The 56683-nt window shown below is 69.4% G+C and carries 53 protein-coding genes and 1 pseudogene (1 of these 54 cut by a window edge); 27 read left to right on the plus strand and 27 right to left on the minus strand.

The window, feature by feature from the left end; all coding sequences use genetic code 11:
- Positions 1–214 precede the first annotated feature (214 nt).
- From ACIQU6_RS20745 to ACIQU6_RS20765, 5 genes and pseudogenes are all read left to right on the plus strand, one after another.
- A pseudogene (locus tag ACIQU6_RS20745) lies at positions 215–376 on the plus strand (YdcF family protein); the annotation flags it as partial.
- A 287-nt stretch (positions 377–663) separates the two neighbouring features.
- The gene (locus tag ACIQU6_RS20750; RefSeq protein ID WP_403483115.1) at positions 664–1278 is read left to right on the plus strand and encodes a hypothetical protein; all 615 of its coding nucleotides are present in this window, start codon (positions 664–666) and stop codon (positions 1276–1278) included.
- A 143-nt stretch (positions 1279–1421) separates the two neighbouring features.
- A complete protein-coding gene (locus ACIQU6_RS20755) occupies positions 1422–2558 on the plus strand; it encodes a molybdopterin-dependent oxidoreductase (protein ID WP_403483116.1) in 1137 nt (378 codons plus the stop codon).
- Positions 2555–2962 carry a hypothetical protein gene (locus tag ACIQU6_RS20760; RefSeq protein WP_403483117.1) on the plus strand — a complete coding sequence of 136 codons (408 nt, stop codon included), beginning with the start codon at positions 2555–2557 and terminating at the stop codon, positions 2960–2962. The genes ACIQU6_RS20755 and ACIQU6_RS20760 overlap by 4 nt, the downstream gene beginning before the upstream one ends.
- Positions 2963–3077: 115 nt before the next feature.
- Positions 3078–4166 carry an NAD-dependent epimerase/dehydratase family protein gene (locus tag ACIQU6_RS20765; RefSeq protein ID WP_403483118.1) on the plus strand — a complete coding sequence of 363 codons (1089 nt, stop codon included), beginning with the start codon at positions 3078–3080 and terminating at the stop codon, positions 4164–4166.
- A gap of 160 nt (positions 4167–4326) precedes the next feature.
- Here ACIQU6_RS20765 and ACIQU6_RS20770 read toward each other — a convergent pair whose 3' ends face one another.
- The 3 genes from ACIQU6_RS20770 to ACIQU6_RS20780 all read right to left on the minus strand — a co-directional run bounded on the left by ACIQU6_RS20770 (position 4327) and on the right by ACIQU6_RS20780 (position 7041).
- Positions 4327–4869 carry a carbonic anhydrase gene (locus ACIQU6_RS20770; protein WP_403483119.1) on the minus strand — a complete coding sequence of 181 codons (543 nt, stop codon included), beginning with the start codon at positions 4867–4869 and terminating at the stop codon, positions 4327–4329.
- Positions 4870–5168: 299 nt separating this feature from the next.
- On the minus strand, positions 5169–6281 hold the full coding sequence (locus ACIQU6_RS20775; protein WP_403483120.1) for a sensor histidine kinase: 1113 nt from the start codon (positions 6279–6281) through the stop codon (positions 5169–5171).
- Complete coding sequence (locus ACIQU6_RS20780) at positions 6271–7041, minus strand: response regulator transcription factor (protein ID WP_403483121.1); 771 nt, start codon at positions 7039–7041, stop codon at positions 6271–6273. The genes ACIQU6_RS20775 and ACIQU6_RS20780 overlap by 11 nt, the downstream gene beginning before the upstream one ends.
- A gap of 219 nt (positions 7042–7260) precedes the next feature.
- Here ACIQU6_RS20780 and ACIQU6_RS20785 point away from each other — a divergent pair, with 219 nt between their 5' ends.
- Positions 7261–8019: a class I SAM-dependent methyltransferase gene (locus tag ACIQU6_RS20785; protein WP_403483169.1), complete on the plus strand. Its 759-nt coding sequence runs from the start codon at positions 7261–7263 to the stop codon at positions 8017–8019.
- On the plus strand, positions 8016–9545 hold the full coding sequence (locus ACIQU6_RS20790; RefSeq protein ID WP_403483122.1) for a glycosyltransferase family 87 protein: 1530 nt from the start codon (positions 8016–8018) through the stop codon (positions 9543–9545). The genes ACIQU6_RS20785 and ACIQU6_RS20790 overlap by 4 nt, the downstream gene beginning before the upstream one ends.
- A 113-nt stretch (positions 9546–9658) precedes the next feature.
- Here the strand turns inward: ACIQU6_RS20790 and ACIQU6_RS20795 are convergent, their stop codons facing one another.
- From ACIQU6_RS20795 to ACIQU6_RS20810, 4 genes are all read right to left on the minus strand, one after another.
- Positions 9659–9892, minus strand: a complete 234-nt coding sequence (locus tag ACIQU6_RS20795; RefSeq protein ID WP_403483123.1) for a hypothetical protein — start codon at positions 9890–9892, stop codon at positions 9659–9661.
- A 369-nt stretch (positions 9893–10261) separates the two neighbouring features.
- Positions 10262–11005 carry an IclR family transcriptional regulator C-terminal domain-containing protein gene (locus ACIQU6_RS20800; RefSeq protein WP_403483124.1) on the minus strand — a complete coding sequence of 248 codons (744 nt, stop codon included), beginning with the start codon at positions 11003–11005 and terminating at the stop codon, positions 10262–10264.
- Positions 11002–11523, minus strand: coding sequence for an RNA polymerase sigma factor (locus tag ACIQU6_RS20805; RefSeq protein ID WP_403483125.1), 522 nt, complete (start codon positions 11521–11523; stop codon positions 11002–11004). The genes ACIQU6_RS20800 and ACIQU6_RS20805 overlap by 4 nt, the downstream gene beginning before the upstream one ends.
- Before the next feature lie 20 nt (positions 11524–11543).
- The gene (locus ACIQU6_RS20810) at positions 11544–11879 is read right to left on the minus strand and encodes a hypothetical protein (protein WP_403483126.1); all 336 of its coding nucleotides are present in this window, start codon (positions 11877–11879) and stop codon (positions 11544–11546) included.
- Positions 11880–12257: 378 nt separating this feature from the next.
- Between ACIQU6_RS20810 and ACIQU6_RS20815 the strand changes: the two genes are divergently transcribed.
- The gene (locus ACIQU6_RS20815; RefSeq protein WP_403483127.1) at positions 12258–13127 is read left to right on the plus strand and encodes an LLM class F420-dependent oxidoreductase; all 870 of its coding nucleotides are present in this window, start codon (positions 12258–12260) and stop codon (positions 13125–13127) included.
- A gap of 137 nt (positions 13128–13264) precedes the next feature.
- Here ACIQU6_RS20815 and ACIQU6_RS20820 read toward each other — a convergent pair whose 3' ends face one another.
- The 4 genes from ACIQU6_RS20820 to ACIQU6_RS20835 form a co-directional block, all read right to left on the minus strand.
- Entirely contained in the window at positions 13265–14620 is a 1356-nt protein-coding gene (locus tag ACIQU6_RS20820) for a hypothetical protein (RefSeq protein WP_403483128.1), read from the minus strand.
- A 733-nt stretch (positions 14621–15353) separates the two neighbouring features.
- Positions 15354–15890, minus strand: coding sequence for an AAA family ATPase (locus ACIQU6_RS20825; protein WP_403483129.1), 537 nt, complete (start codon positions 15888–15890; stop codon positions 15354–15356).
- 75 nt (positions 15891–15965) lie between these two features.
- On the minus strand, positions 15966–16754 hold the full coding sequence (locus ACIQU6_RS20830) for a class I SAM-dependent methyltransferase (protein ID WP_403483130.1): 789 nt from the start codon (positions 16752–16754) through the stop codon (positions 15966–15968).
- Between the two features lie 240 nt (positions 16755–16994).
- A complete protein-coding gene (locus ACIQU6_RS20835; protein WP_403483131.1) occupies positions 16995–17978 on the minus strand; it encodes an esterase/lipase family protein in 984 nt (327 codons plus the stop codon).
- 455 nt (positions 17979–18433) lie between these two features.
- On the opposite strand from ACIQU6_RS20835, the gene ACIQU6_RS20840 reads away from it, so the two are divergent.
- Positions 18434–18868, plus strand: a complete 435-nt coding sequence (locus tag ACIQU6_RS20840; RefSeq protein ID WP_403483132.1) for a VOC family protein — start codon at positions 18434–18436, stop codon at positions 18866–18868.
- 468 nt (positions 18869–19336) lie between these two features.
- Here the strand turns inward: ACIQU6_RS20840 and ACIQU6_RS20845 are convergent, their stop codons facing one another.
- Positions 19337–20266 (minus strand): NmrA family NAD(P)-binding protein, encoded by a 930-nt coding sequence (locus ACIQU6_RS20845; RefSeq protein ID WP_403483133.1) that lies wholly within the window; start codon positions 20264–20266, stop codon positions 19337–19339.
- A complete protein-coding gene (locus tag ACIQU6_RS20850) occupies positions 20263–21087 on the minus strand; it encodes a polysaccharide deacetylase family protein (protein WP_403483134.1) in 825 nt (274 codons plus the stop codon). Before ACIQU6_RS20850 ends, ACIQU6_RS20845 begins: the two co-directional genes overlap by 4 nt.
- Before the next feature lie 89 nt (positions 21088–21176).
- Here ACIQU6_RS20850 and ACIQU6_RS20855 point away from each other — a divergent pair, with 89 nt between their 5' ends.
- Positions 21177–21536 carry a winged helix-turn-helix transcriptional regulator gene (locus tag ACIQU6_RS20855; protein WP_403483135.1) on the plus strand — a complete coding sequence of 120 codons (360 nt, stop codon included), beginning with the start codon at positions 21177–21179 and terminating at the stop codon, positions 21534–21536.
- Positions 21537–21772: 236 nt separating this feature from the next.
- Here the strand turns inward: ACIQU6_RS20855 and ACIQU6_RS20860 are convergent, their stop codons facing one another.
- Positions 21773–22054 carry a peptidylprolyl isomerase gene (locus ACIQU6_RS20860; protein WP_403483136.1) on the minus strand — a complete coding sequence of 94 codons (282 nt, stop codon included), beginning with the start codon at positions 22052–22054 and terminating at the stop codon, positions 21773–21775.
- A 656-nt stretch (positions 22055–22710) separates the two neighbouring features.
- On the opposite strand from ACIQU6_RS20860, the gene ACIQU6_RS20865 reads away from it, so the two are divergent.
- Positions 22711–23280: a carbonic anhydrase gene (locus ACIQU6_RS20865; protein WP_403483137.1), complete on the plus strand. Its 570-nt coding sequence runs from the start codon at positions 22711–22713 to the stop codon at positions 23278–23280.
- A gap of 281 nt (positions 23281–23561) precedes the next feature.
- On the opposite strand, the gene ACIQU6_RS20870 is transcribed toward ACIQU6_RS20865, so the two are convergent.
- The 3 genes from ACIQU6_RS20870 to ACIQU6_RS20880 form a co-directional block, all read right to left on the minus strand.
- A complete protein-coding gene (locus tag ACIQU6_RS20870) occupies positions 23562–24722 on the minus strand; it encodes a helix-turn-helix domain-containing protein (RefSeq protein ID WP_403483138.1) in 1161 nt (386 codons plus the stop codon).
- A 202-nt stretch (positions 24723–24924) separates the two neighbouring features.
- Positions 24925–25605: a 4'-phosphopantetheinyl transferase family protein gene (locus ACIQU6_RS20875; RefSeq protein WP_403483139.1), complete on the minus strand. Its 681-nt coding sequence runs from the start codon at positions 25603–25605 to the stop codon at positions 24925–24927.
- On the minus strand, positions 25602–27959 hold the full coding sequence (locus ACIQU6_RS20880) for a beta-ketoacyl synthase N-terminal-like domain-containing protein (protein ID WP_403483140.1): 2358 nt from the start codon (positions 27957–27959) through the stop codon (positions 25602–25604). Before ACIQU6_RS20880 ends, ACIQU6_RS20875 begins: the two co-directional genes overlap by 4 nt.
- A 224-nt stretch (positions 27960–28183) precedes the next feature.
- Between ACIQU6_RS20880 and ACIQU6_RS20885 the strand changes: the two genes are divergently transcribed.
- The 11 genes from ACIQU6_RS20885 to ACIQU6_RS20935 all read left to right on the plus strand — a co-directional run bounded on the left by ACIQU6_RS20885 (position 28184) and on the right by ACIQU6_RS20935 (position 39821).
- On the plus strand, positions 28184–28861 hold the full coding sequence (locus ACIQU6_RS20885; RefSeq protein ID WP_403483141.1) for a maleylpyruvate isomerase N-terminal domain-containing protein: 678 nt from the start codon (positions 28184–28186) through the stop codon (positions 28859–28861).
- A gap of 29 nt (positions 28862–28890) precedes the next feature.
- Positions 28891–30264 carry an acyltransferase domain-containing protein gene (locus tag ACIQU6_RS20890; RefSeq protein ID WP_403483142.1) on the plus strand — a complete coding sequence of 458 codons (1374 nt, stop codon included), beginning with the start codon at positions 28891–28893 and terminating at the stop codon, positions 30262–30264.
- Positions 30265–30297: 33 nt separating this feature from the next.
- Positions 30298–31308, plus strand: a complete 1011-nt coding sequence (locus tag ACIQU6_RS20895) for a beta-ketoacyl synthase N-terminal-like domain-containing protein (RefSeq protein ID WP_403483143.1) — start codon at positions 30298–30300, stop codon at positions 31306–31308.
- Positions 31257–35153, plus strand: a complete 3897-nt coding sequence (locus ACIQU6_RS20900; protein WP_403483170.1) for an SDR family NAD(P)-dependent oxidoreductase — start codon at positions 31257–31259, stop codon at positions 35151–35153. The genes ACIQU6_RS20895 and ACIQU6_RS20900 overlap by 52 nt, the downstream gene beginning before the upstream one ends.
- A complete protein-coding gene (locus ACIQU6_RS20905; RefSeq protein WP_403483144.1) occupies positions 35150–35599 on the plus strand; it encodes an acyl-CoA thioesterase in 450 nt (149 codons plus the stop codon). The genes ACIQU6_RS20900 and ACIQU6_RS20905 overlap by 4 nt, the downstream gene beginning before the upstream one ends.
- Positions 35600–36365: 766 nt before the next feature.
- Positions 36366–36698 (plus strand): 3-oxoacyl-[acyl-carrier-protein] synthase III C-terminal domain-containing protein, encoded by a 333-nt coding sequence (locus ACIQU6_RS20910; protein ID WP_403483145.1) that lies wholly within the window; start codon positions 36366–36368, stop codon positions 36696–36698.
- Positions 36699–36724: 26 nt separating this feature from the next.
- A complete protein-coding gene (locus tag ACIQU6_RS20915) occupies positions 36725–36958 on the plus strand; it encodes an acyl carrier protein (protein WP_403483146.1) in 234 nt (77 codons plus the stop codon).
- Between the two features lie 117 nt (positions 36959–37075).
- A complete protein-coding gene (locus ACIQU6_RS20920; RefSeq protein WP_403483171.1) occupies positions 37076–37363 on the plus strand; it encodes a DUF6087 family protein in 288 nt (95 codons plus the stop codon).
- Positions 37364–37630: 267 nt separating this feature from the next.
- Positions 37631–38431 (plus strand): indole-3-glycerol phosphate synthase TrpC, encoded by an 801-nt coding sequence (gene trpC, locus ACIQU6_RS20925; RefSeq protein WP_403483147.1) that lies wholly within the window; start codon positions 37631–37633, stop codon positions 38429–38431.
- An 8-nt stretch (positions 38432–38439) separates the two neighbouring features.
- Entirely contained in the window at positions 38440–39051 is a 612-nt protein-coding gene (locus tag ACIQU6_RS20930) for a phosphoribosylanthranilate isomerase (protein WP_403483172.1), read from the plus strand.
- Positions 39052–39347: 296 nt separating this feature from the next.
- Positions 39348–39821 carry a hypothetical protein gene (locus ACIQU6_RS20935; RefSeq protein ID WP_403483148.1) on the plus strand — a complete coding sequence of 158 codons (474 nt, stop codon included), beginning with the start codon at positions 39348–39350 and terminating at the stop codon, positions 39819–39821.
- Between the two features lie 148 nt (positions 39822–39969).
- Here the strand turns inward: ACIQU6_RS20935 and ACIQU6_RS20940 are convergent, their stop codons facing one another.
- The gene (locus tag ACIQU6_RS20940; protein ID WP_403483149.1) at positions 39970–40194 is read right to left on the minus strand and encodes a helix-turn-helix domain-containing protein; all 225 of its coding nucleotides are present in this window, start codon (positions 40192–40194) and stop codon (positions 39970–39972) included.
- A 98-nt stretch (positions 40195–40292) separates the two neighbouring features.
- On the opposite strand from ACIQU6_RS20940, the gene ACIQU6_RS20945 reads away from it, so the two are divergent.
- Positions 40293–41567, plus strand: coding sequence for an FAD-dependent oxidoreductase (locus ACIQU6_RS20945; protein ID WP_403483150.1), 1275 nt, complete (start codon positions 40293–40295; stop codon positions 41565–41567).
- 60 nt (positions 41568–41627) lie between these two features.
- Here ACIQU6_RS20945 and ACIQU6_RS20950 read toward each other — a convergent pair whose 3' ends face one another.
- Together ACIQU6_RS20950 and ACIQU6_RS20955 are read right to left on the minus strand one after the other, a co-directional pair.
- The gene (locus ACIQU6_RS20950) at positions 41628–42278 is read right to left on the minus strand and encodes a response regulator (protein ID WP_403483151.1); all 651 of its coding nucleotides are present in this window, start codon (positions 42276–42278) and stop codon (positions 41628–41630) included.
- Positions 42279–42362: 84 nt separating this feature from the next.
- Complete coding sequence (locus ACIQU6_RS20955; protein ID WP_403483152.1) at positions 42363–43550, minus strand: sensor histidine kinase; 1188 nt, start codon at positions 43548–43550, stop codon at positions 42363–42365.
- Positions 43551–43771: 221 nt separating this feature from the next.
- Between ACIQU6_RS20955 and ACIQU6_RS20960 the strand changes: the two genes are divergently transcribed.
- Positions 43772–44206: an ATP-binding protein gene (locus ACIQU6_RS20960; protein ID WP_403483153.1), complete on the plus strand. Its 435-nt coding sequence runs from the start codon at positions 43772–43774 to the stop codon at positions 44204–44206.
- A gap of 289 nt (positions 44207–44495) precedes the next feature.
- On the opposite strand, the gene ACIQU6_RS20965 is transcribed toward ACIQU6_RS20960, so the two are convergent.
- Together ACIQU6_RS20965 and ACIQU6_RS20970 are read right to left on the minus strand one after the other, a co-directional pair.
- Positions 44496–44870 (minus strand): hypothetical protein, encoded by a 375-nt coding sequence (locus ACIQU6_RS20965; RefSeq protein WP_403483154.1) that lies wholly within the window; start codon positions 44868–44870, stop codon positions 44496–44498.
- Positions 44861–45151, minus strand: a complete 291-nt coding sequence (locus tag ACIQU6_RS20970) for a hypothetical protein (protein WP_403483155.1) — start codon at positions 45149–45151, stop codon at positions 44861–44863. The genes ACIQU6_RS20965 and ACIQU6_RS20970 overlap by 10 nt, the downstream gene beginning before the upstream one ends.
- Positions 45152–45574: 423 nt before the next feature.
- On the opposite strand from ACIQU6_RS20970, the gene ACIQU6_RS20975 reads away from it, so the two are divergent.
- Both ACIQU6_RS20975 and ACIQU6_RS20980 read left to right on the plus strand, forming a co-directional pair.
- Positions 45575–46990 (plus strand): M1 family metallopeptidase, encoded by a 1416-nt coding sequence (locus ACIQU6_RS20975; RefSeq protein ID WP_403483156.1) that lies wholly within the window; start codon positions 45575–45577, stop codon positions 46988–46990.
- A gap of 49 nt (positions 46991–47039) precedes the next feature.
- Positions 47040–48653, plus strand: a complete 1614-nt coding sequence (locus tag ACIQU6_RS20980; RefSeq protein WP_403483157.1) for an alpha/beta fold hydrolase — start codon at positions 47040–47042, stop codon at positions 48651–48653.
- Between the two features lie 71 nt (positions 48654–48724).
- On the opposite strand, the gene ACIQU6_RS20985 is transcribed toward ACIQU6_RS20980, so the two are convergent.
- Both ACIQU6_RS20985 and mgtA read right to left on the minus strand, forming a co-directional pair.
- The gene (locus tag ACIQU6_RS20985) at positions 48725–49534 is read right to left on the minus strand and encodes an MgtC/SapB family protein (protein WP_403483158.1); all 810 of its coding nucleotides are present in this window, start codon (positions 49532–49534) and stop codon (positions 48725–48727) included.
- Between the two features lie 99 nt (positions 49535–49633).
- On the minus strand, positions 49634–52372 hold the full coding sequence (gene mgtA / locus ACIQU6_RS20990) for a magnesium-translocating P-type ATPase (protein ID WP_403483159.1): 2739 nt from the start codon (positions 52370–52372) through the stop codon (positions 49634–49636).
- A 916-nt stretch (positions 52373–53288) separates the two neighbouring features.
- On the opposite strand from mgtA, the gene ACIQU6_RS20995 reads away from it, so the two are divergent.
- A complete protein-coding gene (locus ACIQU6_RS20995) occupies positions 53289–54053 on the plus strand; it encodes a response regulator transcription factor (RefSeq protein WP_403483160.1) in 765 nt (254 codons plus the stop codon).
- Positions 54054–54085: 32 nt separating this feature from the next.
- Here the strand turns inward: ACIQU6_RS20995 and ACIQU6_RS21000 are convergent, their stop codons facing one another.
- The 3 genes from ACIQU6_RS21000 to ACIQU6_RS21010 all read right to left on the minus strand — a co-directional run.
- Positions 54086–54799, minus strand: a complete 714-nt coding sequence (locus ACIQU6_RS21000) for a response regulator (RefSeq protein WP_403483161.1) — start codon at positions 54797–54799, stop codon at positions 54086–54088.
- 84 nt (positions 54800–54883) lie between these two features.
- On the minus strand, positions 54884–56140 hold the full coding sequence (locus ACIQU6_RS21005; RefSeq protein ID WP_403483162.1) for an SPFH domain-containing protein: 1257 nt from the start codon (positions 56138–56140) through the stop codon (positions 54884–54886).
- A 136-nt stretch (positions 56141–56276) separates the two neighbouring features.
- Positions 56277–56683, minus strand: partial view of a peptidoglycan-binding protein gene (locus ACIQU6_RS21010; RefSeq protein ID WP_403483163.1) — the 3' end only. Its footprint extends 856 nt past the window's final position; the window shows 407 of its 1263 coding nt (coding positions 857–1263); its start codon lies beyond the right edge, outside the window; the stop codon is at positions 56277–56279.

Consider the following 56683-nt stretch of genomic DNA (forward strand, 5'->3'; position numbering starts at 1 on the left):
GTCGGAGGTGGCAGGAGGCAGCGACAGCCGCCGTGTGAGGGAATGGCCAGGTCATCGGAGTGAACGGCCGGCCTGGGCGTCGGGGGGTGTGGGTACGGGGACGGTGTCGGCGAGCACCCAGGTGGCGCCGGGTTCGAGCGCTCGCCGCGCCCGGCCGGGTCGGCCGGGGGTGGTGTTCACCGGCCGGCATCGGCGGCGGCCGGCAGGTGGCAGCGGCGACGAGACCTTCGTGACCAACATGCTCGTCGGTGACATGCAAGGGGTGATCGCGTACCCCCACCTCGGATTCGCCATCGAGCAAGAGGTCCCGGAGTACGTGCACGCCGCGTACGAATCCCTCGTCTACGACGGTTTCACCAGCCGCCTTCTCACCTGACCTGCGGGCATCTGGCGAGGAGACGGGCTCGACGGCGACGCTGTGGCGGAACGTTGCTGGTCAGGCGCATGCCCACTCCGGGGTGACCGATGCCGTGTGGTCAGACTGGGGCACTGGGGTGACGATGGAAGGGACTGCCCGTCGTGCTTGCCTCATGCCTGGGCGGGGGCCCGCACGGTTGCCTGATGAGTGGGGGCGCCATGACGTTCGTCGATGCCGCCGTACGGCTCCCTGATGAGGGTGGGAGCTGGCGCACGCTCCTCTTCCGTAGGAGCAGGTGCCTGGAGTTGAACTGGGACGCGGGGATTCGCTACCTCGGCGAGATCATCGAGTATCGGAAGCAATGGCGTTCGCTGAGGCGGAGCTCTTTCGCCCGGGATGTCGGCGCGGCCGTGCAGTTGGCGGACGAGGGCGGTAGTTGGCGCACGTTGTTGTTCCAGGGGGACCAGTGCCTGGTGCTGAACTGGGACGGGGGCGTTCGGTTCCACGGAAAGATCATCGAACTGGGGGCGCAGTGGCGGGGGCTGCAGGGCACTCCGTTTGCTCAAGACATCGATGCGGCGGTGCAGTTGCCGGATGAGGGTGGTAGTTGGCGCACGATGTTGTTCCAAGGCAACCGCTGTTTGGTCCTGAACTGGGACGCGGGCATCCGGTATCAGGGGAGGATCACCGACTTCGGCGGGCAGTGGAGGAACCTGCCACCCAGTTTCTTCGGAAACTACGACGAGGCTGTCCAGGTCCCCGACGAGGACGGTAGTTGGCGCACCCTGCTGTTGAAAGGTGACGAGTGCCTGATGCTGAACTGGGATGCGGGGATTCGCTATCAGGGGCCGGTCGCCGAGTTCGGGGAGGGGTGGCGGGAGGCTCATCGGGCGCTGTCCAGGACTCCGATCTTCGGGTAGAGCGGACGTTCGGACAGGCCCGGTAGCTCCGGCGGTTTTGACGGTCTACGGTCAGGCCTACCGTGCGAGTCCGGGCGTAGATGTCCCCGGTCCGTAAGGATTCTTCTGTTCCGGTGTGGCCCGGCGGCGGGTGGGATGGAGGCATGAAGCTGAGAGTCTCTCCGCCGGAGTTCAGGGGCAGGCTGCATGATCCCCGTACGGCGACCTTGATCGGGCGGTGGTTGGGGTTGGCCATGCTGGTGTGCTTCGGCACCGGCTTGGTCAGCCATGTGATGCAGCATCCGCCGGGGTGGTTGGCCAACAGCCTGCCGAGCCGTCCGTCGTGGGGTTACCGGTTCAGCCAGGGGCTGCACGTCGCTTCCGGGATCGCGGCGATTCCGTTGCTGCTGGCCAAGTTGTGGGCGGTGTATCCGAGGTTGTTTGTCTGGCCGCCATTGCGGTCGGTCCGGCACGGGCTGGAGCGGCTGTCGGTGGCACTGCTCGTGGCCGGGGCGGTCTTCGAGCTGGCCACCGGGCTGCTGAACATCGTCCAGTGGTACCCGTGGCCGTTCTCGTTCGTACCGGTGCACTTCGCGGTCGCGTGGCTGGTGGTCGGGGCGCTCGTGCTGCATCTCGCCGTCAAGGCGCCCGAGATCAGGGCGCATTGGGGTCGGCGGTCACCGGGCACGCTCGCACTGCCCGCGGAGGACGGGCCCGATCGGCGTTCGCTGCTCACCGGCGTGGCTGCGGCCGTGGGGGCGGTCACGCTCACCACGATCGGTCAGTCCGTCACCCCGTTGAAGGGCCTCATCCTGTTCGCACCGCGCGATCCGGACCACGGTCCCCAGGGGCTGCCCGTCAATCGGACTGCCGAGGCGGCCGGCGTGGGGCGGGTCGTTGACGAGGCGTACCGCCTGGTGGTGGCCGGTCCCCGGTCGTACGCCCTGACGCTGGAAGAGCTGCGCGCCCTGCCCCAGCACGAGGTGGAGCTGCCGATCGCCTGTGTGGAGGGCTGGAGCAAGTCGGCGCGCTGGACGGGGGTGCGCGTCAGGGACCTGTTGGAACGGGCGGGGGCGCCGCCGGACGCGCGGGTGCGGGTGGTCTCGCTACAACTGCGCGGCGGGTACCGGGTGTCGGAGATGGGACACCAGCACGCCCGCGACCCGCTGACGTTGCTCGCGCTCCGCCTGAACGGCACGGAACTCGACCCCGACCATGGCTACCCGGCGCGGCTCATCGCCCCCAATCGGCCCGGAGTGTTGCAGACCAAGTGGGTGGGGCGACTGGAGGTGTTGTCGTGAAGGTGGCGCGGCTTGTCATGGGGGTGGTGGGTGCGGCGTTGTCGGGAGTCGGGGTGTGGCTGCTCCTGGGCGACGTGCGCGAACTGGCCGGTGTGGTGGCCTGGTTGGGCGGTGCGGTCGTGCTGCATGACGCAGTCGTTGCGCCGTTGGTGTTGGTGGTGGGGTTCGTTGTGGCGCGTGGGGGCGCGCGTGGTCCGGTACGTGGGGCGTTGATCGTCGCGGGGGCGTTGACCGTGGTGGCGTTGCCGGTGCTACTGCGTCCGGGAGCGTCGGCCAACCCCTCGGTGCTGCCGTTGGACTATCCGCGTAACTGGGTGATTGCGGTCGGGGGCGTGGTTGTGGTGACGACGCTCTTGGTGGTCGCGCGGTGGATCGTCCGCAGGAGGCGGCGGTCGTGGTCGTGAGGGTTCCGGGGTGACTGGCGCGAAGGGACGCGGAGGCGTCGGAAAGGCTTACGAACTCCTGACGTCTGCGCGTCCAGCGGTCCATGGGCGGGCCCTTGGCCCTACGGTCGGTGGCATGTTGATCCTGGTCACCGGAGGTGCGGGCTTCATCGGCTCGCAGATCGTCACCGCTCTCACCGGCGCCGGGCACGCGGTGCGTGTCCTGGACGCCCTGTTGCCTGCCGCGCATCAGACGGCCCCGCCGATCCCGGAGGGGGTTGACTGGCGGCACGTGGACGTGCGGGACGCGGATGCCGTGGGCGCCGCGCTGCGCGGCGTGGACGCGGTCTGTCACCAGGCCGCGATGGTGGGGCTCGGCAAGGACTTCGCCGATGCCCCGGAGTACGTGGGGTGCAACGACCTCGGCACGGCGGTGCTGTTGGCGGAGATGGCCGCTGCGGGCGTGCGGCGCCTGGTGCTGGCTGGCTCGATGGTGGTGTACGGCGAGGGGCGCTACGAGTGTTCCCGACACGGCGTCGTACGGCCGGGGCCGCGCGAGGCGGCGTGCCTGGAGGCGGGGCGGTTCGAGCCGCCCTGTCCGCAGTGTGGTGAGCCGCTGGCGCCGGGGTTGGTGGGTGAGGACGCGCCGGCCGATCCGCGCAACGTGTACGCGGCCACGAAGTTGGCCCAGGAGCACCTGGCCGCGGCCTGGGCGCGGGCGACGGGTGGGAGGGCCGTGGCGCTGCGGTACCACAACGTCTACGGGCCGGGCATGCCGCGCGACACCCCGTACGCGGGCGTGGCTTCCCTGTTCCGGTCCGCGCTCGCGCGGGGCGAGGCGCCGCGGGTGTTCGAGGACGGCGGCCAACGGCGGGACTTCGTGCACGTACGGGATGTGGCGGACGCCAACTGCACCGCGCTCTACGGCCTGGCGGACGGCCTGGCGGAGGGCGGTGTGCGGGCCTACAACGTCGGCAGTGGGGAGCCGCACACGGTGGGGGAGATGGCCGCGGCCCTGGCTGCGTCGTACGGTGGGCCGGCGCCGGTGGTCACCGGGGAGTTCCGGCTCGGCGATGTCCGCCACATCACCGCCTCGTCCCGCAGGTTGCGCGATGAGTTGGGGTGGCGGGCCCGGGTCGGGTTCGAGGAGGGGATGGCCGAGTTCGCGGCGGCGCCGTTGCGGGCCGGGGGAGTGCGGTCGGATCCGGTGGCGTACGCGCGGTAGGCACGGTAGCGAAGTCCCGGTCTTGCTCGATGAGTTGGGCCGGGGTTCGTTCCGGCGGCGGTCACTTTACGGACGGGGCGGTCGGGCCCTGGGCTGTCGGGTGCGCTCGGTTCCGTTGCGTCGGAGGGCAGGGTTTGCGGGGGCCGGCCGTGTGCCCTGTTCAGCTGGGCTGCACGACGGTGGTGACCTTCCCGCTGCCGAGGTCGTAGGCGTAGCCGCCGATCTTGATCTCGTCGATGCCCGGCGTGAGTTCGGGTGCCGAGCGCAGTGTGGCGACGTCCTTCCGGACGGTTTCGGCGGGCTCCAGGACGGCCATCTCCAGGGAGGTCTGTTCGTCCCAGCCGCCGCGGGCGGCGTAGCCGGCGCGCAGCTCATCGTCGGCGAAGAGTCCGGAGCCGCAGTCGGTGTGGTGGATGACGGCGATCTCGAACCAGTCCGCGTCGGGGGTCTTGTTCTGGTGCAGGTGCACGATCCAGGCGAGGTCCTTGATGATCGCCGGTGTCACGCGGCCGCCGACGTTGCGTGCCACGATCGCCTCTCCGAGACGGGCGCCGAGTACGGCCGCGGGCTCCACGCGCGGATCGATGCAGGTGATCAGGTAGAGCTGCTTGAAGGGGATGAACGGGATCTGAGGGACGTTGGTCTGTGCACCGGAGGCCGCGAAAGCCTGGTTGCGCTCCAGGTACGGGGTGAAGTTCGACATGGTTGGTCCCTTCAGGAGGCGGTGGCAGCCTGGGCCGTGAGCCGGCACCGCGTACGTGGCGTCGAGGTCCGTGCCGGGCGAGCCGGCCCGTTCGGCGATGAACCGCGGGCGGGCCGGAGCGAGCCCTCCTCTTAGCCACCGTCGCCCACGAGGGCAGCACGCGCCAGGCGGCTCGCTCGGCGGGGGCGGGCCGAGCGTCGCGGCTGGAAACCCCACCGCACCACGAGGGCTTCACTCCGGAGCTCTCGTGGTGCGGGACGACGCGTACTGAAGCAGTGACGGACCCCTGACCGGGCGTGTCAGGGCGCCGCCGGCAGGTGGACCTCGAAACGGCAGCCGCCCGGCACGTTGCAGACCGCCGCGCGGCCCTGATGGGCCTCTACGATGCCGCGGACGATGGCCAGGCCGAGTCCCGCCCCGGCGGGCGGTGTGCGGGCGTCGGTGCCGCGCCAGCCGGTGTCGAAGACCCGCGGAAGGTCCTCCGGCGGGATGCCGCCGCAGCCGTCGGTCACCGCCAGCACGACCCGGTCGGCCTCCCGGCGCGCGGACACCGCGACGGTGCCGTCGGCGGGGGTCCGGCGGATGGCGTTGACGAGGAGGTTGGCCAGGACGCGGGACATCTCGCGGCCGTCGACCTCGACCGGCACCTTCTCCACCGCGTCGCCGACCAGTCGCACTCCGTGTTCGCGGGCGAGGGCGTCGGCGCCCGCGAGCGCGTCGCCGACGAGGTCGTAGGCCGACAGCCGGGTCGGGGTGAGGGCGAGGACGCCGGCCTGGATGCGGGAGAGCTCGAAGAGGTCGCTGACCATGTCGCTCATCCGCTCGACCTCGGTGCGGATGCGGGTGTGGTAGACGCGGGGCTCGTCGACCATGCCGTCCTCCAGGGCCTCGGTCATCGCCCGGAGGCCGGCGAGCGGGGTGCGCAGGTCGTGGGAGATCCAGGCAACCAGTTCGCGGCGGGACGACTCCAGGGCCTTCTCGCGTTCTCGGGAGGCGGCCAGCTTGGCGCTGGTGGCGGCCAACTGGCGGCTCAGTTCGGCGAGTTCGGCTGTGGGCGCGGTGGCGGGTGGGGTGAAGCGTCCGTCGTCGCCGAGGGCACGGGTGGCCTCGGCCAGTGCGCGGCTGCCCCTGACGACACTCCGGCCCAGCAGTAGCGACACGGCCAGGGACGCGACCGCGGCCATGGCGCACACCATCGTGACGACCCACAGGTCGTGTTCCGAGAGGAGCATCGCCCAGGAGACCAGGATCGTGCCGGCGAGCATCGCGGCGACCGTGACGGCGGCGACGACGGCCAGTGACAGTGCGACGGAGCGGTTGCGCAGCAGGCGCAGGGCCGCGGTGCCGGCCAGTCCGGCGACCGCGGCGCCGATCGCTGCGTACAGGGCGATGAGCAGGGTGTCACCGATCATGGTTGGCTCCCTCGTGGCTGGTCGCCTTGTCGCGCGTCCCGTCGGCGTCCGTCCCGTCGGGCTCGGGAGGGTCGAAGCGGTAGCCGACGCCCCATACGGTGCTGATCAGGCGGGGGCGGGCCGGGTCGGCCTCGATCTTCTCGCGCAGTCGCCGCACATGGACGGTGACGGTCGACAGATCGCCGAACTCCCATCCCCACACCTCGCGCATCAGGTCCTCCCGGCTCGTCGCCCGTCCGGGGTTGCGCAGGAAGAACGTCAAGAGGTCGAACTCCCGTATGGTGAGGGCGAGTTCGGAGCCGTTGCGGGTGGCGCGGCGGGCGGCGGGGTCGACGGCGAGGGGGCCGCTGTGCAGCCAGCCGGCCGTGCTCCCGTTCCCGGCCCGGGTGGGCGACGATGCGCCGGCCCGGCGGAGTACGGACTCCACGCGCAGTACCAGCTCGCGGGGGCTGAACGGCTTGGTGACGTAGTCGTCCGCGCCCACTTCCAGGCCGAGGATGCGGTCCTCCTCGTCGCCGCGTGCGGTCAGCATGATTACGGGGACCGGGCCGTCTTGGCGTATGCGGCGGCACACCTCCAGGCCGTCCATGCCGGGCAGCATCAGGTCCAACACCACCAGGTCGGGTGGCCGGGCCGAGGCTTGGGCGACGGCGGTGGGGCCGTCGGCGGCCACGTCGACGGCGAAGCCCGCCCGGTCCAGATATCCGGCGACGACCTCGGAGACGGTGGGGTCGTCGTCGACGACGAGTACGCGTTTCACCCTTGGGAGTCTCGCACCATGCGCGGCGCAGGTGGGCGGTAGAGGTCGTGACGAGGGTCGATGTCATCGATCCGTAAGGAGTGGTGACGTCAGCGTTCCGTAAGGACGCCAAGTCCCTTTTGCCTGTTTTGCGTTCGTAGGGTGAGTGGGGTGATCGAGACCTCCCCTTCCCCTGTGGATGTCGTGCCGCCCTGTCTGGACGAGGCCGAAGCCCTCTCCGTGCCGGCCCGGACCGGGCGTGCGACCCCCGGCTCGCCCTGGACGAACGACCCCTACGCGCACGCCCTGCGCACCGGTCGCGGCCCGCTGTACCTGCGCCGCCTGTCACCCCGCGCCTCCGGGGCGGGGGAGCTGCTCCCGTTGGACGTGGAGCGGTGGTGCGCCGCCCCCGACGCCGCCGACACCGGCGTGCTGCTCCGCTGCGCCGGCGCCGTCCTGGACGTCGGCTGCGGGCCGGGTCGCCTCGTGGCCGCGCTGGCTGTCCGCGGCGTACCGGTGTTGGGCGTGGACGTCAGCCCGGACGCCGTCGCCCGCACCCGCCGCCTCGGCGGCGCCGCCCTACGCCGCTCGGTCTTCAACCGCCTGCCGAGCGAGGGCCGTTGGGGCACCGCACTCCTGATGGACGGCAACGTGGGCATCGGCGGCGACCCGGTCGCCCTCTTCTCCCGACTGCGGGAGCTGGTCCGGCCCGGCGGTCGCCTACTGGTCGAGGCCGCCGCCGGCAACGTGGACGAGCGCCTCACCGTCCGCGTCGAGGACGCCCACGGGCGCCACGGCCGCTCCTTCCCCTGGGCCCGAGTCGGACCAACTGCCCTACTGCGCACGGCCGATGAGGCCGGCTGGACCCTCACCGACCGCTGGACGACCGACAGTCGCCACTTCCTTCAACTGCACCGCCCGAGCACGGGACCCGACGAACTCCGCCTCGCCTCCCCACCGCGCCCCACGACGATCCCCCGAAGGGCCGCCCGCCCATGACCGACCACCCAACGACGACCTCGACCCGCCCGACACCCCCCGGAGCGGGCCCGGGCCACCCTGCCCCCTCGGCCGGCCGCCGAAGGAACGCGGTCGCCGTCACCGCCACGGCACTCCTCCTGGCCGCCCTCACCGCGACGATCGTCAACACCCTCCACGCGGGCGACAACGTGCGCAACCCAGGCCGCCTACTGGCCGGTTACGCGGTCGCCTGGACGCTGTTCGCCGCCGCCGCGTGGACCGTCCGCAAGGTCACGGCCCGCGCCGCGACCGTTCTCGTCCTGCTGGGTGCGGCGGCCATCGCCCTGGCCGGCCTCGCGGCGCCCCCGCGCACCAGTAACGACATGTACCGCTACGCCTGGGACGGCCGCGTCCAGGCCGCCGGCATCTCCCCCTACGCGTACCCGCCCGCCGCCCCCGAGCTGGCACCACTACGCGACAACTGGCTCTTCCCGACACCAACCACGACAACCACATCACCCACGTCAACCACCCCGCCCTCCTGCTCCGGCTGGGGGCTTACCCACACCGACACCGGGCTCTGCGCCCGCATCAACCGCCCCACCGTCCCCACCATCTACCCACCCGTCGCCGAGGGCTGGTACCTGGCGGTCCACGAACTCTCCCCAACGGGCAGCCGCCACAAGCCACTTCAAATCGGTGGCGCGGTCCTGGCCTTCGCCACCACCCTCGCCCTGCTCGCCGTCCTTCGACGCCGTGGCGACCCGCGCACGGCCGCTTCCCGGGCCGCACTGTGGGCCTGGTGCCCGGCCGTGGCCTTCGAAGCCGTCAACAACGCCCATATCGACACGCTCGGCGTCCTGTTGACCGTGCTCGCGCTCGGTACCGCCACCGCCGGTGTCCGCCGCGGTGCCTTGCTCGGCGCGGCGATCGCCGTCAAGATCCTGCCGGTTCTCGCCCTGCCCGGCGCCTTGTCGGGGCAGCGCGGCCCGGCCCGCGTCCTGCGCGTCACGGCGTCCGCCGTCGCGGCCGTCGCCCTCGCCTACCTGCCGTACGTCCTCGCCTCCGGCGCCGGCGTCCTGGGCTACCTGCCCGGCTACCTCCACGAAGAGGGCTACGACCCCAGCGATGTCCGCCGCTTCGCCCTCCTACGACTCCTGCTCCCCGACACCGCCGCCGGCGCAACCGCAGCCGTACTGCTGGGAATCGTCGCCCTGTACGTGTGGTGGCGCGGCGACCCCGAACGCCCCTGGCGCGGCGCCCTGTTGCTCACCGGCACCACACTCCTGCTCTTCTCGCCCAACTACCCCTGGTACTCCCTCCTCGTCATCGCCCTCGTGGCCCTGGACGGCCGCTGGGAATGGCTCACCCTCACCCTCGCCGGCACCGCCCTCTACCTGGCCGGCCGGCTCCTGCCCGGCTTCCCCCTCCAGGCATGCGCTTACGGCGTGGCGGCGTTGGCGGTCATCGTCGGCGCCTACCTCCGCTTCTCCCCGACACGTCGAGCTGCTCGACGCCCAGGCGCGGGGAAGACGATCGCGCCAATGGTGAACCTTCCTGAGTAAAACGGCACTTGGTGACGGAAGGGGGTAGAGGAGAGGCGGCGGACCCGCCGCCGACGCCGTGATGGCGAAGGCGACGACGGCAGGCCACGGTCATGCGCTACTGCAGGAGAGTGCTAGAGGCGGGCGGCTGTGCTCAGGGCGCAACCGGCGAGCTTGCCAACCCCCTCGACGGTGCCACGGACTTCGAAGGCGACGTGGTCGATGACGTCATGATGGAAGTCGTCGGCCGCGTGGGTGGCCTTGTGGCCCGAGCCGGCCGGGGACGGGGCAGCCTGGGCCGAGGCGGCGGGGAGGGCGCACACGGCCAGGATCGCCGCGGCTGTCACGACGCGGGCAAGAGAACGCATATCCGTGATCATCTCCTTGAACTGGGTTACCGAGCAGTCGAGTTCGACTGCGCCCGGCCTAGCTACCCTCCCCGGGCGCGCAGGCCCCTACGAGGCGGGAACGACCTCGGAAGCCGAGTGTGCAGTGACGTAACCAAGCCACGGACCAACTTCCCCAGCACACCCACGACCTGGGGAAATCCCCGCCCCGCTCAGTGAAACCCCCGTATGCATCTGTCCATTCCCGCATCGCTCTCCGAGGTGATCCCCCGGGCCTAAACAATGCCGACTCACCCGATTGGTGCCTTCCTCCCAGGTCGACACCGGTTTCTGTCTTTTGGGGTGTGTGTCGTGCGACGCTCCACCGCCGTCGTCTCTCCTCAGCTCTCCTCACCGAGAATGCATCGCGCCGTCACGGTTGCTCCCGATTGCGTATCGCGCAGCGATGACGGCTTCATCCGATGTCCAATCCAGGTCAGCAAGCTCCTCGGGGGAGTGCTCTCCAGTGAGGAGAGCCACGAAGGCGGACTGCTGTTTCGCTGCAGCCTCGGCGAGAACGTACGGGGCGATGCGGAGCAGGTGCGCCTTCTCCAACGGCAGGTACACGGCCAGCGCAGCCGGACGGCCCGCGCCGCTGACTGGGACCGCGGCGGACACCCACCCAACGAAGTATTCACCCAGGTCGAGGAACGACGACGGCGCGCCTGGCGGGCTCGCTTCGCGCAACTTCCGACGCAGGGCCTCTTCGCCGGTAATGGTTCGCGAAGTGAACCGAGCCAGGCGATGGCGCGAGATGTGGTCGCGAAGCCCATCCTCGTCGAGTTGGGCCAGCAGGGCCTTGCCGAACGAGTGAGCGTGGGCGCTGTGACGGAAGTCCACCCATTCGTTCAGGGTTGGAGTAGCCGGTCCGGACGACTGCGCTCGTACTCGGACCTCGCCCTCTTCGTACACCGCGAGGTACAGCGCCCCGTCCACCCTGTCGCGCAGCGAGTGGAGGGCTTCGGCAGGCCGCTCCAGCCGTCGATGACGCAGCGACGCAGTGAACTGCCGGTACCGCTCGGCGTTCCTGTCGTCATCCGACCACAGTTCGCCGACCGCTTCGACAGCCGACCGAAGGGCTCGATCGATGCTCATGCGCGGTCTCCTTCCGCGTCGTGGTCTCCGAGCATGGTCTTGAGCGTGGTTCTGCCCGCATGAACATGGGAGCGCACTGTTCCTGGCGTCGTGCCCATGACGTCGGCGATCTCGTGGTAGCTCATGCCGAACTGCAGTTGCGTCGCCAGCGCCTCCTGCTGCCGCGCCGGGAGCTTACGGATGGCGTGGAGGATGTCGAGACGGAGATCGCACGCCGCAACCTCGTCCTGCGCCGCGGTCCGGCCTCGCAGCGTCGTGACATCGACGAGCAGACCCTGACGACGCCGTTCCTGACGAACGTCAGTCAGCCGCTGACCGGCCCCTTTGAACAGCCAGCCCCTGGGGTCTTCCATCGGTCCCACGCGCGCCCAGTGTTTGTGGGCAGTCATCATCGTGAGCTGTGCGGCATCCTCCAGGACACTGCACTCGGCCTCACGCCAGAGCAGGTATCTGCAGACCATGGGGTGGTAGCACGTGAAAAACTCCTCGAATCCGGATAGTTGAGGTTCCTCGAACATGCGTCCTCACTGCGCCGAGGTCACGGAGACACGTCGTTCCGGGTGAGCACACGGTACGTGCGGCGGTGGCCGCGATCGTCCACCATGTCCAGCCCGCCGCCCTCAGGCAAGCGGTCGAGAACCTCAACGGTCGTAGCCCGCCATTCACGCTCCGCCGCGGCGGCTGAACGGCCACGAGCCACCTCCCGCAGCACTTCCCATGGCCCGATCCGACCGTGTCCTGTACTCAACCGGCTGACCAGCGCAAGCACCGTCAACGTGACAGGCCCCGCCAGCGCCACGATCCCAGTCAACGCGTCCTCCTCGTTCTCAGCCACCACCGGCTCGCTGCCAGCGGTCGGCTTGGCGATCCTCATGACATAAGGGAGTCCGACGCGGTTTTGTTGAGTGCGAGGTACGAGATTTTTCCGTGCTTCGTCACAACGCGAGCAAGACGGAGAGCTGTCTCTCCCCGCCCCGACGACTCCACGTCCCCCATCGCGGCACCGGCTATCAGGCATCGATTGCCTGCACAGCCCGGACGGTTGCGTGGTTGCGTCCGCCGCCGGGCGAACTCTGCTACGCGACGCGCAACGTGAACGGCGACGTCGCGGAGTCCGCTGGTGCTGGTCTGCCCGGGCGGGGCGGGGGGCTCGCTCGTCCGGACGACATGTCTGGCAGCGCCCGCGCGCGGAGCGCCGCGGCACTCAAGCGCGTCCGTGGTTCGTGCTTAAGGTGGCGCCCGGAGGTGGAGTATGCGAGTGGGGTTGCACGCGCTGGGTATCGGTGACGGTGCCCGTCCCGAGGTGATCCGTGCGGTGGCGACAGCCGCGGAGGCGCACGGCTTCGCGAGGCTGTGGTGCGGCGAGCACGTGGTGCTCGTGGACTCGCCCGCCTCTCGCTATCCCTACGCAGCGGATGGTCGGATCGCCGTTCCCGCGGACGCGGACTGGCTGGACCCGTTGCTCGCCCTGACCTTCGCGGCGGCGGTCACCCGTCGGATCGAGCTTGCCACCGGTGTACTCCTGCTGCCCGAGCACAACCCGGTTCTGCTCGCCAAACAGGCCGCGACACTCGACGTGCTCTCCGGTGGACGGTTCAGCCTCGGGATCGGGGTCGGTTGGTCGGCCGAGGAGTTCGCCGCACTCGGCGTCCCGTTCGTCGGGCGCGGGCGGCGCACCGACGAGTACCTCGCCGCGATGCGTGCCCTCTGGGCCGACGACCCGGCCTCCTTCACAGGGGAGTTCACCCACTTCGACGCGATCCGGGTGAACCCGAAGCCGCTGCGCGGCAGCCGGCTCCCGGTGGTGGTCGGTGGCAACAGCGACGTCGCCCTGCGCCGGGCGGCCACGCTCGCCGACGGTTGGTACGGCTTCAACGTCCGGGCGGACGACGTCCCGGCGCGCATCGCCGTTCTCGCCGACGAGTGCGCCCGCCACGATCGCGCAGTTGACGAGCTCACGATCGCCGTCGCGCTGAGCGACGGCACCCCGGACGACCTCGCCGCGCTGAGTGCGGCGGGTGTCACCGAACTCGTCGTCGTCGACACACCCCCGCCCGCTCCCGACGCGGCTGACACTTGGGTCGCGCAACTCGCCCGTACCTGGATTCGCGCGGAGGAATAACCAGGCGCCCGGCTGGGGCGCGAGCCGCATGCCTTCATGCCCGTAGGGCGTCCTCCCCCGGAAGCGCTCATGTGCATTCCGCAACGGGATACCCCCATGTCGACCATTGCGCACTGGAGTTGTCCTGCACGCGGGACTTACGTGGCGGCAAGCAGGGTGTGGGCGTGGGCGAGGTGGGCCTGCACGTCGCGACGTCTGTGGTGGGGGCGCAATAGTTGGTGCATGGTCTGAAGGTGATGTGCGGCGCGGCTGGAGTGGAGAGTGGGGTAGTCGTCGACGAAGAGCCGCCAGTGGGAGAGCGCTGCTTCGAGGTGTCCTTGACGTAGTTGGACCTCGGCGAGGCAGGCGTGGGTCAGGGCGCCGGCGCGGGAGTGGCTGTGACCGCGGCTGGCTATGGACAGGTGCAGGGACCTGATGGCGCTCGTGCGGTCGCCCAGGGCCATGAGGGTACCGGCGCGCTGGTAGTGGAGGCCGGCCAACGGATAGTTGGAGAAGGGGCCGGGTGGGCTGTCGTCCTTTTCGGTGTGTAGGCGCTCGGCCAGATTGAGGTAGGTCAGGGATTGACGTCTGTGGCGATGCAATTGGGCTTCGGTGACGGCGAGTTGGGCGAACGCATAGGAGCGGACGCTGCCCGGGCTGCGTCGGGCCGCGCCGGCGGCTTGCTCGGCCAGGCGGAAGGCGTTCGACTGGTGGCCGAGGACCTGTGCATGAGAGGACATGACGCGCAGTGCGATGCTGTAGGTCGCCGCGTCCTGACCGTCGGCGGCCAGCCTTGCGCCGGTGCGGTGGTACTGCTGAGCGAGGGAGTCGGCGGCGGCGTCGGAACACATATTGCCGAGCAGGACGGTGAGTTGGGCGGCCTCGGACAGTAGCTGTCGGTGTATTCGTTCACTCGATGGGGCTTGCAGCCAGGTGGTGACCTCGGTGGCCAGATAGCAGGCAAGGGTGGCACGGGCATGTGCGCCGCCGAATAACTGGACGGTCCTGCCGAAGAATTCAGCAACGGAATGGGCGGCGAGCACCTCGGCGTGTCCCACCTGGCGCCCCGATGCTCGGGAATCCGTCGCGGTATGGCGTGAGGCCTGGGATGCCTGAGGCCAGTCAGGTAGGTGGAGGTCGGCCAGGCTGTAGGCGCCTTCGGTGACCGTTTTCCGGCGGCGCGGGTCGAGTTCACTGCGGGTGAGAGCTGAGAGGGTACGCACCGGGTCGGCCTCCCACGATGCGTGCGGAGGGGCTGGGGGCGCCATGGTCAGCCCGGCCTCGGCGGCGGTGAGGGGCCTTCCGAGCCTGCGCGAGAGAGCTTCCAGGAGGTAGACGGGGGCGGGTGGCCGCGGCTGTGTGCCGGTGAGCCAGCGCCCCACCGTCGACGGTGAGCAGACAAGGTGGTCGCCGTGCTCGCGGGCCACGGATCGGATGGCGACGGCGAGTTGGGACGGCTTCCAGTCGGCCTCGTTGAGTAACTGGGTCAAGTGGGCGTTGGGTACCTGAGGCATGAGGGTCCTTCGCCGGAAAGGATCAAGGCTCCACTCCTATGGCCTGCGCGACGAAGACGATCTGGCGGCCGTCTTGGCCGGGCGACTCGGGTCTGCCTTATGGGGACGGTGAGCCGGTAATTTTCTATCCGTCTGGCCATCCATGTTATCTCAACTCCCCATGTCGCCTTCCTTGTTGCTGGGTGTATTCCTGGATGTGCTCGCACGTGAAGGTGCTGCTGCCGCAGCGTGAAGTGGAGATGATGCCGTCGTGAGGGGTGGGTTCGACTTCGAGATTCACAAGTGCGCAAGGTTGCGCGGTGTGCAAGTCGTTCGCGGGGTGGTCGAGATTTGCCGTGCGTTCTACGGCGGCATATGCGAACCATGGACGATCCCTACTTATCCTCCGGTCGCATCAACGTCATCAAACGGAACGGAACTGCACTCTGATCTACTGCTGATGTGGGCTTGATCCTGCGCATGTTGTGCTTTTGACAAGGCGCCGCAGACTGGGCGGAGTTCACCGAACCTTTTCATCCTGCCGCGGAAGGGTGAAAAGGTTCGGTCAGTGGGAGTGGCGTGACGAAGCCCCTCGCCGGCGGTGTGCTGATTCCACTCAACACGCAGTACCCAAGGAGCTTCCTTGAATCCCTTTCAAGCCGCGCTTGATGTCCCTTGTGGGTGGTTCGAGCATGCTCTTCTGTCTCGTCTCCGCGACGTCCAAGGCCAAGCCCTCCGCGGTAGCCGTCGACGCTCAGCCGTCAATGACGATCACCGGTAGTCCTTCATCAGCAGTCGGCGGCTCGAAGATCGATGCAAGATGCCGCACGGCAGCCCCGTCGAGAACGTGTGCTGCGGGCCCACCCTCGACGGACCTTGCCTCAGCTCGTGCCACAGCCGTCTCCACAGGTACGCGGATGTAGTGCAGACGTGCCCTGAAGCCGGCCTCGGCGGCCCGCACATGCCAGTCCGACCGCCGCGCGCGGCTCCACTGGTTCCAGTCGAGCACCACGTCGGATCCCGTGTGCAGCACCTGCACAGCCGTCTGCCAGATCAGTTCTTTGCACACTTCGACTTGCTCGGCGTACTCGACGGTGTCGTATCGGTACGGGTAGAGGCGCAGCATCCATTCGTCCAGTCCGAACCGCACGGCGGGCAGTTGCGCCGCGAGGTGCCGCGCGTACGTCGTCTTTCCCGCGCCGTTGAGCCCGCACAGCAGGTGAACGACAGCCTCCGACATGCCAGCCCCTCCGGTAGTGCGCAACATCGGCGGCACGAACTTACCGATCACCGACTTTCCGTGGCAATGATCAAGATCCGCTGCCGCAGGAGACGGCCGCCCATTGATCACCCCTGGATACGTGCCCTAATCCGCTTGCAGCACGAAGAAAAGGAAGCACAGGAAGCGTGGCTTGGCCGCGATGGCTTCGGGGAACAGCTCGCGGGCTGCCGCGTCAGGTTCCGGCTCGCTGATGGCCGTTATCCGGAAACCCGCCTCGGTGAAGGCGTCGGTCATTGCGTGCAGCGGCCTGTGCCAGCGGCTCATCAGAGCCGTCTGACCGTCCATGGTCCACTCGTCGGTCCAGTTGGTGGTGTCGAAATAGTCGTACTCGGCCTCGCGGCCGGCCTGACGGTGCATGAGGTTGATCGCAAAAGGATGCTCGACGGACGCGATCAGTCGACCGCCGGGCTTGAGCACGCGGCGCAGCTCGGTCAGCGCCGGCCCCCAGTCCTCCAGGTAGTGCAGCACCAGGGACGCGACGACGTCTTCGAACGTGTCGTCGGCGTAGGGAAGGGGGCTGCCCAGGTCGACCACGCGAAGATCCGCATCGTCGCCGAGCCGTCGTCGGGCCAGTTCCACCATCTCGGCACTTGAGTCGAAGCCGCTCACGAAGGCGCCTCGGTCGCGCAGTGCCGCAGCCAGAGGGCCGGAACCGCAGCCGGCGTCGAGGATCCGCCGCCCGGCCACATCTCCGGCGAGGGCCAGCATCGCAGGACGCTCATAGTGGGCATTGAGGAGGTTGTTGTCGTTCTCGGCCGTGTACGCCTCGGCGAAGCTGTCGTAGTCGTTGACCTTCGGCGGATGCACAGCCACAGCGGATGGCGAGGTGGGCCCGGTGGAGGTCGCATGCCCTTGCCGCTCGTCGGAAGTCATGGTGCGAGAGACGTGTGCCGCATCGGTTCGGTTCCTACCCACCGCAAGGCTGCCGCTGCCGACGACGGCTCACCACGCCCTCGGCTCCACAGCTCACGAAAGCTCCACAGCTTACGAAATTGCCTTGGAGTACTGGCCGTTCGGTCTCCGAGGCTCGCCTCCAGCGCACCTTTGTAGCCGCCGGTGGTGAGGCTTGAGCCCGATCGTCGACCCCAAGTGGGCCATTGCAGGACCTTCCTCTCACCTCAGGGCGGACGCACAAGTGGTCGGAATCGCATGTGCGGGGTCGAGGGCGTTGGCCGTCTCGTGCCAGGCGACCGGGTCGAAGAGGCCGACGGGGGCGTGCAGGGAGAAGTCGAGCGGGCACAGGTCCTGGACCTCGATGTTGTGGACGTGGCGTCCGTGCAGGAACTGCGACCAGTGAGGCGTGATGACCTCGTCGTACCGGGAGGCGATGACGGTGTAGTGGATGCCGGGGAGTGTGTCGCCGCCGGCGTTGAGATGCCGCAGCAGGGGGGAGCCGGCCCCCTGGTCGACCAGTCCGGGGGTCAGTCCGTGCAGGGTCCTTGTGACGGCGGGAGCGGCTTCCAGCAGCTTGGTCAGGCCGTGTAGGTCGGTACCGCGGTTGTCGGGGGCGATCCCGACCAGCGTGTGCACCTTGTGGCGGCCGCCGTAGTACTTCAGGTACACCCGCGGCATCATGCCGCCCTGCGAGTGTCCGACGATGTCGACCTTCCGCGCCCCGGTCGCGGCCAGCACCCGGTGGACGTACGCGGCGAGTTGGCGCGCCGAGGCATCGATCGGGCCGAGGCCGCCGACGAAGGGGAGAACGGGCAACTCGCCGTAGGTGAGGGAGAAGACGCAGTAGCCGCGCCGCACCAGGTAGGGGGCGAGGCCGAGCCAGTTGTTGACGCGGTTGGCGAAGGTGCCGTGGACGAGGACGACCGGGCGGGGGTGCGCGGAGGAGGGCGCACAGGAGAAGTCGTTCCAGCCGCGGTTGGTGGCCGCCCAAGGGGGGCGAGCTCGCTCGGTGGACGGCCGGAGAAGGGGCGCCCCCAAGGGTTCGTGGAGCAGGGGAGTGGTGGGCGGTGGGAGGCGTGGGAGATCGAAGGGCTTGCGGGGAGGGAGTGGCGATGTGTGGGCGGCAGCGGGTGGGGTGGTGAGGCCCACGGCCAGCGTGACCACGGGGAGGACGGCGAGAAGACGTGCCCAACGGTGCTTCATGCAGTGTTCCTTGCGGTGAGGGGACTCCTGGCATGTCCGAGACCCGTTCGTCTGCTTTCCGGATCGCAAGGGCCAACATGGTGATCGATCGGGAGGTTACGGTCGGTAGGCGGACTGCAGTAGCGGCATGAGGCGTATGGGGGCGTGAGGGGCGGGCCGGTGGTGTTGCCCCGGGTGTCGCTGGATGGCGGCGAGGCGTCGTTGCCTGGCGCTGAGGAGCATCGGCGGGAGTCAGAGGGCCGTCCCGCAACTGACCTTTGAAGTACGGGAGTTGACCAGAGTTGTGCCCCGGCGTGAGTGACCAGCGGGCTCCCTCCGGCGGGGGTGCGTCGCTCTCGTGGGGTGTCCGGTTGGACCACATCGCGTCCATGGTGTCCCAGGGCCCGACGGGGTTGCGAACGGCGCCCTCGGAAAATCAGGGGCAGGGCCTCAAACCCCCTTGGTACGGTGCTCCGATGGCAGCGATCAAGAAGGTCCAAGTCACCTTTGACTGCGCAGAACCCGAACGTCTCGCTCGTTTCTGGTGCGAGGTGTTGGGATACGTCGTACCGCCGCCACCGGAGGGGTTCGACACTTGGGATGATTTCACGAGTTCACAGCCACCTGAGCAGCGGGATTCATGGTTCGCCTGCATGGATCCCTCAGGTGTGGGCCCGCGGCTGTACTTCCAGCGTGTTCCCGAAGGGAAGGTCGCGAAGAACCGGGTGCATCTCGATGTGCGGGTCGGCACCGGACTCGTGGGTGCAGAACGCCTCGCCGCGCTTGAGGCCGAGTGCGCACGGCTGATCCCGCTCGGCGCGGTACACGTGCAGACGCTGCTGGCGGATGAGAACAACGAGTCGTGCATCCCGATGCTGGACATCGAGGGCAACGAGTTCTGTATCGACTGAGCGCACGAGGTGGGAGCCGTCCCGTGCGGGCGAGGTTGTGCAGCGGGGCGATACCGGGGATGACGTGGTGGACGCCGTCGCCTTTCAGGCCCGGCAACTCGGCCTGGCCGCCCGCACGGTGGTGGGGGAGGCCGGGCCGGTTCCTCGGTAGCCGCCCAGGTGCGTTCGTCAGCGGGCGGTGACGACGAGCAGGACCCGGCCTTCCAAGGACGGGCTCCAGGGCCGGCCTCCTCCGCGCACCGGGGCCATGGCCGTGCGCGGAGAAGGGCGTCGATTCACCGCCCGCAGGAGTAGCCCGACTCTGAACCCCCATACCCTCCCGGCAGGGTGGGACGATGGCCTCCACGGTCAGTCAGATCTGGGTGTCACTCATACCCTTGGGCGGCGTCGCCCTCGGTGGCATGCTGTCCCACCTCGTCCAGCACAGGACTCAATTCGTGCCTGATGGGCGCGGTCAGGGTTCGGCGGTCAAGTCCCTGTCCACCCGGTGTGGCGCAGCCAGTCCTCGAACGTCATCAAGTCGGGGTGCAGACGACGTAGGTGGGTGATGTCCCGGTCGCGGGCGTAGAGGTCGCGGTCGACGAAGAACCGAAACATGGCGGCGTAGTCGTGGCCGAAGTCGGGTATGGCGGTGCGCAGTTCGGCGTGTGGCATCGGGATGTAGCTGCTGGGAACGCCGGTGACGTGTGTGAAGGTGGTGGCGAGTTGTTCGCCGGTGAGGCTGTCGCCGATCACTGACAGATCGCGGGCGCCCCAGGACTGCCAGTTGTCGAACATGTGGCCGGCGAACCAGGCGATGTCGTCGAGAGCGATGAGCGGGTAGCGAGCGGGGCCGAGGGGGAGCCGGAACCGCATGCCTCCGCGGTCGTCCGGCTGGGGAGCGAGGCGAGATCGCAGGTTCTCGAAGTACGGGGCGGTGGTCAGCACCGACACGTGGTTCGTGTACCAGCCGTCGGTCTCCTGGCGGAGCATCTCCTCGGACCGCATCAGGTTGATGTGGGCGGCGACGGCGGCCTTGCTGTCGAAGTGCGGGACGGGGCGGCCGGTCAGGGACATCGCGCTGTCCAACGAGGACCAGATGACTTGCCCCACGCCTGCTGCCCGAGCGGCGGCCAGGAGGTCCACGCCTTGTTGGTATTCCCCCACGGCGCTGCCGGTCGCGAAGAAGTCGGTGTTGAGGAAGGCGCGGTCGACGTTCTCGAACAGGGTGTGGACGAGTGCCGGGTCGGAGCGGACGAGTTCCACGCGGTCGGGCGCGGTGGCAGCGAGGGCGGTGGCGTGGGCGGACTTCGGATCGCGGGTGGGGACGGTGAGGGCGGCGTCGGTCGTGGTGAGCAGGTGTCGCACCACATGGCTGCCCATCGCCCCGGTGCCGCCGACGACGAGGCTGCGGGTCATGGCTTCCTTCCTTCGTGCGTGAGGACGTGCTCGGCCATCTGTGCGTGGGTGGCGACCCAGATGTCGCCGGAGACGCGGAGACGGTCGAGGATCTGGGCGATCATGCCCGCCATGAGCGGTCGGCCGCCGACGTGGGCGTGCAGGGTGAGGTGGAAGACGCCGGGGCCCGGCGCGGCGAGCAGTTGGTCCAGCAGCTCCTGGTGCAGCTCGCGGTAGGCGTGCGGTCCCGCCACGGCGCTGCGGACGTCGGAGTGGTCGCTGTGCACGAGGGAGACCAGCGGCCCGTGGGCGGTGTGCAGGATCCGCGGGACATCGTGGTCGCTGTGGTCGCCGGTCCAGCGGTAGCCGGCCTCGGCGAGCAGCTCGGAGGTGTGCTTCGAGCCGGTGGCGCGTGGGCTCATCCACCCCCTCGGGCGGACGCCGGTGACCTGGCGGAGGGCGTCGGTGCAGCGGCGGATGTTGTCCCGCTCGGCGTCGACGTCGAGCAGCGCGGGCACGACGTCCTGGGCCCAGGAGTGTGCGGCGATCTCGTGCCCCGCCTCGTGGACGGCCTTCACGGTTTCGGGGTGCCGTTCGGCGACGAGGCCGTTGACGCCGACGGTGGCAGGCAGGTCACCGAGGACGTCGAGCAGCCGCCAAATACCGGTGGTGACACCGTAGTTCACCCATGAGGTGCTGTGGGAGTCGTCTCCGCCAGGCAGCGGCCACGCCGCGGCCATCGGCGCATAGGCGGGCCAGTGCCCGGGAGACCACAACTCCAACGCGACCGTGACCAGCGCGGCGACCTTCCGTCCGCCCGGCCAGTCGATCTCTGCGGCCATCAGGTTTCCCCTCCTCGGTTGCTTCCACTGGGGACGCTAGTGAGGAGCCAGGTACCTCCGGGTTCCTGGCGACGGGTTACCGTCGGGGCGTGGATACGTACCCTGGGAGCGTCTTCCTCGCCGACTGCCCTGCCCGGCTGGCGGTCGAGATCATCGCCGACAAGTGGGCTGTGGCCGTGCTCTACGCGTTGAGCCAGGAACCCCGCAGACACGGCGAGTTGGTCGACCGGATCGGCGGGGTCTCGCGGAAGGTGCTGACCCAGACGCTGCGGCGGTTGCAGGGATACGGCCTGGTCGAACGGCACGCCGTGAGTGGTGGAAAGGTCGAGTACGTGCTGACCGACCTGGGCCGGACGCTGTTGCGGCCGATCGCCGTGTTGACCGAGTGGTCTCACGTGCACGGCGGGACCGTGACGGAGTTCCAGGAATCCCAGCAGGACAACCGGTAGTCCGTGTTACCGGCGGAGGGTGGCGCTGCGCGGGCTGTACGCCATCAGCCTTGACGGCCGTTTCGGTCGCGCCCCCAGGCTCCCGGTTCGATTCCGGTCGGGGTCGCTTGCGGGGGCCGTCAGGTTCAGGCCCTCACGTTGGGGAGACCGAATTGGAGGGAAACATTCAGGTGTCGCGTCGTAGTTGCCGTAGAGAGACCGGGCTGCGCCGCGAGGGCGCAGCCCGGAATGCCAGGTCAGTCCTGGCGGCTGGTCACCTCGATGAGGTGGTAGCCGAACTGCGTCCGCACAGGCCCCTGAATGGTTCCGGTCGGCGCGGAGAAGACGACGGTGTCAAACTCCTTCACCATCTGGCCGGGGCCAAAAGATCCGAGGTCGCCACCCTGGCGACCCGAGGGGCAGGTGGAGTTGGCCTTGGCCACCTCTGCGAAATCCGCTCCTGCCTCGATCTGCGCCTTCAGCTCGTTCGCCTTGTCTTCGCTGGGGACCAAGATGTGACGTGCGGTTGCCTTAGCCATGTGTTACGCCCTTTCGAGTACGCATCCATGCTGCGACGGGACAGGCGCTTACGGGCCTTCGCGGGCAGCTTTCGTAAGCAAGGCTTGCAGTACATCTCACAGGCGGTCAAACCAGGGCGCGTCACGACGCGATGCGGGCCGCCACCCGGCTTCCGGGATGGTGAAGAAGGAGCGCGTCGTGTCCTGGTACGGCAGCAATCGCCGCTCCCGTCTCCCCGCGGACCGGTCGGTTCGATGCCTGTCCAAGTCCCCTGCCTGAACAGGGGATAGCAGGTGCGGGTAGCGGACGGCGCCGCGCTAACCCCCTCAGCGAACCGGCCCGGCTGGGCGATTCGGCAGGTTGAGGTCCCGGCTCAGGCACTCGCACTGCCGTGTGGGCCGTCCGTAGCAACGTGACCTGCCACGCACTTGTGCCTGCCGCCTGGCCACCCACACCACGGGCAACAATCGCCCTGGTCAAGAGACAGGACGCAACGGAACGGCAGCGAAGGGAACGAACGATGGAAAGTGCGGGACGTCTGGGGCGTAGAGCGCTGCTTGCCGGTGGCGCCCTCGCCCTCGCGGGGTGTTCATCCTCGTTGAGGGAGACCCCGACGGCGCTCAACGCTTCACCGGCAGCGACCCCGACCACACCGGACACGGCATTTGCGAGACTGATGGCAGGCAACAAGCGCTGGGTGAGTGGAGCCCTGCAACACCCTGACCGGGATCCGAACCGGCGTCAGTTCGTTGCCCAGAAGCAGAAGCCTTTTGGAGCGATCCTCGCGTGCATCGACTCCCGGGTGCCGCCGGAGCTCCTCTTCGATACCGGCCTCGGTGATCTCTACGTGATGCGCACGGGCGGGACGGCGGTCGGCCCCGTGGTCACCGGTTCCGTCGAGTACGGCCCCCTGACCAGCGACACTCCGCTCCTCATGGTCCTCGGGCATCAGCGCTGCGGCGCCGTGAAGGCGGCGTACGACTCCCTCCGTGACGGCAAGCCGCTGCCGGGCAACCTGCAGTCGATCGTCACGGCCCTGCAGCCGGCATACGAGCAGGCAACGAAGGAAGGCGGCACCGACCCGGCCGACGCCATGGCCCGTGCCCAGGTCAAGCTGACCGCCACCGACCTGCGCTCCAACAAGGACCTCGCTCCCTTGGTGCGGAAGGGCGCCCTTGCCGTCGTGGGCGCCTACTACTCGCTCGACACCGGCAAGGTGGAAGTCCTGACGGGCGCCCCTTCCTGAACCGGCCCGCGGAGTCTGACGGCGTCGTCCTGGTAGGTGTTCTTGCCGGTGGTGTCGCAGGTGACGCAGGCGCCCTCGGTGGCAGACCGGGGCGTGTCTGCGACGGTCCGATGCCCTGCTCGACGTCACATATCAGGCGTCAGCCAGGAGTCCGGTATCCGTGGTGCGCAGGTCGGCGGGGTGGAACGCTTCGTGGTGTCGGCCGGTGGCGGCCGTCGCGGCGATGTCGGAAGCCGTCGAGACGCGTACCCATGCGCCGAGGTGGGCGAGAGGCCGACGGATCAGCGTGCTGGGGCCGGGATCATGGCCGAACGGTCGAGTAGGGGCCAGAGTTTGGCCCGTGCGTTGGCATCGGCGCGGGCGGCCAGCTCTGCGGCGAGTTGGCAGGCGGTGGGGTTGTACTTCACTTCCTCTTCGCATGCCTCGTCCATCTGAACGAGGCTGATGACCGCGGAGGGGATGTCGGCGACTGCCAAGTAGACCTGGCCGAGCTGTAGAAACGCGCGTGTCCGCCAGTCGACGTTGTGGTCGGCGGAGGCCAGGTCGAGGTCTTCCGCGGCCCGTAGCGCCTCACGTTCCCGCCCGGACGCGTGGTCCACGGCCATCGTGACCAGGATGGCTTGTGGTACGGCGGCCCGGGCGTTCTCGGCGGTGGGGGCATCAGCGCACAGGGCTCGTGCCTGCCGGAGCAGGGTGTTGGCCTGGTCCCAGTCTGCTTCTCTGGCCGCGACCTGTGCACTGGCGAGCAACGTCGATATCTCCCACTCGCCTCCGGGGGCGTCGGCGTGCAGGTCCGCGGCGAGCGCGGCCAGTTCGGCCCGAGCGGCGTCGGACATTCCGCTGTCGGCCAAGGCGCAGCCGTACCGCAGGCGCAGCGCGGCGATGGTGTGGGGTTTGCCGGATGCCAGGGCCGCGGACAGTCCTCGGTCGGCAGCGAGCAGGGCGGAGGTGGTGTCGTCCATGTGGTGCAGGACGAGTGACGCGAGTCGGTATGCCTGTGCCCCGGTTGCGGCCTGTTCGCCGGCGTGGGCGGTCCAGACGGTGCTGGTCAGAAGGCCGGGTAGGACGGACATCGTGTAGGTGTAGCGCTGGGACCGGTGGTGCCAGGCGTACCAGGCACGGTCGACTGCTTCGGCCGCCGAGCCGGGCGTCCCGTGATCGGGGTGGTGGCGCGCGATGACGGCGTCGCGTAGTGCGGAGCTGGGGGGTGTGTGCACGGTCGGTGGCTCGGTGACCGGCGTCCCCAGGAACTCCGAGAGGTCGCGGATGCCCAGCACCCGGGCGAGTTCCAGCAGCACCGGGAGGTTCTGCAGCGGCCGTTGTTGTCGCTCCACCTGTCGCAGCCACTCGCCGCTCCGCCCTATGAGCTGTGCGAGGACCTCTCTGCTCATGCCCCGGCGTAGGCGCAGCAGTTCGATCCGGCGTCCGATCGGCACCTCCATTACGACCGCCCCAACCCTGTCGTCATCACAACCAGGCCGACAGCCGCTTCCGGCTCTCGCGCGGCTGCGTTCCCGGGCCAGGGGGAAGCGCGCTGTCCGCCCACGGTTTCCATTTGAGCGGCAGCGTCGATCGTCGGGCAACTACCCTTTGGTAGCTATGTGTTGAACATGTTGCACGGTCGGGTCGGCGAGAGCGCGGTGGTCAGCCGTCGGGGTGGGCGGCACGTGCGCGTGGTGCGTGCCACAGGGTGCCTTCGTGATCCGGTGCGGGCACGCGCAACGGGAGCATGTCGGTGTCCCCGCGTGCCTGCCGCAGTGCTGTCAGGCCGCCCGCACGGTGCAGGGCCAGCGCACCAGGCAGGTGAATGCCCGTCAGTTTGGACCACGCCTCGATGCTCGTCCAGGTCCTGCACACCTCGCGTGGCGTCAACGAGCGTGCGGGGAAGGGGAGATGGGCTTCCGTCATGCGAAGGAGATGGCGCGCGGCGGTGGCGTCGGGGACGGCTTCGATGTCGAGTCCGATGTCCCACGCCTCGCTCACGGCCACGCTCAGTAGTGCGGAAGTCGCAGAAGTCGACACGGCGAGTTGGGGGTATTCGGGCAGCTGTGGTGGGTGGCCGGGCCGGTGGATGATCCTGACCTGCTGCGATGGGCGGTCGAGAAGCATTCCCAAGGCGCGGTGCAACGCGATGCGACGGGCGGTGAACTGACCGCGGGCACGGGGGGTCAGTCTGGCCAGGGCCGCCCGGTCCGCGTCGTCCAGTAGTGGGTCCGGTCGTTCCGGGTCGGTTGCCGCGGCGGGGTGGAGGGGGATGTGCGCCAACCTCAGTTGGCGGCCGGGTGGTGCGTCATGGTCGTTTGCGGTGGCTCGGTCCGCGGTCACGGCACGGTCACCGGCGCCGGTTGGTAGTGGATGCGCGAGGTCCACGGATCGTTGCCGGTGAGCGTGCCCTGTTCCTGGCGCTCTACGGCGGCCAGCAGGGTCACCAGCGGGTCGGCGCCGAGGTAGGTGCGGTCGCTGAGCGGATGGGCCGGGTCTGAGGTGTCGTGGGCTGCCGCGGGGGCCTGTCCCTCGCCGATGTCGGTTCGCAGGTGCGCGAGAACGGGGAGACCGTGGTCGGAGGCCACCGAGGCGCGGCTGACGGCGAGGACGAATGCTCCCTCGGCGAGGGGGCGTTCGTGCGTCCACGGCCGGGTGGCGAGCCGCAGTTCCTGCAGGGCGTTGCCGTTGACACAGGCGACCAGGACGATGTCGAGCGTGTGGCGGCGCAGGAGCAGGTCGGCGGTGCGCAGCGCGGCCAGACCGGAGTCGGGCCCGGTGTCCACGGTCATGTTCAGCCCTCGGTAGTCGCGGATGGCGCAGACGCGGGCGGCGATGATGTTCGGCATCAGGCCGGGGAGCGTCGCGTCGTCGCCGGGCGGCACCGCGTCGAGGATCTGCTTCTCGACTGCGGGCCACTCCGGCGGGAGCCCGTCGCCGTCGCTCAACATGCGGGCAACGGCCGCACGGTGGCAGCGCAGGGCGTAGTCGAGGGCGTGGCGGGTCGGGCCGGTGTGCCCCACCACGACGCCCGTCGTCTCCTGGAGGAGCCGGCAGGCTCCGAGCACGGCCGGGTCCAGGTTGCCGACCGCGACGGCGACCATGAGCTGGGCGCGGTCGGTGCCGAGTAGGGCCGGGGGCGGCAGCGGGACCTGCGCGAAGGTGGGCCGCGGGTATCCGCTGCGGTAGGTGGTGTCGGGGGCGGGGCCGTTCCCCGTGAGCCATGCGGCGACGGCGGCGGTGTCGGTGCGTTCGGGCAACTCCGCGCTCCAGCCCACCAGGACGGTCGGGTCCTGACCGGCTCCGGCCGCCGTGGTCCTGAGCGGTTCGCCGGCTACCTGCTCGGGTCCGGTGAGGACGACGTGGGCGTTGGTACCACCGAACCCGAAGGCGGACACGCCAACGTTACGGGTCGGAAGGGGAGTTGCGACGGTGGGGATGGTGAGACCGCTCGCCGTGAGTTCCGGGATCGGGTCGCGGACGAAGGGCTGGGGCGGGGTCAGGTTGCGTTGGAGTCCGGTGACGGCCTGGATCAGCGAGACCGCGCCCGCTGCCCAGCCGGTGTGCCCGAGGATGCTCTTGTTCCCGGTCACCATCGCGCCGTCGGCGTGGGCCGCGGTCCCCGCGAGTGCGGACAGTTCCGCCCCGTCCCCCGCCGGGGTCCCCGTCGCGTGGGCGATGATCCAGCCGATGTCGCCGGCGGCGATGCCGGCAGCGCGGTGGGAGCGTCGAACGGCGCGCCGCTGTCCGTCGGAGCTGGGGGCGTAGATCGCTTGTCCCCGGCCGTCGCACGACAGGCCGACCGCCTTGACCGCGGCCAGGATGCGGTCGCCGTCGCGTTGCGCGCGGTCCCTGGTCTTCAGGATCAGCGCGGCCGCTCCGTCGGAGAAGAGCACACCGTCCGCGGAACGGTCGAAAGCACGCACCGCTCCGGACTGCGACAGCCCCTGGATCTTGGAGAACAGCACGTGGACGCGGGGGACAAGGGCGAAGGCGCCGCCGCACACCGCGGCATCGCAGTCCTCCTCCAGCAGGTTGCGCATCGCCAGGTCGAGGGCGTACAGCGAGGAACTGCAGGCGGTGTCCACCATGACCACCTCGGTACGGGCTGGGAGCACACCGTCCACGGCCGCCCGTCCGATGCGGTGCGGCAGCAACGCCTCCAGCCGGGCACCGGTCTGCGGATACCCAGAGGCGAGCCGGGCGCGCCACTCCTCCTCGCGCGTGCCGTCGGCCTGGGCAAGGCGGTGGGCGTATCCGTGCAGGACGTGCTGGCGCTCGCCTTCGTCGCTGCCGTCGGCGGTGTAGCCGAATCCGGCGAAGACGCGGTCCCGGTCGGCGAGGTGTACACCGCGCAGGGCCTGGTACAGCGCCTCCCGGAGCCACAGTGCGGAGGGCTCGGGAAGGGGTAGGGCGTTGTCCTCCAGATCCCTGGTCAGTTCGGGGCCTGGCCGGAAGTCCTTGAGGAATCCCGAGACGGGCACGTAGGCGCGGTCCGCTGCGCGGGGGTCCGGGTCGTGGAAGTCCGCCATGTCGAAGCGCTCGGGGCGGGAGAAGACCGGCCGGCTGCCGTTGAGCAGGCGCCACATCTCCTCCGGGTCGGCGGCGTCGGGCAGCACCGCGCCGATGCCCACGATGACGATGGGGCCGGCGGCGTCCCGGTCCGACCGGCCGTGCGGGGAAGGGGTCTGTGCCATCTTGATCTCCTGGTTCCGGAGGCTGCGGCCCAGAGCGCGTCTGGCCCTACACGGTGGGGCCCGCCGAGGTGCGCGCGGCCAACTGCGGATGCGTGTCGGCCCCGCCTGGAGTTGGCTGCAGCGGCCCAACAGAAGGCGCCGCAAATCCATTTGGACTCCCGCGGCCGTGCGACTGCTGCCATGGGTGGGCCAGAAACGCTCCACCACCGTCTGTCGGGAGCATCGTGAGATCTCCAGCCCAGTCCTACCGCGCTTCCTTCCACCGGATCCGGTCCGTCGTCGGGCGGCTCCCCGCCCAGCGGTTCGACGCCCGGGTCCCGGCCTGCCCGGAGTGGTCGGTGCGCGACCTGCTCGCCCATCTGGTGGGTGTCGCCGCCGATCACGTCACCGGTCGGCTGGACGGTGCGCCCGGCCCGCTGTGGACGCATCGGCACGTGCGCGAGCACCGGCGCCTGGCCCCTGCCATCCTGATGGATCGCTGGCAGGAACTCGCCACCGACCTGGGGCCGTTGCTCAGTGGTGCGGAGCCGCGCACGACGCTGGTCCACGACATCGTCCAGCACGAGGCCGACCTCCTGGCGGCGACGGGCGGCCCGCAACCGCTGCCCCGGGACGCCTGGCTCCCGCTGCTCGACGACCTGTGCCGCACCGCGGCTTCCTGGATGGCGCCGGACGGCGTCCTGGTGGTGCGCAGCGCCGGCCGCAGTTGGTGGATCGGCGAGGGCGCTCGCCCCACGGCAGTGCTGGACGCGCCCGCCTTCGAGCTCTGGCGCGGTTTCTTCGGACGCCGCAGCCTGCGCCAGATGACGGCATGGCCCCTGGCGGGCAGCGACCCCGGGTTGGCCCGCCTGCCGCGGTTCCCGCCCCGTGAAAGCGATCTGGCCGAAGACCTCCCGCAGTGATCACCGACTTGTACGTCAAGGAGCCGACCATGTCACAGACCGTCCTGCTCTTCCCCGGCCCGGGCTCCTTCCTGCCAGGCGCCCTGTCCGGCCTCGCCTCGCCCGACAGCGCCACGGCACGGACCCTGGAGGCCGTCGACACCGTCGCCATCCAACACGGTTGGCGGCCCCTCGCCGCCGTCCTCACCTCCGTCAGTCCCGCTCCGACGCCCGACGAGGAGCGCTCGCTGCTCTGGTTGGGATTCTTCGCCACCTCCCTGGCCCTGGCGAACGAATCGCGCGAGGCCAAGCTGGAGCCCGAGGTGTTGATGGGCCACAGCGGCGGCGAGATCACGGCCTTGGCGGCGGCCGGAGCGTTCTCCGCCGCGGACGGGGCCCGCATCCTCATCGAGCGCGTGCGGGCTCTGGCCGCGAGCGAAACGGCCAGCGGCAGCATGACCGTCCTCGACGCGGTGGGGCGGCGCGCCGCGGGCCTGGTGGCCGCGGTCGGAGACCGCTCGCTGGCGCTGGCGGTGGAGAACGGGCCACAGCAGAGCGTGGTCAGCGGACGGAGCGCCGCGATCGCCCGCCTTGAGGCCGCCGCGACGGCACTCGGGTGGCGCACCCGCCGCCTGGCCATGCCCTACACCCTCCACAACCCCCAACTCGCCGACGCCACCGCGGGTTTCCTCGATGCGATCGCCGACCTCCCGCTGCGCGGTCCTCGTCTGCCCGTCTACTCCCCGCTCCTGAAGAAGTTCGTGGTGAGCGCAGCGGACGTGCGGGAGGTGCTCGCGGTCCACCTGACCCGGCCGGTCGAGTTCGGCCAGGCCCTGCAGCGTCTCTACGAAGAAGGATTCGACCGGTTCGTCGAGTGCGGCGCCCGCTCGGTCCTCGCCGACCTCGTCGGAGACGTCCTGCCACTCGCGGCACGCGCCTTCTCCCTGATGCCTCGGCGTCTGACCCGTGAGGAGTTCCACGAACTGGCCGGTGGGCAAGGTTTCTTGGACGCCGCCGTCCCGGTCGACACCGGACTCCCGCAGGTCGACGCTCTCGCTCCCGTCCCGGCAACCGGCCCGAGCGAGGCCGCCGCACCCGCGCCGCGAACGGACCGGTCCCAGCCGGCACCCGCCGCCGACGGCGCCGCGTCCGACACGGAGAGCCTGCCGGCCGACGAAGCGGAGCTGCACCGCCAACTGCGCGCCGTCTACGCCTCCGTGCTGCAGTACCCCGAGGACGTGTTCACCCCGGACGCCGACCTCGAAGGGGACCTGGGAGTCTCCTCGATCAAGCAGACCGAGATCTTCGCCCGCCTTCTGGACCGCTTCGACCTGCCCACGCCGTCGGCGGACACCCGTGTCTCGGCCTACCGCAACCTGGCGCGCATCGCCGGACTGCTCCGGTCCCTCGCAGACGGCTCCTGACGCACCACGTGACGACACCTGCGGAGGCAATCCGTGACCGACCGCGCGCACCCCGCCCTCGAACCCGAACCGGTCCTGCCCGGCCTGGCACGGGACCAGCACGTCGCCGTCGTCGGCATGGGTCTGGTCGTCCCCGGCGCCGACACCCCGGAGCGGTTCTGGACACTGCTGCAGTCCAACGACAGTGCCCTGGCCGCCCCCAGCCGCTTCCGTTCCCGCCCACTGTCCACGTCCCACGAACGGGGAGAGCACAGCGCCGGCACCCGAGCAGGCTTCGTCCGTGCCTTCGCCCCGCACCCCGTCCTCGCAGCAGCGCTCGCCGCCGGCGACCTCGACGACGTCCCCGACGAGACGCTCTGGCTGCGCCACAGCGCTCTGCACGCCCTCGCCGGGGTGACCGTCCGACCCGACGACAGGGTCAGCCATGTCTTCGGAGCGTGGAGCCACAGCACGCAGGCGATGGAGGACACGTTGGTGGTCGAGGAGATCGCCGAGCGGGTGGCGGCGGAGTGCGCCGACGACCCGTTCGAGCGGATCGCCGTGTACCACCGGCAACGGCGCCGGCTCGGCGGGCACTTCCGCCACGCCCGGCAGCGGCCCGCCGACTCTCTGCCGCACGCCGTGCTCGCCCGCGCCCTCGAAGGGCTCGTCCCCGATCCCCGCCAGGTCTCTCTCGTCGACGCCGCCAGCGCCTCGTCCCTGTACGCCCTGCACCTGGCCTGGGAACAACTGCTCAGCGGAGAAGCCGACTTCGCTCTGGTCGGTGGGTTCAACAACGTCGGCCGACTGGGCATGACCCAGCTCACGGCCTTCGGGGGATGTCCGCCTCCGGACGTCTGCGGGCCTACGACCCGGCGGCCGACGGCACGTTGTTCGCCGAGGGCGCCGCGGTGCTCGCCCTCAAGCCGCTGGGCCGTGCGATTGCCGACCGCGACCCCATCCACGCCGTCGTCGGCGCCGTCGCCACCGCCGGAGACGGCCGGGGAACCCACATCGCCGTCCCCAACCCGCGAGGTCAGACCCGAGCCCTCCGCGACGCCATGACCACGGCCTCGGTCACCGTCGACGACGTTTCCTGGGTGATCGGCCACGGAGGTGGTTCGCCGGTCGGTGACCGGATCGAGCGCTCCGCCCTGGCAGACCTATGGCAGGACGCGCCGTTGGTGTGCACGTCGAACAAGCCGCACATCGGGCATCCTTCGTGGGCGGCGGGAGCCGTCTCGGTCATCCACGCGGTCCTCGGCCTGCGCCACCGCCCGCCCGCCGGGCCCGTGCCCCCGACGTCCCGCCCGGTCACGGCCGTCGGTGTCAGCGCGATCGGCCTGGGCGGAGCCAACGCCCACGCGATCGTCCGCGACCGTCACCACTCCCGCCCTCCGGCCACCCGACGCCCTCTCGATGACACCACCCCCGTCGTCGTCGGCTGGAGCGCGGTCCTGCCCGGACACCCGGACCGCCACCAGATCGGGCACCTCCTGCACACCAGGACCGCACAGCGCACCTACTCCGCCGCCGATCTCGACCTGCCCTTCGACGTCCTCCGGCTGCCCCCGGCGCTGCTGCCCACGCTGGATCCGCACCAACTGCTCGCTCTGGACGCGGTCCACGCGCTGGTCGCCGCGCAGGGCGAACTGTGGGGCGAACACCGCGACACCACAGGCGTCATCGCCGCGACACCGCTGCCCTCGCCACGCCTGTCGGCCGTCACCCTGCGGTCAGCCATCCCCGAGCTCTCCGAACTGCCCTGGCAGGGACGGGAAGCCGTAGCCTGGGCACAGGTCCGCGCCGGTATCCGGGAGCGGACACCGGTCTCGGAAGAGACCATGCCCGGCATCGTCCCCGGAGTCGCCGCGGGCCGGGTCGCCAACAGATGGGACCTGCGCGGCCCCAGCCTGGCCCTCACCGGCCCCGACGCGGGCCGTGCCGCCCTGTCCGCCGGAACCACGCTGCTGACCGCCGGCCGTCTCCACCTCGCCTTGGTACTCGGCAGCACACTGGGCACAGGACCGTTGCACGCCGCACTCGCCGAGGTCCCACCGGAGTCACTACGCGAAGGCACCTTCCTGCTGGCGGTCACCACCGCCGGCCTCGCATCGCGTGCCGGCTGGCCGGTACTGGGTCCGCTCGACACCGGTGTCGAGCCCTCCACGTGGACCACGACCCGCACCGACCGCCCCACGGGCTATTTGGGCATCGACGCCCTCGCCGAACGCGTTGCGCGGCTGGCCGCCCCACGTGCCGCCGCCCCCTGCGCGCCCCGTCGCCTACCGAAGGACGACATGCCCCGTACAGCACCCATCCCAGCGAACTCCCCCTCCCCACAACCACATTCACGACGGCTGTCCGAGCCCCCATCCGCGCACACCGCGCGGACCGCGCTCGTGCTGCGCCGCACCGCGCTGCCTCCCGTGGACCGCGGGCCGGACCGGGTGGGCGCCATACCTCCCGGATGCCTCGTCCTGACCAACTCCCCTGCACTGGCCACCGCCCTCGCCCCGCGGTGCCGGGCCCGCCGCGCCCTCCTCATCAGCACCGACACGGCTGGCGAACCCCCGCCCGAAGGCGTCGGGCAGTGGACCGGAGCAGCCGACGCCGAGGCGCTGACCGATCAACTGGCCACCGCGCGGCCGCACGTCCGCGTGATCGTCGACGTCCGCGACGCCGCGGCGCCCTGGCCCGGCCCCGTACCGACCGCCCTCACCCGTGTCCACGACGCCCTGCTCACCGCGCTCAAAGCGTTCGACTCCCGGATGGCCGACGGCTCCCTCGCCGTCATCGTGCACGACACCCTCACCGCCGGTCTCAGCCACCCCTACGGGGCGCTGCTGACCGGGATGGTCCGCAGCCTCGCCTGGGAGCTACCGCGCCGGCACACCCTCGCACTCGTCACCGACGCCCCACCCGGCCAGGCCCTGAGCCAACTCGCCGCCGAACTCTCCGCCGACCGTGACCGCCCCGTCGTCCACTACACCAATGGCACCCGTCTCACCGAACACCTCGTCGCCGCTCCTCTGCCGACAGAGCGGGACACCATCAGCTCCCTCACTTCCGACAGCGTGATCGTCGCCGCCGGCGGAGCCCGTGGCATCACCGCCACGATCCTCCGCGACCTCGCCGCACGCCACCGCCCGGCCATCTGGCTCCTGGGCACCACACCCCTCGACGGAGTCGACGAGGACCTCGCCCGCGCACGCGCCGAAGACGAAGGCGCCCTGCGCCGACGGCACATCGCCCGGGCCGTCTCCGCACAACCGCGACGCAGCGTGGCCGAAGCCAACCGGGAGTTCACCGCCCTGTGGCAGGCACGCGAAGTGGTCGCCAACCTCCGCCGCCTGCGGGCACTCTGCGGCTCCGAGCGGGTGCACTACCTGCGTTGTGACATCACCGACGCCCGAGCCACCGCACGCGCCGCACGCACCGTCCTTGCCACCCACCCACGGATCGACCTGCTCATCCACGCCGCCACCCGCAGCCGCCCGGCCCTGCTGGCCGCCAAGACACTCCAAGACGTCCACCAGGTACTGGACACCAAGGTCGGCGGCTACCTTAACCTCCGGACAGCCTTCGCACCCTCACCCCCCGCACTCTGGTGCAACTTCGGGTCGGACGTCCCGCTCTTCGGCATCCCCGGCGACCTGGACTACGTCGCCGCCAACGCGTTCCTCGGCGCCGCCGCCCGCTACAACTCCACACTCGGCACCGAGGCGGAAACCACGATCGGCTGGGGCCTGTGGACCGAGTCCGGCTTCGCCGCGGGAGAACTCGAACGCGAACGCACCCGGCGGCTCGGACTGGCCACCGGACTGACCGACACCGAAGGCACCGCCGCCTTCCGCCACGAGATCACGGTGCCCAACTCCCTTGAGGCCAACCCCCTGTGGACCAGTCCCAGTGAACGGGCACTGGCCGAAGAGCGCTCGCCAGGCATCACCACCCTCCTCGCCCCGGCCCCACCAACACCCCACCCCCTTCTCGGCGCCCCCGACCACCACGGCGCCGACCACGCCCAGTGGACCTGGACACTCGACCGGCATCGGGACACCTACCTGCTCGACCACACCCTCGACCAGCGCCCGGTCCTCGCCGGCACCCTCTTCCTCGCCCTCGCCGCCGAAGCCGCCGACACCCTCGCGCCCGGCACCCCGGCAACCGCCCTGGAGAACGCCCACTTCGACGAGTACGTGTGGGCAGACCCCACCCGCCCCGGCCCCACCAAATACCGCATCACCGCCCGCCGAAGCAGCCCCACCCGGATCCATGTGGCGATGCTCTCCGACATCACCACGCCCGACGGAAGGACCCTCGTCAAAGACCGCCGCCACGCCGACGTCGAGGTCAGCCTCACCACTCCCGCACCGCGCACCGCGACCGACGCCAAGGAACCGACCCCCTCGGCACAGCCGCCCGACACCACCGATCCTCCGGCCCCCCACCGCAGCCGCACCGACCCGACATGGCAACCCCTATCCCCACTCCGGCTCTACGGTCCCTTCCACAACCTCCACAGCATCGAACAGTCCCCGACCCGTGTCCGCGCCCGCTGGCACGCACACCTCAGCCCGCACGACACGACCGCCCAACTCCCCCTGCCGGCCCTCCTCCTCGACGCCATGGTCCGCACCACCTTCTTCACCGCTGGCGAGCCGGACCACGCCCACATCCGCGTACTGCGCAGCATCGCCCGCATCGCTCTGCCCGACCACCACTCCGACCGCGAGCTGGCCCTGCGCCACCCCGAAGGGATCGAGCTCACCTGCGACACCGCCACCAACGACTGCACCGCGACCACCCGCGCCGGACTGCTCGTCGCCCACCTCACCGGCGTCGACACACCCGCCGTGGCGCGCATCCCCTCCCCGCCCGCACACACCCCAAGGACACCGCGATGACCCGCAGTTACGACATCGAACTCATCGCCACCACCGGTGACACCAACATGGTCGGCAACGTCTACTTCGCGACGTTCCTCAGGTGGCAGGGCATGTGCCGAGAACTCTGCCTGGCGGAACACGCGCCCAAGTACCTCCAGCAACTCGACGGCGAGATCACCGCGCTCACCGAGTCCGCGTCCTGCACCTACCGCGACGAACTCTGGGTGGGCGACCGCGTCTCCGTCCGCATGACCATCCCCTGGATCCGCCTGCACCTGATGCCGCTGCGGTTCGAGTACTACCGCCTCACCGACGACGACGAACAACTCGTCGCCACCGGAGACCAGATGATCGCCTGCATGCGTAAACACGGCCGCTCGTTCTCGCCTGGCCCCTGGCCCCCGGAGATGCTGGCCCTCGGCAGCTACCTGGGAGCCGACATCCACCGCGCCTTCACCGCATGACCCTCGGAGACTCCTGACGATGCCGTGCCGTTTCGGTCCGGGGTCACGTGCTGTGAGACCAGAGCCGTTGGCATGTGGGGGCGGCGGTCGAGGGAGCCGTTGGGGCCTGATGTGTGCGGCACGCGCCGGGAGTTGAATCCGGCTGGGAGTGCGCTTGCGTTCCTGGCCGAGCTCCAGAATGGGCGGGGGCGCTGCGGATACTTGCGGAACCGGCAGGCACCGCCGGCGTCCCCGGTGGACGTCATCCGGCCGGGCGGCGCGCGACGTGGGGTGTGGGACGGAACCTTGCGATCGACCAGCGTCTCGGCGGTCCGGTGCGGGGTCGGTCCAGGGTGGGGATGGCCCGCTGAGATGTTGACGGGTCAGGGTCCGGGTCCGGCCGCGGTGCGCGTCGAACCGTTCCGGGGGCACCTGTGCCGCCTTGCCCGCATATTTCGACCGCGACTGTCAGCGGGACCCGTGCGGTTCGTCGCACGATGGCCTGTTGCGTCCCTGACGCCACTGCCGAGACCAACGCGCGGATCCGTGCATGCATGGGCGCCCGAGCGGGGCGGGCGCTCCGGCCCAGGAGCAAGCGGAGTACGAGCATCCTCGGTGAGGGCGCCGGCGATGCGCCGTGCAGCTCGCTGACGGTACCCGGATGGCCGGGCTATACCGCGCCTGCGCATGCCGTCGGCGATAGCGTCGACGGGAATCGATAGGCAACGGCGCGTGTGAGGGACCGGGGGAGTGGCGGCGACCGAGCAGCAGAGGAGAGGTGAATGCCATGCGGGTCTCGATACTCGCGGGCGTCGGCTCGCGACTGCCGGCGCGGAAGGTGACCAACGAGGCGGTCGCGGCGGAGATCGGCAAGCTCACGGAGTGGCTCTACACGCGTTCGGCCATCCGCTCCCGACACGTGGTGGAAGCCGGCGTCACCACCGGCAACATCGAACACGTAGGCAACACCTCCGCAGTTTCCTTTCCCGTGCTGCTCGACCATGCTCACCAGGCAAGGGACCTCGCGCCGGGACAGCGTGTCCTGCTGACCGCGCTCGGTGGGGGACGGGCCTGGGGCGCCACCACGCTCGTCTGGCCCCGCCTGGATCGCCCTACCTGACCATCACCGAGACACGAGGAGATGTCATGTACGACATCCTCACATGCATTCTCACCGAGAATTTCAAGGTCAAGCCGGAACTGATCCGGCCCGACGCCTCGATGCAAGCGCTGGGCCTGGACGCGCTGTTCATGCTCGAACTCTCCCTCATCCTGCAGAAGAACCACGGGATCGATATGGAGTTCGACGATGTGCTTGCGGCAGGCACCCTGGAGGAACTCATGCAGGCGGCCGAACGGAAACGCCGCGCCTCCGCCTGATACAACTACCGTTCCGGCGACCGGACTTCAGGCGGCCACGGAAGTTTAGGTGGTGGACTTCTCCTACCAGGGCTACCGGTACAGCCCGGGTAAACCGGTGTCCTCAGGCGCAGACCCCTGGAGCAGTGGGCAGCGCGTCGAGAGAAGCGTCTATGGCCCGTCGGCGAGCGTAAGGCCGTCCACCTGGGAGACGGTCCGATGCGGGCCGCACACATCGATCCGGACGCTCCGCGGCTGATCGTGGAATGGGGCGGCTACCAATGGGTTCCGCTGACCATCGTCGAGGACTACGTGGCAGCTTGCCGATTCCTCAACCCCATGCCGGCAGAACCGCCGAAGTCGGGGGACCTCCGCGCTACGCGCTCCCCGATGGCCGAAGGAACGGGCCGCCACCGCAAACCATGACGGTCCGTTCTCGGTTCTGACGGACGCCAGCCGAGTAGTGCCAGGCCGAACACCGGTGGCGCGCCGACCCACAGTGCAACGCCGGGTGGGCTGAAGCCGGTGTCTGAGTGCACCTGGGGCTTCGAGCGCGGGAGTCGGAATCGCCGTTGGACGACGCCTGGCTCGGCCGCACGCTGCGGGACCAAAGGCCCTGGCAACCCATGTCGTTCGGAGGCTTTGCTGGGATACCCGAAGAGCATCGCCTAACCAAGATGGGGCACCGAAACCGTGACGTGGCTCGATGAACTGACGACTGGCGCGGCCCTCGACGCTCAGGCGCGACAGAAGACCAAGGCGCTGGACGTGGTGCAGGAGGAGGCGCGGCTGGCTCCTGTCCCGTTGGACGTGCTCGCGGGGTGGGACGGGCCGGATGTTGCGGTGATGTGCGAGGTGAAGCGGGCCAGTCCGTCACGGGGGCCGCTGGCTCGGATTCCGGACCCGGAGGGGCTGGCGGCCGCGTACGAGCGTGGTGGGGCGGCGGCGGTGAGTGTGCTGACTGAGGAGCGTCGTTTCAGCGGCTCTCTGGCGGATCTGTCGGCGGTGCGGACTGCTGTGGGTGTGCCCGTGCTGCGCAAGGACTTCGTCACTTCGGAGTACCAGGTGTGGGAGGCCCGGGCGTGCGGGGCCGACCTGGTGTTGCTGATCGTGGCGGCGCTCGCGGACGATCGGCTCGCTGAACTTCACGGTCTGGTAGAAGAGTTGGGTATGACGCCCCTGGTCGAGGTCCACGACGAACACGAGGCCGAGCGGGCCGCTGCGCTCGGGGCCCGGTTGGTCGGGGTGAATGCGCGGAACTTGAAGACGCTGGAGGTGGACCGGGGTACGTTCGCGCGGATCGCGCCGCTGCTGCCGTCCTCGACGTGGAAGGTGGCCGAGTCGGGGGTGCGTGGCGCCGATGACGTGGCGTCGTACGCGGCGGCCGGGGCGGATGCGATCCTCGTCGGTGAGGCGGCGGTGACCGGTGTAGACCCGGCGGAGACCGTGGCCGGGTTGGTGGCGGCGGGTCGTGGCGCGCGAAAGGAGCGATAGGGGTGGTGATGGAGCCGTTGTTCGTCAAGATTTGCGGGTTGCGGACGGAGCGGGACGTGACGGCAGCCGTGGAAGCGGGTGCCGATGCGGTCGGGTTCGTCTTCGCGGAGAGCCCGCGCCGCGTCGAGGCCGCCTTGGTCCGGGAGCTGGTGCGGGCGGTGCCGGAGCACGTACTGACCGTAGGAGTGTTCCGGCGGCAACCGCTGGAAGAAGTACGGGCGTTGACGGTGGCAAGTGGTGTGCGGGCCGTACAACTGCACGGTGACGAGGGCAGCGAGTACTACGCCGCGCTTCGGCAGCCGGGGCGTACCCTGGTCCGCGCGGTCGCCGCGAGGGACAGCCAGTGGAGGCACGACAACGGGCTCGGTGAGGATCTACTGCTGCTCGATGCTCCGGCTCCCGGCGCGGGCGTGGCGTGGGACTGGTCAGCCCCCGACTTCGCGGCGCCGGGTGGGCGTTGGCTGTTGGCGGGTGGGTTGACGGTGGAGAACGTGTGGGCGGCCGTAGCGGCGACAGGTGCGTGGGGGGTGGATGTCTCCAGCGGGGTGGAGCGTGAACGCGGCGTGAAGGATCCCGAGTTGATCACCTCGTTCGTTCGGGAGGCCCGTAGCGAGGCGTGATCCGGCACGTGCGCCAGGCTCTGCTGTCGGCTTCGGCGCGACGTCGGTGGTTCCAACGGGCAGTGTGATGGAGCCGCACCGGCGCCGGTCGTCAGGACGGCTGCGCCCGGCTGTGCCTGGGCGTGAGTCCAGTCACCGTTGGTGGTCGGGCCGCCCGGGAGTACGAGTCCCTCGGGCGGCCCGACCACATTTGGGTGGTGTGCCCCGCTGGGTGAGCGAAGGCCGGCGAGCAGAAGGGCTCGCCTCGGCTGTTTCGGTTCGGGGTGCGCCAGTGACGGGTGCGTGACAATTGATCCGTGATCTACGACGACGACCACCTGCGCGGCATACTGCGGGAACTGGATGACCCGGAGGCCATCGCATTCCCGCGCGCCTCCACGAGTCGACCGACTCCCGACCACTTCGAACCGCTCATCCGGCTGCTCGAAGCACGGTTCCAGTGTGTCTGCGAGGCCGACCGTGGTGTGCGGGACGCCTCGTTTCGCGGCACGGTCGTGCTGCCTTCCTCGGCTGTGAAGAGTAGACAGCAAGTGATCGTCCGGCTCAGCAACTTCGGCCCCTTGACCACGGCGGGCGCCGGCGGCCTCGCCCGAGACGGTGTCCAAGCCGTCGAGCGGCTGCACAAGGACGACCAAGACCGGATCGCGGCCGCCTCGGCCGAACTCGGCTGCGCGTATACCCCCGGGCACCTGTTGAGGGAGCGGTACGACGGAGGGAACCTGGAGGACTGGCAGACCATGTGGTGGCACAGCTACTTCGACTACATGTGAGCTGCGCCCACCCAGTCCGGGCTGCGCGGAAGCGGACACGGAAACGTCACGCGATCACCGTGGCCACCCGGGCCAGCGTCTACCGCCGGTCCTCCACCCAGCCGTGGGCGGTCGGCCGTTTCTCCAACTCGGCCGCCAGCCAGTCCCGTCAGCAGAGCTGCATCCGCGAGGGCCGCGCCGACGGATCCTTGGAACGCAGAGCCTCCACGCCGCCGTCCCGGCAACGCGCATGCCAGGCACACGCGGACTTCCGGGAGGTCCCCCAACGCCGCGCGGCCTGCTGCGGCGCCATCCCTTGCGCGAATAACTCGACGGTCTCGAACCGTACTTGCTCGCTCTGCGCGGGCTGTGTGAGCTGGCGAGGCCGCCGCAAGAATTGCCGCCCGGCACGGGAAACTGTGGCCGAAAGGAAGGTGCGAACTCATACTTTCGGCACAGAGGCAGCCGGATGGCTTGGCATACGCTGCACAAATGCACCGTTCCGAGGGAAAGCAGCCTCAGGCCGACGAGGAATTCGACGTCGTGGTGGTGGGCGGAGGCTCCGCGGGTGTCGCCGCGGCTGTGGGCGCGGCCCGCGCGGGATGCCGTACCCGGCTGATCGAGAAGTACGCGTTCCTGGGTGGCGCGGCCACGGCCGCGTCGGTTTCGATCTACTGCGGTTTCTTCGACCAGCAGCGCCGCCGCGTGGTCGACGGTGTCGGCGGAGGCGTGCTGCGCAGGCTGCGCGAGCGTGGTGGGTACCAAGAGGGCTCGTTCCCGTGGAGCGGCAACGTCTTCGTGTTGCTGGACGTGGAGACCACCAAGGCTGCCCTGGACGAGGAGGTCAGCGCCGCGGGCGTCGACGTCCGCTTGCACAGCACGGTCGTCGCAGCGCGGCGGGATGGCGGACGTGTGCGAGAGATCGAGGTGAGCGACCCCGCAGGGCGGCACCGCATTGCCGCGCGGGCCTTCGTCGACGCCAGCGGCGACGGGGTCTTGTGCGCCTTGGCCGGTGCTGGGGTGCGGGTGAGCCCACTCGCAGAACGGCAGACCAGCACGCTCGTCTGCCGCTACGGAGGCGTGACACCCGACGCTGACCTCAGCCGTGAGGGTGTCCAGGCGGCCGTTGCTGCCCACAACCGTTGCTCCCCCGAGCCCCTGCCGCGTGAGAAAGGGGTGTTGGCCCGTCTCCCGGTCACCGGGGAAGTGCTCGGTCTTCTGGTCGACGAGCACGTCGATGCCCTCGACGCGGCCGCGCTCACCGGCGCGGAGATCAGCGCCCGGCGCCAGGCCAGGGCCTACCTCGGTGCGTTCCGACAGCATCTTTCGGGCTGGGAGAACGCCTGCCTGCTGGGCACCGGGCCGCAGTTGGGCATTCGTGAGGGCCGACGGCTGCTTGCCCGGGAGGAGGTGAGTGGCGCGGACGCGCTCGCCGCCCGCAAGCGTCCCAGTGAGTCCGTCGCCCGCTGCGGCTGGCCGGTGGAGACCCATCAGGGCCAGGGCACCACCCGCTTCGTACCCATCGAGGGCAAGGGCTGGTACGACATCCCCTACGGTGCGATCTGTTCCGCAGACGTGGACAACCTGTGGGCCGCAGGCCGGTTGACGGGCTCCGACGCCGAGGCGTTCGCATCGCTGCGCGTCATGGGTACTTCCTTCGCCACCGGCCATGCGGCGGGCGTCGCGGCCGCACTGTACGCGAGCGGCACCAGGCATGTGGTGTCCGCGGTACGGGCCGAACTGCTGCGCCAAGGAGCCTATGTATAGGGGGCGTTGCGCCTCTCCGGCCCTGTGGCGAGTGCCTCGCGGCCGCTCGGGGCACGGGTGTCAGCGTTCGAGTCCAGCGCGGTAGGCCAGGCGTGCGGCCTGGACGCGGTTGTCGGCCCCCAGTTTGGTCAGCAGGCGACTGACTTGCCCCTTCACCGTGCCTTCGGCGAGGTGGAGGGCTTTGCCGATGTCGGCGTTGGACAGTCCTCGTCCCACCAATCGCAGGACCTGCAGTTCCCGTTCGGTGAGCGAGGAGAGTGCTTCCTCTTCGTGCGGGGTCAGTTGTGGCGACTGGTGGGCGAGGGCCTCCAGGACCCTGCCGGTGACGGCCGGGTCCAGCGTCGCTTTGCCCGCGGCTACGTCGCGGATCGCCCGGATCAGGTCGTTCGGCGGGGTGTCCTTGAGGAGGAAACCGCTGGCTCCTGCGCGCACCGCTTCGTCCACGTACTCGTCCTCCCCGAAGGTGGTGAGGATGACCACGCGCGGGGGGTGCGGTAGTGCCCTCAGTTCCCGTGTGGCTTTGAGTCCGTCCATTCCCGGCATGCGGATGTCGACCAGTGCGACGTCGGGCGAGTAGCGGCGGGCGGCCTCGACAGCGCTGCGTCCGTCCCATGCCTGGGCGATCACGTGGAGTGCCCCGCTGGATTCCAGTACGTCGCTCAGCCCACGGCGCACGATCTCGCTGTCGTCGGCCACCAGGACCTGGATCATCCTTGTTGCGTTCATCGCCGAGTCTCCGTTTGTGCTTGCACGGCCGGTGCTGCGCTGTGGGGATCCTGCGTCGTACGGCCTACGCTACGGCGTCCCATGGTTCTCACCCACGCGGGGCGCCCCGGGGTGGGGCGGGAGGTAGACCTCGACCTCGAAGCCGCCGTTTTCGTGGGGGCCGGCGGTGAGGGTGCCGCCGAGCAGGGTGGCGCGTTCCCTGAGACCGATGAGGCCGTTGCCGCCGCTGGGGAGTCCGTCGGCCACGGGCCGGGCGGGTGGACCGTTGACGACGTTGATGTGGACGCCGTCGAGCCGGCAGTCGACGGCGAGGGTGACTGTGGCTCCGGGGGCGTGCTTGGCGACGTTGGTGAGAGTCTCTTGGGCGATGCGGTAGATCGCGCGCTGGACGGGGGTCGGCAGGATCTCCGGGTGTCCGTTCACCTCAAGCCTGGCGTCCTGGCCGCGGGAGGTGGCCCGTTCAACGAGCCGGTGGAGCTGTGAGACGTCGGGCTGCGGCGCGCGGGGGGCCTGTCGGCGGTCGCGTCCGGGAGTGAGGATGCCGAGGGTGTCGCGGAGTTCCTCCAGTGCCTGGTGTCCCTCGTCGCGGATGTCCTCGGCGGCCCGGGCGACATCGGGTGCTGAGCGAGCGGGCGGGCTGACTTGGAGAGCACTGGCTGTGAGCACGATGTTGCTGATCCGGTGGGCCACGATGTCGTGCATCTCGCGGGCGATGCGGGCGCGCTCGTCCACCTGCGCGCGTTCCACCAGCAGGTGCTGTTCGCGTTCGAGTCCCTCGGCCTTTGCCTGGGCCTCTGCCGTGAGGTCGCGTCGGATGGCGACGGTCTGGCCGAGAACCAGCATCCCGAGGACCAGGGACAGGAAGTACACGGTCTCCCGCAGGCCGCTGGACGGCCGGCCGGTGAGCAGGACGAGGAAGGCCGCGGCGCACGCTGCCAGGGCGTACAGGGCCAGGGTGCGTACCCTGCGGTAGGCGGTGCCGACGGTGTACATCGCGACGGCCAGGGGTGTGGGGGTGAAGGCGACCACGAAGCCGATCATGATCGCCACGGCCACCAGTCCAGGCCACCGCCGTCGCCACCACAGGAGTGCGGCGACCAGCCCCGAGACGGTCGCGATGAGGGGCACCGGGGCGTCGCCGAGCAGGCCGTTGGTGCCCTTGATCCAACTGTTCAGGACGCTGATGGTCACGACGGCGCCGACCAGGACTGCATTGGCCGTCCGGTGTGACCAGCGGGGACTTCTTTCCTGCGCCACCAATCCACCGTATAAGAATTCGGCGCACGGTCTCCGGCTGTCCGTCCAGGCTGTGGTTCGCCCTCGCACTAAAGCTGGGCCGCGGCAGTTCTTTGGTTATGCCCGATGACTTGCCAAAGGCGGGGAATCGCCCCTGCTCGGCGCGACCATGCTGGAAAGCCAGGAGGTCTTCAGAAGCCTCCCGCCCCGCCCGCCTGCCGGCTCCTTCAGGAGTGTCCCTCGTGCCTGTCATTGGTTTCACCAGCACCCGTGCCACTGCCGTCGTGCCCCGAGACACCCGAGCAGCCGCGCGGGCCCGGCGCCTCCTCGAAACCGTCTCCGGAGCGGGCGCGGCGTCGACGGACACCGCGGCGCTGCTGCTTTCCGAGGTGGTCTCCAACGCGGTCCGCCACGCGGACGGTGCCACGATCAAGATGGTCGTGGCCGGCGATCAGGTCTGCGGGACCATCACCGGCGCGGTATTCGACTCCAACGCGGACATGGGCCGGGGCCCGCGCCGCGGCGACGCGCCGCTGGACGAACTGGAAACAGGCCGTGGCTTGGACATCCTGGAGGCGCTGGCTGACGCGTGGGGAGTGACCACGGTCGGCGACCACGGTAAGTGGGTCTGGTTCCGCGTCACCGTCCACGAACGCGTCCCGGCCCTCGCCGCATGACCCGTATCCCTACGGAACGCCCCGATCCCCGAAGTGGTACGTCATGCCTCACTGCCCTGACTGCCCCGGAGGAAGAATGTACATGTTGTACGTGATTCGACTGTTCAGGCAGTTGGCCAACATGCCCCCGGGCCTGGGGTGCATCGCGGGCAACGACTGCAGTCGAGCCGCGCAGCAGAAGCCAGGCGAGTGCCGGAGCGGCCTTGAAGGTGGCGGAGCATCCCGGCTGCTGCGTGGCCCAACCCCTGCTGAGTCAGGGGGCGGAGGCGGACCGGATGCCGGCGCGGCGTCATGTCCGGCTGGGTAGTTGTGGTGGCGTCTCGGGGGCGATGTCGAGCGCGGTGAAGCGGGCGGACAGGCCGTCCACCCACTGTGATGGTGTCCGGCGGTCCGGCAGGGGGATGCCGGCCTCGCTGCGCCACAGTGCGTCACCGAGGGCGATGCGCAGGTGCCAGGCCACCACCCGCTCGGGGGCCGTGGTGGTGGCTGGCGGGAGTTGAGTGTTGGTGAGTTTGCCGACAGCAGCCTGGGCGCGCTCGCCGGCCGATGGGTCGTGCAACGCCGCCAGGAACCGCGCCAGTTGCCTGCCGGCCTGGTCCCGGCCGATCGAGTTGACGACCTTGAACAAGGACGCCCCGGGCGCGAGTCTGGTGATCAGCAGCACGGATCGGTGCTGCCGACGACGACCTTGGGCAGGTACGGGACCGTCGGCGCGCGCGACAGTGCGACCAGGGCCGCGACCTCCCGCGCCAAGCGGAGGGCGGCAGGACGCGACCAGGCGAACTTCACGACGAACTGTTCACCGACGACCGTGCTGGACTTGTGCCACAGTGGGTCGCCATCCGCCGATGCAGGGACCTCCACCGGATATCCGTTCAGCTCCGGTGCCACGACCCGTAGCGCCTCGCCGAGCGCCTCGCCCGAGCACTCTGCCAGCCATCTCATCTCCGGTATCCCGCCACGCCACGACCGTAGGGCTTTGCGGCGTGGGGCGCCAAACGGCTTACGTGCAGGTACCCGGGAGTGCGCCCGGCAGCTTCGCACCGCGTCCAACGTGCAGGTAGCCGGGAGCTGAACTGACTGCAAGTGGGGTCCGCCAGCGGGGAGTTGTCGGCAGCACGCAGGGAAACGACCTTGGCCGCTGTCGCCCGCCGCCTTCTACCGGCGTTCATCGGACCTGCGTCAGCCTCAGCGGCCGCGCGCTGATACCGGACCGAAACAAGGCAGCGGCACCCCGGATGCGCGACTGCGGCCGGCTCGAACAATGAGCGCGCCACTATCTCCGCGTACGCAGCACCCACGCGGAAGGGCCCCGGCATGTTGAAACCGAAGGTTGCCAGGCGAGGCGGCGTACTCGCCGCGCTGACGATGGTGACGGCGGTGACGCTGAGCACGCTCTCAGTCCCCGCCCAAGCGATGGATCGCGCGACCCCGGGCGCGCGATCCATCGGCGATCGGCTCTTCTCCTACCTGGGTAACGGTGGCTACGACATCAAGTCCTATGACGTGAGCTTCGATTACCGGCCGGGCGCGACCCAGATGAAGTCCTCCGTGCGGATCAAGGCCGAGGCGGCTCAGTCCCTCTCCGAGTTCAGTCTCGACTCCGCCGGACAGGCGATCACGTCGGTGTCGGTGGGTAACGAAGCGGCCCAATTCCGGCTGGTGGGGGAGAAGTTGATCGTCACCCCGAAGCGTGCCCTGCCCAAGGGCCGGGCGTTCCAGATTGATATTGCCTACGTCGCCGACCGGACGGCCAACCCCGCCTCACCGGCGGAACCGGAGAGCGCACCCAACGTGGACTACTGGTACAACAAGGACGACGGCTTCGCGCTGTTCGGTCAGCCGGACCGGGCGCATGTCTTCTTCCCGATGAACGACCATCCCCGCGACAAGGCCCGCGTCACGTTGCGGATCACCACGCCGCGGGACCTCCAGGCGGTGGCCAACGGCACCCTGCAGTCCAGCACCACCCACGGTGACCGCACGACGTACGTGTACAGCACCCGCGATCCCATCGCCACGCAGGTCGTCCAGGCAGCCGTCGGCCGCTTCAAGGAGCTGCGGCAGGCAGGCCCCCATGGTCTCCCGGTGCGCAGCTATGTCACGCCGGAACTCTACGAGAAGGCGAAGCCGCAACTGGAGCTCATTCCGGGGCAGTTGGAGTGGGTCGAGAGCAAGATCGGCAGCCGGTACCCGTTCGAGGCGTACGGCGTCCTCGGCGTGAAGGGTGGGTACGCCTCCGCGTTGGAGACCGCGACGCTGCCTACCTTCAGCGCGGAAGCGGGGCTGGCCAAGCCGTCCGGGGCCCCGACCATGCTGCACGAACTGGTCCACCAGTACTTCGGCAACGCCGTCTCGGTGCGGAACTGGGACGACATGTGGCTCAGCGAAGGCCATGCGACCTATTACACGTTCCTGTACAAGGCGGAGAAGGGCCATTCCGAAGGCGGAACCCTCGATGACGACATCAAGCGCGCCTACGACTACGACAAGGACAGTCGGCCGGAATCCGGGCCGCCCGGGCGTCTGAAGCATGCTCTGGACGTTCTGGGCAGCACCAACGCCGGGGGTGCTGTGATGCTCCACGGCTTGCGCCTGAAGGTCGGGGACGCCGCGTTCCAGAAGATCGAGCGCACCTTCTTCGACCGCTTCCGCCACAGGGCCGCGACGACCCAGGACTACATCGACGTCGTCAACGCCGTCTCCGGACACGACTACACCGGCTACATCAAGAACTGGATCTACGGCACGCAGACCCCACCGATGCCCACTCGTTCCAACTGACCTGCGCCGGCACCCGCGTTCCAGCCCAGGCGAGCCGTGAGCCCGGGGCGTGGGCAGCGGCGTTCAGCCTGGGTTGGATCAGCTGGATCAGGTGACACACGAAGGAGACTGGAAGGTGCAGCGTTCAACAAGCTCAATGGCGCGGGGCGGTGGCGTGGGGAAGGAACGGTTGTGTGTCGCTGTTCCTGCGGTGGTTGTGGCCCTCGGGCTCATGGCGCCGTCGACCGCCGTTGCCGATCCGGGCTCCGAGTCCTCGACGGGCAGGGCGATGGACTGGCAGCCGTGTGTGCAGGTCGCGGAGGGTTGGGATCAGCAGGACAAGGCGACCGAATGCGCCATGGTCGAGGTGCCGTTGGACTACGCCCAGCCCGATGGCCGCACGATACGGATCGCTGTGTCCCGGATCAAGGCGAGTGACCCCGCCAAGCGTCGGGGTGCGTTGTTCATCAATCCGGGCGGGCCGGGCACCGAGGGGCTGACCGAGCCGCGGAGGGTTCTGGCCAGTGAGATGCGCGATCTGGGAAAGCGGTTCGACCTCGTTGGCTTTGACATCAGAGGAACGGGGCGCAGCGACAAGCCTGGGTGTCCGGAGCTGGCTTTCGACAACTTCCCGCAGCCGCCGGCCGGTCTGACGGGCAAAGAGAGGATGAAGTTCCTGGACGAGGCTTACGGCAAGGCGCTCACGACGTGCGCGAACAAGGAGCCGGACCTCAGCAGGTCGATGACCACGGTCAACGCGGCCAGGGACATGGACCGGGTTCGCACAGCTCTTGGGGAGCGGAAGATCAGCTACTTCGGGAAGTCCTGGGGGACCGCGCTGGGGGCTTCCTACCGCAGCCAGTTCGACGCCCGGGTGGACCGCATGGTGCTCGATTCCGTCATCACCTCGTGGCAGAGCGTTGACGACGCCGAAGCGCAACTGGCGGCCAGGCAGCGGCGGTACCAGGACTTCACGGCCTGGATGGCCGAGCGTGACGACCGGCTGGGACTCGGCCGCACCGCTGCGGACGTGTCGGAGAAGCTCCTGGCCCTGCGCACGGAACTTGAGAAGCATCCCCGAGGGAGCGTCACCGCAGACACCTTCAACTCGCACCTCTTGTCGCCTCGGGCTCGATGGGCGAGCGCGGCACAGGCACTGAGCGACATCGCGGCAGGGAAGACCCCAACGGGTGCCTTGTCCCCTGTCCCCGCAATGCCTACGGGCAACTCTCCGGAGCGCGGTTTCGGGCGACCGATGCAGGACGGCGACATGGAGTTCGTCCTCAGGGCGGTCAACTGCAACGGAGCGTCGGGGCAGCGGGACTTCGAGGCCGGATGGGAAGAGTCCCTGAAGGACAAGCAGAAGTACCCGGTGGCCGGCTATGCGGGGGGAGGCACCATGCAGTGCTCGGGCTGGCCCTTCCCGGGCCGGCACGAGCAGTTGGGCAAGGGCACCAGCCCGCTCCAGCTCTTCGGCCATGCCTTCGAGACCAACACCGTCCTTCCCCGGGCGCAGCAGATGAAGCAGACGGTCGGTGGGTCGCTGAGCATCATCAAGGACGATGTCCACGTCTCGCTCCAGGACCTCGCGGCCCCGGCGAAGGACGCCGTGGCCTTCCTCACCGGCCGGAGCGGCCCGTTCGAGCGCTCCTACGACGGTAAGGCGGTTCCCGACCTGGAGTGAGGCGTGGATCGTCGGCGATACGGGGGAGAGGCGGTCGCAACGCCGTGGCGCTGCTTGCCCGGAGGCGTCGGTCAGCGGCCGGTGAGCAGGTTGCGCACCCGTCGCCGGGGGCGCGGCCTGGCGGCGCGGTCGCCGTCGGTGTTGTCCGCTTCGTCGTGGGGTTCGTTGAGGACCGTCCAGCTCACGGCCGAGACCGCGGGTTCCAGGGAGAGGCGGCTGACGCCTTCTTCCAGGAGGCTGTCGTCGCGGCGTTCGGTGGTGAGTTCGGCCGTGACGATCACCTTGCCCGCCGTCTCGGCGTCCTCGCTGCGGACGGAGCGGAGGAGGAAGCCGGGGCGGGTGACGGCTTGGACGACGAGGGTGCGGACGTGTGCCTCCTCGGGTTCGGTGCAGATGACTTCGAAGTGGTAGTCGGTGGCCACTTCGGCGCCGGCTCCGGCGCGTGTTCCGCGGTCCAGGCCGCGTGCCAGCGGTCGCAGGAAGACGTTGGCGCCGACGACGCCTATCGTGCCGAGGGCAGCGACGACGTAGAGGCCGGTGCCGGCGAGGGCTCCGACTGCGGCGGAACACCACAGGGTGGCGGCGGTGTTGAGGCCGCGCACGCTCAGTCCGTCGCGCATGATGACGCCGGCGCCGAGGAAGCCGATGCCGGAGACGATCTGTGCGGCCACCCGTGAGCCGTCGTAGCCGGTGGTGCTGGTTGCTGCCTGGAATCCGTACTGGGAGAGAAGGACGAAGAGGGCGGATCCGCCCGCGACGAGTGCGTTGGTCCGCAGGCCCGCCATTCGGGCCCGCCACTGGCGCTCCAGGCCGATGACTGCGCCGAAGCCCAGACCGGCCGCGATGTTGGCCGCCATGTGCCACTCGTTGAGCACGGCCATGATCCACCCTCTTCGTCTCGTGTGGGTTGTTGCGTGTGGTGTGGTGCGTATTGAGTTGCGGGCGTTGCCTGGTGCTTCGCCCCGTGCTCTACCGGCCGGTCACAGCCAGCTGTTGAACCGGCGGATGTACCAGGTCTTCACGCCGTGGGTCAGCAGGCAGTACGCCAGCAGGGTCCCGACCAGCCACGGGAAGTAGCTCATCGGCAGGGCCTGCATGCCCAGCGCCGCGGCGAGCGGCGAGAACGGCAGCATGATGCCGACGGCCATGACCAGCGCGGTCATCAGCAGCACCGGCCAGGTGGCGCGGGACTGCAGGAACGGGATCTTGCGGGTGCGGAGCATGTGGACGACCAGGGTCTGGGTCAGCAGTCCCTCGACGAACCAGCCGGACTGGAAGAGGGACTGGTGTACCTCGCTGTTGGCGCCGAAGACGTGCCACATCAGCAGGAAGGTGGTGATGTCGAAGACGGAGCTGGTCGGCCCCATGACGAGCATGAAGCGGCCGATGCCCTTGGCGTCCCAGGTGCGCGGCTTGCGCAGGTACTCCTTGTCCATCCGGTCCCAGGGGGTGGCCAGTTGGGAGATGTCGTAGGCGAGGTTCTGTACCAGCAGTTGCATGGCCACCATCGGCTGGAAGGGGATGAAGGCGGAGGCGACCAGCACCGAGAAGACGTTCCCGAAGTTCGAGGAGGCCGTCATCTTGATGTACTTGATGGTGTTGCCGAAGGTCTGGCGTCCCTGGATCACGCCCTGTTCGAGGACGGTGAGGTCCTTCTCCAGCAGGATGATGTCGGCGGACTCCTTGGCGATGTCGACGGCGGTGTCGACGGAGATGCCGACGTCGGACTCGCGCAGGGCCGCGGCGTCGTTGATGCCGTCGCCGAGGAAGCCGACGGTGTGTCCCTCGGCCTGGAGGGCGCGGACGATGCGGGCCTTCTGCACCGGGTTGGTCTTGGCGAACACCGTGGTGTCCCGGACCAGTTGGCGCAGTTGGGTCTCGTCGAGGGCGTCGATCACCGAGCCGGTGATGACGTTGCCGACGTCGATGCCGACGTCCGCGCAGACGCGGGCGGCGACGAGTTCGTTGTCGCCGGTGACGACCTTGACGGTCACGCCGTTGTCGGACAGTGCGCGCAGTGCCTGGGCGGCGTCCTGCTTGGGCGGGTCGAGGAAGGCGAGGAAGCCGATCAGGGTCAGCTCGGCCTCGTCCGCGACGGAGTAGGTCTGGCGCTCGGCGGCCATCGTGCGGGTGGCGACGGCCAGTACGCGCAGGCCCTGTCGGTTGTGGTCCTCGGCGGTGCGGGTGACGGTGCGGCGCAGCTCGTCGGTGAGCTCGACCCGCTCGCCGCTGTCCGTCATGTGCGTGCACAGCGCGAGGACTTCCTCGACGGCTCCCTTGGTGATGACGATGTGCTCGCCGGCTCCTGTCTGGCCGGTGAGGTCGTTGCGGCGCAGGACCACCGACATCCGGCGGCGGGCGAAGTCGAAGGGGATCTCGTCGACCATCGCGAAGCGGGCGTCGACGACAACCTCCTCGGCTTCGAGCACCCGGTCGATGACGGCCTGGTCCATCAGGTTGCGCAGCCCGGTCTGGAAGTGGCTGTTGAGGTAGGCGTACTCCAGGACCTCCATGTCCTCCTGGCCGTGGACGTCCAGGTAGCGGTCGAGGACGATGCGGTCCTCGGTGAGGGTGCCGGTCTTGTCGGTGCACAGCACGTCCATGGCACCGAGGTTCTGGATGGCGTTGAGGCGCTTGACGACGACCTTGTGCTTGGCCATGGTGACGGCGCCGCGCGCGAGGTTGGTGGTGACCACCATCGGCAGCATCTCGGGGGTGAGCCCGACCGCGACGGCGAGCGAGAAGCTGAACGCCTCGATCCAGTCGCCCTTGGTGAACCCGTTGATCGCCAGGACGATGGGGACCATCACGAGCATGAAGCGGATCAGCAGGAAGCTGACCTTCTTCACACCGGTGTCGAAGCTGGTCTGCGGGCGCTCGCCGACGAGCGAGCCGGCCATCGAACCGAAGTAGGTGTCCGAGCCGGTGGCGACGACGATGCCGGTGGCGCTGCCGGAGGTGACCGAGGTGCCCATCAGGCACAGGTTGTCGGCCTCGACCGGGTCGGTGGTGGTGTGCTGGCCGTTGTCGCGGGGTCGAGTGTCCGCCTTGGCGACGGGCAGCGACTCGCCGGACAGCGCGGCCTGGCTGACCATCAGGTCCTTGGCGGTCAGCAGTCGCAGGTCGGCGGGGACCAGGTCACCGGCCGCCAGTCGCACGATGTCGCCGGGGACGACCTGTTCCATCGGTATCTCGACGGTGAGCGGCTCGGAGCCGTCGCCGGTGCGGCGCTGCACGGCCGTGGTGGTGGTGACCAGCGCCCGCAGGGCAGCGGCCGAGCGGCCCGACCGGTACTCCTGCCAGAACCGCAGCACGCCGCTGACCAGCACCATCGTGCCGAGGATGGCGATGCCCGGGTCGAAGGGCTCGTCGGCCGGAGCCTGGAGCCACTGCCAGGCCATGACGGCGTCGAGCGCGACGAGGATCAGGATGAAGGGGTTCCAGAACGCCTTGGCGAGCTGGACGAAGAAGCGCGGGGCGCGCTCCTGGGCGACGGTGTTGGCACCAAAGCGCTCCAGGCGTTCGGTGGCCTCGTCCTGCCGCAGGCCGCGGGCGGTGGCGTCGGCGTCACGGAGCACCTGCGCCGCGGGCATGGAGCTGAAGCCGGCCAGGCGCTCGCCGACGGCACGGGTGCGTGCCTCCAACTCGGCGGCCTTGCGGTCACGGCGGTTGCGGCCCGGCGGGGCCAGCTTGTTGGGGGTGAGGGTGGTGTTGGTCATGGCGGAACCTCTCTCCAGGCATGACGGCAGGGCGGAGCGGCGCCAGGGCAGCACAGCCGGACCGTTGCACGGAAAGTCGAATGGAGAGGCGGGTGGGCCGAAAGTCCCGGTAAATGCAGGACGAAAGTAAGGAAGCCCGGTCGCCTAAAGGAATGAGAAGGGCCTTACGAAATGTGCATCGTAAAAAGCCAGGCCGATGAACAAGAGGACAGCCAGAAAAGGGGGGAAATACGCGCGACAGTGCCAAGCGTCGAGGACGCCGGGGGATCAGCTCAGGGAGTGATCAGCAAGAGGGCACGCTGAAGCGAGGACTTCCCTCGGGACTCCGACTGGTCATCCCGATCACCTCCTCGCTCGTACGGGCAGCGCCGGTGCCGCACGGCGCTCACGCCGCGGAGTGCACAGAAAAACCGCGCGGAAGCGCGGTACTGCACGGCACCTTTCGCCGTTAAGCATGCCATAGGTTTGCGCAGCGTCAAGGCGGAACGTTAACGGGAGGTAAATTTCCATTGCCGGCGCTTTGTATCCGGCTTGCCGTCGCCGGATAAATCCGTGGCCGGGCTCTCTCCGGCCGCGGTGGCAGTGCCGCCACCCACGTCAGGGCGAGTACGTGGGTGCTGTGCGCAAGAACGGCCGCTTCATGGGTGCTGGGTGGATGGCGCGTTGGTTCGGGTCGGCGGCGGCCGCGATAGCGGCGGTGCGCTGGCCCGGCTCGACTCCGTGTGGACGGCGACAGGTGCCACGGCGGGGGAGGCGCCAGGGGCTCGGCTCAGGTGGTCGTCGCGCCGTTTGCGGCCGTCAGGCCCTTCAAAGAGAGTCCCCTCACACGGGCCGCTTTGGCGGGCCGTGTGCCGGTTAAGTCGGCTTTAAGAAGCGAATGAGGCGTGGCTAAGTTCGGCCCAGCAAGACTCTTCGCATGAGCATCACCTTCGAAAATCACGCGCCTGCTGACGGCCCTGCCGGCAGGCTCCCGTGCGCTGCTTCGGTCGTCGTCGTGGAGCGCGCAGCGATCTTCCGGGCGGAGTTGCGGAACGTGCTCTCCCGGCAGTGTGGATTCGACGTCGTGGCCGAGACCGGATCGAGTCAGGAAGCCGGCCCGCTGATTCGTGCCCACTGTCCGCAGATCGTTCTGATGGAACTGGAGCTGGTGCGATCCGCGGAACTCCACGCCCATCGGTTGGGCGGATCGCTGGCACGACCGCCGAAACTGGTGTTGTTCGGAAAGGAGCCCGGTGTGGAGGCACTCGACGCGGCACTTGGGGCGGGCGCGTTGGGGTTCGTCACCCGGACCCTGGACAACCGAATCCTGGCGCCAGTACTGCGGCACGTCCTCACCGGCGGCTGCGCGATCGGCGAAGACGTCTTCGACGGGTTGATGGGATCCGACGACCAGCGGCCCGTTCCGCGATTCCTCGACCATCATCACAAGGTCGCGCTGTTGAACGAGAGCGAGCACCGAGTCCTTCGGTTGCTGGGGCTCGGGCTGGACAACTCCCAGATCGCGGCCGAACTCCAGCTCTCCCGGACGAGCGTCAAGACGTACGTGTCCCGGCTCCTGGGGAAGCTGCATCTGGAGAACCGCACCCAGGCCGCCTTGGTCGCGAATGAGACGGGGTTGGTGGAGCAGGTGAGGATGCCTGGGCGGGCGACCCTCGGTCGATGGTCTGAACTGGCTTACTGAGAGGCCGAGTTCGCCGTCGTCGACACCCGCGTCTACGGCCCTGGCGCCGGAGGGGCCTGGAACGGGTCGCGGGGCTCTGCATGCTGCTGCCACTCGTCGGCGAAGTCGAGCTCGTTGGCGAGGACCGCCGCCTGCGTGCGGTTGTCGAGGTTCAACTTCCTCAGCAGGCGGGAGACGTAGGTCTTGACGCTGGAGACCGAGAGGTAGAGCGCATCGGCGATCTGGGAATTGCTGAGTCCTGCCCCGAGCAGGCTCAGCACGCGGCGCTCGGACTCGGTGAGGAGGACAGGCAGTCCGTCGCGGCGGGGGTGGAGACTCGTCGTGCTACTGGATGCCTTGTGCATGAGGAAGTCGAGCACCTCGCCGGAGACGACCTGGGCGCCTTTCATGACCGCGTCCATCCCGGCACGCAGTTCCTCCGGGCGCAGATACTTCGTCAGGAACCCGTGAGCGCCGGCCTCCAAGGCGTCCACGGCGCGCTCGTCCACCTCGAAGGTGGTCATCACTATCACCTTGGGCGGCTCGGTCATGCGCATGAGCTGGCGGGTGGTCTCCACGCCGTCGATGCGGGGCATCCGGAGGTCCAACAGCACCATCGTGACCTCGTGTTCGCGGGCCATGGCGACCGCGTCGACGCCGTCCTCGGCCTCGGCCACCACCTCGTACCCCGGCATGGAGCTGACGAGGAAGCGCAGGCCGGACCGGGTGATCGGCTGATCGTCGACGATCATGACGCGCACGGTCATGAGGGCACCTTCTTTGGGCTGGAACAGACGGGGCGATGACGGGGGAGAGCGCCGGCAGGTGCCGGGGGCAGGGGAACGGCCCGGTTACTGGGGCTGCGTGGCGGTGTTCGTGGGGAGGACGGCCGAGGTGCGTGCGGCATAGAAGGCCACCGTCAACTCCCGTGCGAATGCCTTGCGTTCGTAGTCGTCCCACTCCACGCCGCCCTGCGTGGTGACCTTGCGCATGGTTGCCTCCACCGCGTGGGCGACCTCTTCGAGGGTGCCCTCCCGGTGCTTGGCTTCCAACGCGGCGAGGCGACGTTGGCGCATCGCCTCGGCGACATGGGTGGCGTACTCCAACTTCACGACCTGCACGGAATAGACCTCGATGCCGAGCGCACGGACTTCGGTGGCGAGTGCCTGGGTGAGTTCGCCGGCCAGGTGGTGGCCGTTGCGGAGCGAGGGCTCCCGCTCGCCGAAGCCGTCGCAGGGCAGCGTGGAGAAGACCCGCGCGGCAACGGCCTCGAACTGCTCCTTCAGATACGCCTCGTGGTCGTCCACCGCGTAGAGGACGCGAGCGGTGTTCTGGATCTGCCAGATGACGAGCAGGACGGCGTCGAGCGGAATGCCGTCGCGGTCGGTCACCTCGTCGAGCCGGCTGCGCCAGTGACGGATCCGGACGTCGACCACCCGTTGCAGCCGCAGCGGGTTCTGCCACCGCAGTCCGGTGTGGCGCAGTGTGGCGCGGTAGCGGCCGTATGCGTGCAGTACCACGGCGGTGCCGCCGCGTACACGGGTCAGGCCGACCAGGCAGAGCACGGCCAGGATTCCGCACAACGTGAACAGCCCGACCGTCACCGGCCCCCAAGGCATGGCTGACGGCTCGGGCGGCTCGCCCAACCGGTCGGCTATCGATGCCGGGAGTTGACCGGTCAGCCACAGCAGCAGACCGCCCGCGCCGGCCAGGCAGAGTCCGGCGACGAGGACTGCGCACCAGCCGGGCAGGCTGACGGCGAGGCGTTCCCGCAACTCGCCGTCGGCCTTGGGGCTGCGGGACCTGACTGTCTGCGGTGACAAGGGCGGCAGGGTCGCTCGGGTGCTTGGTGGTGCAGCCGATACCCCGGCAGAGTGGGAAGCGGAAGCAGCCTCGGAGGGCGTCCCTTGAGGCGCGATGAGCGCCATCGGCTGGGTGTGGGGAGCCTTGGCCGTTTCTGCCTGGCTCTTGAGCCAGGGGTGCGACTCGCGGAACAGCGCGTTCATGGGCAGGCTGCCGGTGCTGGTGTACACGTTCGGCTTCAGCGCATGGCCGACGTCGATCCGTGGCCATCGTGCCTTGGACTGCTCGTTGTTCAACTGGTCCATGCCTTTTGCTCTTTCCTTCACCCGCGGTGCCGGGCGGAGAACAGGTTCATCCGGAGCCCACGGCAACCGCCGCGAAAGGATCACTATGCACGCCAAGCGCTAACACCGTGATCAAACCGTCAAAAGCGCTCCATTTTCAAGAGTTGAGTCGCCGCCAGGTCTCGGGCCCCGGGTAGCCGTCCGCGTCCCGCCCGGACCACCCCTGTGCCCGTTGGAATGCCTCCACGTTTCGCCGGTCGGCTTCGCCCCAGGTCGGCCCCGGCCCCCTGGTGTAGTACCGCCCGTACCCCTTCTTGACGAGCTGCTTCCCGAGCTTGGTGATGTGTGCGTTGGACTTGCCGGGCCCGAAGTACGAACGCCCGGGGAAGGCGGACGAGCTGGAACTCCCACTGCCCGAGGAGCTCCCTCCGCCGCCGCTGGCCGGGATGTTGTTGCCGGTCCCGTTGACCAGTCGCCGCCAGGTCTCCGGACCCGGTATGCCGTCCGCGGCCGAGCCCGTCCAGCCCTGTGCCTTCTGGAATGCCTGGGTCGCCCTGCGGTCGT

The organism is Streptomyces sp. NPDC090442, from assembly GCF_044769405.1.
In the GTDB taxonomy this organism is placed as follows: Bacteria; Actinomycetota; Actinomycetes; order Streptomycetales; family Streptomycetaceae; genus Streptomyces.

Coding starts and splice junctions, on each gene's coding strand:
- ACIQU6_RS21000 (WP_403483161.1), bottom strand. CDS start 54,799: ATGACCGTGCGCGTCATGATCGTCGACGATCAGCCGATCACCCGGTCC.
- ACIQU6_RS20830 (WP_403483130.1), bottom strand. CDS start 16,754: ATGACTTCCGACGAGCGGCAAGGGCATGCGACCTCCACCGGGCCCACC.
- ACIQU6_RS20845 (WP_403483133.1), bottom strand. CDS start 20,266: ATGACCCGCAGCCTCGTCGTCGGCGGCACCGGGGCGATGGGCAGCCAT.
- ACIQU6_RS20770 (WP_403483119.1), bottom strand. CDS start 4,869: ATGTCGAACTTCACCCCGTACCTGGAGCGCAACCAGGCTTTCGCGGCC.
- ACIQU6_RS20950 (WP_403483151.1), bottom strand. CDS start 42,278: ATGATCCAGGTCCTGGTGGCCGACGACAGCGAGATCGTGCGCCGTGGG.
- ACIQU6_RS20890 (WP_403483142.1), top strand. CDS start 28,891: ATGTCACAGACCGTCCTGCTCTTCCCCGGCCCGGGCTCCTTCCTGCCA.
- ACIQU6_RS20970 (WP_403483155.1), bottom strand. CDS start 45,151: ATGAGATGGCTGGCAGAGTGCTCGGGCGAGGCGCTCGGCGAGGCGCTA.
- mgtA (WP_403483159.1), bottom strand. CDS start 52,372: ATGACCAACACCACCCTCACCCCCAACAAGCTGGCCCCGCCGGGCCGC.
- ACIQU6_RS20880 (WP_403483140.1), bottom strand. CDS start 27,959: ATGGCACAGACCCCTTCCCCGCACGGCCGGTCGGACCGGGACGCCGCC.
- ACIQU6_RS20985 (WP_403483158.1), bottom strand. CDS start 49,534: ATGGCCGTGCTCAACGAGTGGCACATGGCGGCCAACATCGCGGCCGGT.
- ACIQU6_RS20870 (WP_403483138.1), bottom strand. CDS start 24,722: ATGGAGGTGCCGATCGGACGCCGGATCGAACTGCTGCGCCTACGCCGG.
- ACIQU6_RS20835 (WP_403483131.1), bottom strand. CDS start 17,978: ATGAAGCACCGTTGGGCACGTCTTCTCGCCGTCCTCCCCGTGGTCACG.
- ACIQU6_RS20805 (WP_403483125.1), bottom strand. CDS start 11,523: ATGTTCGAGGAACCTCAACTATCCGGATTCGAGGAGTTTTTCACGTGC.
- ACIQU6_RS20820 (WP_403483128.1), bottom strand. CDS start 14,620: ATGCCTCAGGTACCCAACGCCCACTTGACCCAGTTACTCAACGAGGCC.
- ACIQU6_RS20910 (WP_403483145.1), top strand. CDS start 36,366: ATGCGGGTCTCGATACTCGCGGGCGTCGGCTCGCGACTGCCGGCGCGG.
- ACIQU6_RS20765 (WP_403483118.1), top strand. CDS start 3,078: ATGTTGATCCTGGTCACCGGAGGTGCGGGCTTCATCGGCTCGCAGATC.
- ACIQU6_RS20775 (WP_403483120.1), bottom strand. CDS start 6,281: ATGATCGGTGACACCCTGCTCATCGCCCTGTACGCAGCGATCGGCGCC.
- ACIQU6_RS20850 (WP_403483134.1), bottom strand. CDS start 21,087: ATGGCCGCAGAGATCGACTGGCCGGGCGGACGGAAGGTCGCCGCGCTG.
- ACIQU6_RS20790 (WP_403483122.1), top strand. CDS start 8,016: ATGACCGACCACCCAACGACGACCTCGACCCGCCCGACACCCCCCGGA.
- ACIQU6_RS20905 (WP_403483144.1), top strand. CDS start 35,150: ATGACCCGCAGTTACGACATCGAACTCATCGCCACCACCGGTGACACC.
- ACIQU6_RS20860 (WP_403483136.1), bottom strand. CDS start 22,054: ATGGCTAAGGCAACCGCACGTCACATCTTGGTCCCCAGCGAAGACAAG.
- ACIQU6_RS20975 (WP_403483156.1), top strand. CDS start 45,575: ATGGTGACGGCGGTGACGCTGAGCACGCTCTCAGTCCCCGCCCAAGCG.
- ACIQU6_RS20755 (WP_403483116.1), top strand. CDS start 1,422: ATGAAGCTGAGAGTCTCTCCGCCGGAGTTCAGGGGCAGGCTGCATGAT.
- ACIQU6_RS20930 (WP_403483172.1), top strand. CDS start 38,440: ATGGAGCCGTTGTTCGTCAAGATTTGCGGGTTGCGGACGGAGCGGGAC.
- ACIQU6_RS20810 (WP_403483126.1), bottom strand. CDS start 11,879: ATGAGGATCGCCAAGCCGACCGCTGGCAGCGAGCCGGTGGTGGCTGAG.
- ACIQU6_RS20945 (WP_403483150.1), top strand. CDS start 40,293: ATGCACCGTTCCGAGGGAAAGCAGCCTCAGGCCGACGAGGAATTCGAC.
- ACIQU6_RS20865 (WP_403483137.1), top strand. CDS start 22,711: ATGGCAGGCAACAAGCGCTGGGTGAGTGGAGCCCTGCAACACCCTGAC.
- ACIQU6_RS20800 (WP_403483124.1), bottom strand. CDS start 11,005: ATGAGCATCGATCGAGCCCTTCGGTCGGCTGTCGAAGCGGTCGGCGAA.
- ACIQU6_RS20840 (WP_403483132.1), top strand. CDS start 18,434: ATGGCAGCGATCAAGAAGGTCCAAGTCACCTTTGACTGCGCAGAACCC.
- ACIQU6_RS20815 (WP_403483127.1), top strand. CDS start 12,258: ATGCGAGTGGGGTTGCACGCGCTGGGTATCGGTGACGGTGCCCGTCCC.
- ACIQU6_RS20995 (WP_403483160.1), top strand. CDS start 53,289: ATGAGCATCACCTTCGAAAATCACGCGCCTGCTGACGGCCCTGCCGGC.
- ACIQU6_RS20795 (WP_403483123.1), bottom strand. CDS start 9,892: ATGCGTTCTCTTGCCCGCGTCGTGACAGCCGCGGCGATCCTGGCCGTG.
- ACIQU6_RS20915 (WP_403483146.1), top strand. CDS start 36,725: ATGTACGACATCCTCACATGCATTCTCACCGAGAATTTCAAGGTCAAG.
- ACIQU6_RS21005 (WP_403483162.1), bottom strand. CDS start 56,140: ATGGACCAGTTGAACAACGAGCAGTCCAAGGCACGATGGCCACGGATC.